Origin of the sequence: Capilliphycus salinus ALCB114379, from assembly GCF_047276495.1 — a bacterium.
GTDB lineage: Bacteria > Cyanobacteriota > Cyanobacteriia > Cyanobacteriales > Microcoleaceae > Capilliphycus > Capilliphycus salinus.
Genome location: NZ_CP178543.1, coordinates 5,981,482 through 6,039,152 on the forward strand (window position 1 = coordinate 5,981,482; position 57,671 = coordinate 6,039,152).

A 57,671-nucleotide genomic window follows, 5' to 3' on the forward strand; every position below is an offset into this window, starting at 1 on the left:
TCTCGGGCCTAGCCACAATCGGGTTAGGTGTCATGATGTCGGCGACAGTTTTGGACATAATCTCAGACTCATCGTTGACTAAACTGTTTTGTTTTTATCATATCGGAATTTACACCCCTACAGCTATCTGTGGTTGCATCTATCTCCCTTGCAAGCTGAAACCTTCAACACCCATCAAACCAACACATGAAGATATTCTCTGTCAAATTCTCCCGGATCAATATTGTTTTCTCTATTGTAGCTGTAGTGCTGATCCTCTCTAGTTTTGTCGGGCCGGTTCCGAGCGCTTTTGCCCAAAGCACTCCGCCTCGGGAAATGGTCGCCAGTCTTTTTTCGTTTTCGGGAACTCGACCCAATAATATCGGGGTTCACGAAGGTCTATTAGCCAATTGTCCTGATTCTCCCAACTGTGTTTCGAGTCAAAGCACAGATGTTGTTCATTCCATCGATCCTTTCACCTATGAAACCTCTGCGACCGAAGCGTTTGAGAAGCTGAAAACTATCATTAACTCGATGGATAATGCCAAAATTATTCGTGAAGATGAAGATTATCTTTATGCCGAATTTACTTCGGCAATTATGGGATTTGTCGATGATGTAGAATTTTATCTCGATGAAGCAGACCCAATTATTCACGTGCGTTCGGCTTCTCGTTTGGGAGAGTCAGATTTGGGGGTGAATCGCAAGCGAGTTGAAACGATTCGCTCTATTTTTGAGTCCTAATTCATTCGCTGATCAACCCAATTTAATTATGTTAAAACCCCCTACAAATTGCAGGGGGTTTGATTTATAACGCGAGTTTTAAACTCGTTTCAAACTTTGAGAATATTCCCAATTCTTACAGTGCGTTACCGCGAGGTAGAACTTCTTCAGGGAATACAAAGTTTTGGTGAGGTTGATCCACAGGAGCCATCCAAGCGCGGATACCTTCGTTTAACAAAATGTTCTTGGTATAGAATGTTTCAAATTCGGGATCTTCAGCAGCCCGCAATTCTTGTGACACGAAGTCATAAGCGCGCAGGTTTAATGCTAATCCGACAACACCGATGGAACACATCCACAGTCCAGTCACGGGGACGAACAGCATGAAGAAGTGTAACCAACGTTTGTTGGAGAAAGCAATCCCGAAGATTTGAGACCAGAAACGGTTAGCAGTAACCATTGAGTAGGTTTCTTCTGCTTGAGTCGGTTCAAAAGCGCGGAAAGTGCTAGCTTGTTCGCCGTCTTCAAACAGGGTATTTTCTACGGTAGCTCCGTGAATGGCGCACAGCAGCGCTCCACCGAGTACACCCGCAACACCCATCATGTGGAAGGGGTTGAGGGTCCAGTTGTGGAATCCTTGGAAGAACAGGATAAAACGGAAGATTCCAGCAACTCCAAAGCTAGGAGCGAAGAACCAACCGGACTGTCCCAAAGGATACATTAAGAACACGCTCACGAACACAGCAATGGGTGCGGTGAAAGCGATGGCGTTATAAGGACGAACACCAACCAAACGGGCGATTTCTAACTGACGTAAGCAGAAGCCAATTAGAGCAAATGCACCGTGTAAGGCGGTGAAGGTCCACAGACCACCGAGTTGGCACCAGCGAGCGAAGTCCCACTGGGCTTCGGGTCCCCACAGGAACAGCAGGGAGTGTCCCAAGCTGTTACCGGGGGTGCTAACTGCTGCGGTTAAGAAGTTGCAGCCTTCTAAGTAGGAGCTAGCTAAACCGTGAGTGTACCAAGAGGTCACAAAGGTGGTTCCGGTTAACCATGCACCTAATGCGAGGTAGGCGCAGGGGAACAGTAGAATACCCGACCAACCTACAAACACAAAGCGATCGCGTTTCAGCCAGTCATCGAGGACGTCAAACCATCCTCTTTGGGCTTGAGAACGTTCGATAGCAATAGTCATTTACGACATTCTCCAGATTTATGATTACAAGAGGCTAAGTAACTTTATATTTTACCGTCTTCCTCATCTGCTGTAACAAAAAATGAGAAAGACTACAAGAAGATGTTACTTTTCTTTACCTCATTCATCAGTATAAGGATTATCGGTACAACTGACAAGGGGTTTTACAGTCACCAGTTATCAGTCACTCATTACCAGTGAAGACAGTTCGCAGGTTTCAGGTTTCAGGTTTCAGGTTTCAGGTTTCAGGTTTCACGTGTTGGGGTTACGGGGGAGGTGGGGTTACGGGGGAGATGGGGAGACAGTGAACAGTGACCAGTGAACAGTGACCAAGTACCGTGCAGTTTTTAAGTGACCAGTTTTTAAGTGACCAGTATCATGCTACTGATAACTGATAACTGCCTCTTGCCTATTGCATGAGCGCCTATTGCCTGAAATACTATACTGAAGGATGAAGTGATAATTTTCAGGTTTTCTTAAAAATCCATGTTCTCGATTGATATTATTGTCAAGTACACGCCCATCCCGTTGTCGGTTGAACAAAAAACACTCGAAGAGGCTCAAGCGACCTATCAAAAAGTGATCGATGGGATGCAAGCCAGTCAGCCCTATGTGATCGAACTGACTTGTGATAAAATTCCCGACAAAAAAATTTCTATTCTCAGTAGCGAAATTTCAGCCGTGCAAATCTCCCAAAAATCGGGAGCATCACCCACAGGGAGAACACCGGGCTTTGCCGTCCTCGGACAATGAACCCCTCAGACCCAGTAAATGTTCCGACCTCAGCTATTACGGTTCGTAACCTTTGCTATAGTTGGCCAACAGGCGCTCAGGTCTTAAAGTCTTGTTCTCTGGCGGTTCCCCAAGGTGAATTTTGGATGCTATTGGGAACAAACGGCAGCGGAAAGTCAACCTTATTGCGTCTGTTGGCGGGGTTATTAACTCGCGAGTCTGGGGAAATTGAAATTAAAGGTCGGGTGGGGTTTGTTTTTCAAAATCCCGACCATCAACTGGTTATGCCCAGTGTGGGGGCGGATGTGGCCTTTGGCTTGGTTGAAGATCAACTGTCTTTAACCGAAATTCGTCAACGAGTCGCCGATGCACTCTCGGCGGTGAAGTTACAAGAATTGGACCGACGGCCCATTTATGCCCTCAGCGGCGGTCAAAAACAACGAATTGCGATCGCCGGGGCTTTGGCCCGACAATGCCAAGTTTTACTGTTTGATGAACCCACTGCTTTACTCGACCCCGACAGCCAACTCGATCTCGTCAGTCAAGTCCGTTCCCTGGTCAAAAGTCGGGGAATTACCGCTTTGTGGGTCACGCATCGCCTCAACGAACTCGACTACAGCGACGGCGCGTTTCTGCTGTCTGGCGGACGGGTCGTCGCCCAGGGCGATCCCGAACCCCTCAAGCAGCGTTTGATGCAGCATTAGGCAAGAGGCAATTATCAGTCACCAGTCACTGGTCACTGGTCACTGTCTAATTATTTCTTTGTTATTCTTTCCGCCTCATGTAATAATGTGTGAAGAAAAAAATGTCACCGTTAGGTGGTATAGTGGAACGCCCTGTCAATTTATGGAAGAGTATCAGAGTCCTAAGCCATGCAACGTCATTTATCGAAAGCCATCCTCCTAGTCGATGGCTATAACATGATCGGAGTCTGGCCCCTATTGCGAAGCAAGCAAGAAGGGGAGGGAATGGAAGAAGCTCGTCGCACGCTTGTAGAGACATTGGTCAACTACAGCGCTTTTGAAGGACTTGATGCTCGGGTTGTTTTTGATGCTCATTATCAAAATACCCCTAGCGTGGTGGAAACGGTAACTCGCAATTTATCGGTTCATTACACCGATTATGGTCAGACCGCAGATACTTATATTGAAAAGATCTGTGCGTCTTTGGCTCATCAATTGCGCTTATCTCGGCGAAGGTTAATTGTCGCGACCTCAGACCGAGCGCATCAACTCACCGTTACCGGTTACGGCGCTGAATGGATGTCAGCCTTGCAGTTGGCTCACGATGTTGAATCAACCGCCCGTCGCCGTCAACGCCGTCACAAGCCCAGCAAACACTCCTCCGGTCGTTTTCTGGCGAATTCTCTCGATGCCGAGTCTCAGAAACGCTTGTCAATGCTACGGATGGGCTTCAAGCAGTAAATTTTTAAAAAAATCTCTCTGGGGGGTTGACTTTTTTTGATGAGGTGCGTTACTATAAGTAACTGTGACTAAATTAAATTTTTCGAGCGATCCTCGGTAGCTCAGTGGTAGAGCGGTCGGCTGTTAACCGATTGGTCGTAGGTTCGAATCCTACCCGGGGAGTTTAAACAAAGAAAAAAGGATGAGGAATGAAGGATGAAACGTTCAGTTTAAAGCTTCAGACTTCAGACTTTCGCCAATATTGGTTACTCGACTCCGATGTGACCTTTCTCAATCATGGGTCTTTTGGCGCCTGTCCGATTCCGATTTTACAGTTACAAACTCAACAGCGACAACAGCTAGAACGTCAACCCGTTCATTTTTTTGTCCGGGAATGGGAGTCTTTACTCGACGAAGCGCGTCAGCAGTTGGCGGAATTTTTGGGCGTTACCCCAGAAGAACTGGTATTCGTTCCCAACGCTACGACCGGTGTTAATAGTATACTGCGATCGCTGTGTTTTTCGCCACAAGATGAACTTTTAACCACCAACCACGAGTATAACGCCTGTCGCAACGCTTTAAACTTTGTCGCCGAACGTTGGGGGGCGAAAGTGGTTGTGGCTAACATTCCCTTTCCCCTCAACTCACCCGATGATATTCTCAACGCTATTTTATCACAAATTACACCGAAAACAAAATTAGTTTTAATCGATCATATTAGCAGTCAAACGGGTTTAATTTTTCCGTTAAAATCTTTAATTCAAGAACTAAATAATCGGGGAATTGATAGCTTGGTTGATGGCGCACACGCTCCGGGAATGTTACCGTTAAATTTAACAGAAATTGGAGCCACATATTACAGCGGAAATTGTCATAAATGGCTGTCCGCACCCAAAGGAGCCGCATTTTTGTATGTTCGCCCCGACAAACAAAGCGAAATTCATCCCGTAACAATTAGTCACGGTGCTAATTCTCCTCGTACTGATCGCTCTCGGTTTCAGCTAGAATTTGATTGGATGGGAACTCACGACCCGACGGCTTATTTTTGCATTCCCGAAGCGATAAAATTTATGGGGTCATTGTTACCGGGCGGATGGTTAGAATTAATTCAATATAATAATAATACAGTGATAGCCGCCCGAAAAATGTTGAGTGAAAAGTTAGCCGTTGCGTTACCTTGTCCTGAGGAAATGATCGGTTCGATGGCAACGATTATTTTACCGGAGAAAATCCAGTTAATTCCAAGTTTACAAACTCAACTTTGGGAAAAATTTAAAATAGAAGTTCCCATAATTCCTTGGGAAAATAAACCGCAAAAGTTAATGCGAATATCCGCTCAAATTTATAATAGTCCTTCGGATTATCAGAAATTAGCTGAAGCTTTAATTGAGTTAATTCGTTCTCCATAAAACCGAAAAAAATAGTAGGGGAGTTCAAATTACTCCCCCTTTGTCGGGTTAACAAAAATAACGGTTTGATAAAAAGAGTAGGGTTATCAAATAACTTACATCTGGGTTGGGTTAACAAAAATGATTGTTTGATGCACCCGACATCGGTGATAAAAGATTAAAAAAATCCTTGAAAAATTCACAAAATTAAAATCAATTGTAGAATAATTAAAAACCGGGTTTTTGTAGGGTTATCAAATAACTTACATCTAGGTTGGGTTAACAAAAATGACGGTTTGATGAAACCTAATAAAAGAGTGGGGTGCATCAAATGACTTACATCTAGGTTGGGTTAACAAAAATGACGGTTTGATGCACCCTACGGTTTGATGCACCGTCGATAAAACAATTGAGTATAATAGGCTAACCGAGAGTTAAAATCAACGACAGTCAACAAAATTGAGTCAGTTGGGAGTAAAAGCGAGACCAGCATGAGTGAGAGTATTGTAGAAAATAAAACCAGTCAAAACTATGGTAAAGTTTATTTGGTGGGTGCGGGGCCAGGAGACCCCGGTTTAATCACCTTAAAAGGAAAAGGATTGCTGCAATGTGCGGATGTGGTGGTGTATGATGCTTTGGTGAGTCCGCCTATTCTAGAAATGATTAACCCCGAAGCCGAACAAATACACGCCGGAAAACGACGGGGGCGCCACTCAAAAAAGCAAGATGAAATTACGCAAATTTTAATCGAAAAAGCCAAAACAAATGCGATTATCGTAAGGCTAAAAGGCGGCGATCCGTTTGTGTTTGGTCGGGGTGGGGAAGAAATGGAAGACTTAGTTAAAATCGGAATTCCTGTCGAAGTTGTACCGGGTGTAACTTCGGGAATTGCGGCGCCGGCTTACGCGGGAATTCCACTGACCCACCGCAATTATAGCTCATCGGTGACGTTTGTAACCGGTCACGAAGCGGCAGGAAAATATCGACCGGAAGTCAACTGGAAAGCGATCGCCGTTGGTTCAGAAACGCTTGTAATTTACATGGGTGTTCATAATTTAACACATATTACCTCAGAATTAATTGCCGCAGGTCGATCGCCTGAAACTCCCATCGCCCTGATCCGGTGGGGAACTCGACCCGAACAAGAAGAATTAATCGGACAATTAGATACAATTGTACAACAAGTAGAAACCACAGGCTTTGAAGCGCCAGCGATCGCCATTATAGGAGATGTGGTTCAGCTACGGGAAATTTTACCGCACACTCTCCCCTCGGTTGAAAGTCGATAAATTCTGGCAAAACAGGTTAAACTGGAAGTAACCAAACGATGTAACCGAGTCAGGATGTTTGGTATTTTTACAGTCAAAATTCTAGCTTTCAGTTTACTGTGTCTACTCTAGACTATCAAGCGAAAAAAGCCTATCAAGTGGGAATGCGCTGGCTAACGGGAGCGTTTGTTTTAGCCAGCCTAAGTTTAGGAGGAGTTTGGGGTTATGATTGGATTAAAAATCGACCCTTAACTCCAACAAATGCCGAGTTAGTTGAAGTGGAATTAGGAAATATTGACAATAAAATTAGTGCGGGGGGAACCGTTGAACTCGGCGGACAGCGAACGATTAAATCCCCCGAAGAAGGTGCCGTTGAACGTGTTTTAGTTCAACCGGGAGATAGCATTTCTACGGGTCAAGAATTAATTATTTTGAGAAATCCCCAACGGGAAACCGTTTTAAACAAAAAACAATTAGAAATTCAACGACAGGAAATAATAGTTGAACGCAATCGAGAAAAAATAGAAGAAGCCGAAAAAAAGCTAAGAATCGCTCAGTTAGACTACGAACAAGATCGAGAAGATGATCGTCAACATATTGAGTCTAAAATTGCTGTTAAAGAATTAGAAATTGATAAACTTCTAGCACAAGTTAATCGCAATCGCCAAAAAGTTGAAGAAGCAAAAGCCAATTTAGAAGCCGCAGAAGCAGAACTTGAGAATTTGGAAAAACTTTTAGAACGGGGGTTCGTTGCTCAACAGGAAATAGACGGTCAAAGACAAACTGTTCGCGAACGGAAAGCATCATTAAGGGATAGCGAACTTGAGTTAAAAAACGCCAAAATAGAGTTAGAAACAAAGCAAGTTGAAGAAGTTGATTTTCAAACTCAGGCGAATAGCACTCAGGTTTTTGATGCTGAAATTGAACTCCAACAAACACAAGCCGAATGGAAACAAAGCCAGAGCGAACTTGAACGTCTCAAAGTCGAATATCAAGAAGAATCCCTAAGATTAGAAAACAATATTGTTACCGCTCCCATTAATGGAGTTATCCTTAATATTAACGTTAAACCGGGAGATGGAGTTAACCGCAGCGATGAATTAATGAGCTTAGGAGATCCGAATCAAGAACTCATTCAAATGCAACTTTCTACCCTCGATGCGGCTCAAGTTCAACCCAATCAAAAGGCAAGAATTAGCATCATTGGTCCCAACGCCGAAACCTTTACCGGACGAGTTCAAAGCATCGGTTTACAAGCAAGAAGTGCGGGAAATAATAACAATTCTGATTCATCCGGTCAAGCCACCGTTCCCGCAACCATTCAACTCGACCAACCCACAAGAACATTAATACCGGGAAGTGCAGTTAGCGTTGAAATTATCTTAGAAGAACGCAATAATGTTGTTATCTTGAATACTGAACTCATTCAACGAGAAGGAAAATCTAACTTTGTTTGGATATTAGATTCCCAAAACACCGCACAAAAACAACCCGTTACATTAGGATTAGAAGGGTTAATTCAAGTTGAAGTCACATCCGGTTTAGAAGCAGGAGACACCGTTATCTCACCCCCACCAGAAACCCCATTAGAACCCGGAATACCCATCACAGAAACCCCACTGGCAACGGATTAAATTGGGGTAAAGATAACAAAAACAACGCTAAGATTAAAACGGATAGATCATCTCAACCCACCCACCATCAACCCATCCGTTAAAAAAGCAAAAAGCCCCAACCACCCACCATCAACCCATCCGTTAAAAAAGCAAAAATCCCCGACAACTTCGCCCAAACCCATCCGTTACCATATCCGTTACCAGAAATGCCCCTATCTCCCCTTAATTTACTCGGTCTAAGCTGCCAATCCCTGATCGGAAACCCCCTGCGTTCCAGTTTAACAATAATTGGCGTATTTATGGGAGTTGCTGCGGTCAGTGCAACCCTACAAGTCCGCAATATTAGTCAAGCCGTTATCAGCCAACAACTCGCCGAAAGAAACGCCCCTCAAGTCGGCTTAGTTCCCCAATGGAACCCAATAACCCGCCAAAGAATATCCTTCACTTTAGAAGATATAGAATTCTTAAAAAGACGATTAAAGCAAGCAAAAGCCATTAGCGGAATTAATTGGATGCGTCCTTCTACAGTCGTATTTCAAGACCAAGAAGCAACTCCCCGAAGAATCGCCGTCGCGCCCAACTATATCGAAACCTCCGGTCAAAAATTAATTGCGGGACGAGCCTTTAATTCTGCGGACTACCAAAGCTTTCGACCCGTTGTAATCATCGATAAATATCTGGCAGAACAATTATTTAAAGATAAAAATCCTTTGGGTCAAAACCTTTATATTGACTTAAAACCTTACATTGTTATCGGAATCTTACCTACGGATGCAGAAAACGAAGAACCCGAAGGAGAAGTTTGGATGACCACCGCATTTCACAGCACAATTAGTGGAAATTATACGATAAACTCTATCTTAGTCCGCCCTCAAAAGCTAGAAGATTTACAATCTCTAGAAGAACAGGGAAAACAACTTTTAGAACAGCGTTATAAGGGTTCTCAATTTTGGTCGTGGAATAGCGTAGAAGATATTTTAGAACAGAAAAAAACCCTAGAATCTGTCTCAACTGCACTGTTAGTTGTCGGAGCAATTTCGCTTTTAGTCGGAGGGGTGGGAATTGCAAATGTTACCATAGCATCAGTGATCGAACGCACCCCAGAAATCGGTTTACGACGAGCCATAGGCGCCACTCAACACGATGTCATGTTGCAGTTTATCCTAGAAGCCGCTATCCTAAGCTTGGTTGGGGGAAGCCTCGCGATCGCCAGCGTTCACGGGTTAACGGTAATAGTCGCCCAACGCTTTGAGTTTCCCTACCGCTTTGAAAGTCGCAGTGCGGCGATCGCCCTATCATCAGCGGTGTTAGTCGGTATCGGAGCCGGATTTTTTCCGGCGTTGCGAGCGAGTCAACTCGATCCCGTGAAAGCTTTAAAGGGACAATAGTTTAAACCCATTCTTTTTTTTGATGACATTAACCGTCACTTTCTATGTCTTCATCTCCTCATCATTCCTCGGAAAATTCTGCTTCTCAGTCTTCGCAGTCTGGGAAAATTAGACTCGGTTTAATCATTAGTGGAACGGCGAGTTTAATCATTACATTAGCCCTCGGATGGCGATTTTCTAACGCTAATGCTCTGCGATCGCCCTCTAAACTAGAAAACGAAACTCCACCGCAATTCTTAACACAAACCTCCCCTGTTGAACCTCAACCCTCCCCAACCCCAACCCCAACCTTAAAAATTCCCCAACCCGTTGAAACCGAAGCGGTAATGGGGGTAATGGGAAATATTCGCCCTCAGTCGAGAAATTCCACACCAAACCCCGAGCCATCAACAACAAATTCCCCCATACAAAACCCCAGAATTCTTTTTTCTTTTCCTACTCCAACCGCTTCTCCCGCTCCCGCTAAAAACAAACAGAATCATCCCGTTAAAAATCCTCAAAACTCCTTAACACTATCTTCGGAAACCTTAGCAAATTCTCAACTCAAACCTACCCCGAACATTCCCCAAACCGAAATCGTTTATCCCCAGGATTTGCGGGCAAAAATAACGCCGGAAAAATTTACCATTGCTCAAACCCAACCCGAAACAAAAATTGAACCCGAACCCGAGAATTATCCCCCCGATCCGGCGGCGATAGAATTGGGATTAAGAGATACCATTTTCTTGGCTTTAGAAAACAATCGTACCATTAAAAATCAATATTTAGAACGGATTGTACAACAACAAGATTTAGCCGTAGCCGAGGATAAATTTGTTCCCGATTTTACCCCCAGAATCGCTTTAGATTGGCGAAATTTAGAGCAAGGTGGAACCGTAAATCGAACCGGTGGGGCGCTTTTATCGGCGCAATTAGAAATGAAAATTCCCACCGGAGGAGAATTAAATTTGGGTTGGGAAGGTCAAAGAGAAAACCGCAGCGGAGACGGTTTAACCGATCAAGACCGAAATATTTTTAGACAAAATCTAGAACTATCTTTTAGACAGCCGTTGTTGAGAGGAGGAGGAATCGATCTCAATCAAGCTTCGATTAAAATTGCTCGAATTGAGGAAACCATAAATTTATTAGATTTAAAATTAACTTTAATCGATCAAATTACCGAAGCCATTTTAGCCTATCGCCGTTTAATTCAAGCTCAAGAAAGACTTAAAATTGAACAAAATTCTTTAGAAATTGCTCAAGAACAAGTTGAAAATACTCAAGTTTTAATTGATGCGGGTCGTCGAGCTAGAGTGGATTTAGTTCCGGCAGAAAATCGAGTTGCCAATCAAGAAATTAACGTGTTAGATGCCGAGAATAACCTTCAGCAACAGCAGTTAGAGTTATTGGAAATTCTCGATTTAGAGCAGAACTTAAATATTCGCGCGGTTGAAGAAGTAACAGCCATTGAATCTGAATTTCTCAATTTTCAGACCATTCAACAACTCGCTTTAGAAAATAGACCGGATTATTTAAAAGCAAAATTGAATGTAGAACGTTCGCAATTTCAACTGCAAATCGCCGAAAACGAACGGCGTTGGAATATTGATTTAAGTACCAATATTAATCGGGATTTAGCCCCGGATATTGTGGAAGATCGAACCGAATTTCGAGCCGGACTTGAACTGAGGAAAACCTTGGGCGATCGCAGTATCGAACGGGATTTTCAGCGAAGTCGGGTTGATTTATTGCAGGCTAAAAATAATTTAGATGAGGAATTTCAGCAAATCGAAATCGAACTGCAAAATCGGATTAGAGATGTTAATGATAACTTCAAAAAAGTTCAACTGGCTCAACGAGCAACTGAACTCGCCGAAGAACAGTTTCGCAACGAAGAAGAAAAGGTTAAACTCGGAGTTGGAAATAGTTCTGTTGTTGATTTAGTTCGGTTTCAAGAAGAATTGGGACGGGCGAGAAATGATGAATTAAATGCTAAAATAGATTATCTCAACTCAATTACAGAATTAAATCAGGTGGTAGGAACAACCTTAGAAAACTGGAATATTACCGTAGAACAAAATTTAGAGACACAACCCGATTCCCTTTCAAATTCCCCCGATGAATAGCGAACAAATCATCCCCTTAACTGTCTCAGAAGCGAGCGTAAACCAACAGCAACGCCTGGACCGCTGGCTATCTGAAAACCTGGAAAATCTCTCGCGATCGCGCATTCAAACCCTAATTTCTGAAGGTCAGATTACCGTAAACCAACGGGTTTGTACCTCAAAAAAATTAACCTTAAAACCCGGCGATTACATCGAAGTTAGAATCCCCCCCAACCAACCTTTAGAACTCGAAGCCGTTAACATTCCCCTGGATATTTTATACGAAGACGAACACCTAATTATCATTAACAAACCCGCCGGTTTGGTGGTTCATCCCTCCGCCGGACACGCCAACGATACCCTCGTCAACGCCTTACTCGCCCACTGCGATACCCTCGCCGGAATTGGGGGGGTTGAACGTCCGGGAATCGTTCACCGCTTGGATAAGGATACCACAGGAGCAATTGTGGTGGCAAAAACCGATTTAGCCCTGCAAAATTTACAACAACAAATTAAAGCCAAAACCGCCAAACGCCAATATTTGGGCGTCGTTTATGGTTCTCCCAAAACGGAATTTGGAACCATTGAACAACCCATCGGACGACATCCGGTTGACCGCAAAAAAATGGCAATTGTTCCCGTCGAAAAAGGGGGAAGAAATGCCGTCACTCACTGGCAAATTCAAGAACGTTTGGGAAATTATACCCTAATTTTATTTACCCTAGAAACCGGAAGAACCCATCAAATTCGGGTTCATTGTAACGTTATGGGGCATCCCATTGTCGGCGATTTAAACTACAGTAGCGGGCGATCGGTGGGGGTAAATTTATCCGGTCAAGCCCTTCATGCGTGGAAGCTAAAATTACAACATCCCGTCACCGGAGACTGGATCGAAGCGATCGCCCCCTTACCCGAAGAAATGAACACCCTATTAAACGTATTGCGGCGTCGTTTGGGGTCAGGAACTTAAATTCAAATTGAGTCTTCGGGAGGGAAACGGGCGGGGGGAAGCGTCTTTTGACTATTTTCTAAAATCATCTTTAATTTTAGCATAAAATCAGTGTGAATCGAAGTAGAAGTTTTGGGCGGTTTTGTTAAAGAAAAAGGATGTCGAGTCGGCACCAAATTCGCCACAGAGGAAGAAGATTCTAGAAAGTCTGGGCGTTGGTTTTCTCCGGTAACAGAAGCGTTTTGAGCCTCTTCTCCCCCCGTTAACACCTTGGGTAAATTCTTACAAATTAGCTGTTCAAACTCCCAATTAAAATGATAAATCGGCTTGCCCCGACGCAACCAAATCGATAAAATTTGTTCGACAGAAACCGATTTATAGCGCCCCTGATAAAGCGCCTCAATCACCGCCAAATAAATCCAATAATACTCATAATTAACCCCCCATTCCTCAACCTTTTCTTCGCTGGAATAATCTCCCAAGTCAAAACTATAGTGAGTCAGTAAACCTGCTGCAATTGCTCCATGATCCGGTGAAACGTCAAACACAATAAAAAATCAGTTAAACATTAACTGTTCATCTCGAAACTTTTCACAAATCAAAGCAATATTAGCACAAGCCAGACAGAGATGATCCTGGCTGAAGATAGAAGGTTCGGCGCTCAAACTCCCTTACTCTTTAATCCCCGAGAACGGTTCCGAGCCTCCCGTCCAGTTAAAATCACTAATCCGCAGGTTAAAACTGCCAATCCTTCGCACCGGACTAATTCGCAAAATCACCCCATAAGTCCGACGACTGTATTCTAAAGTAAACTCATTATCGACCGCCAAACCATTTTCTAAATTAATCGAATATTCAAAACCCGCTCGCAAACCCCCATAAATTTGCTGAACCAGTCCAAAAGTCAAAATACTTTCATCCACCCGTCGGTCAAACAAAAACGGCGATTCTCCATCGAGAGCCACTTGAGTATAAAGCAAATTAAATCCCGTATAATCAAAAAAGTCCCGGGAAAAATTCCCAAATTGCCCCTGTAACCCGACCGTACCACTTAAATAAGATTGGGAATCATCTTCAGTGTAAATATTCGTCACCCCCTGGGCTTGCAAAACCAATCGCACAAACGGAACAACCGGTCTGGGGGTGTATTTTAACCCCTCCGTCGGCGTGGCGGGTAAAGCTTCACCCTGCCAAATCACCGGCGGATAAATTAAAGTTGCCAGTCCTTGAAAACGGGTGCGAGTAATGCGATCGTTATCCCGCCCCGGTTCGTTCAAAATATCCAAGCGATCGGTTCTCGCTTCAATTTGTTGTAACCCCCCTTGAAACCGAAACACCGCCCCCGAGTCTCCCAGCAAAATTTCCGGAGAAGTTAACACCGCCCCCCCACTGCGGTGAATAGTTCGGAAGCCCAGCGTGCCGTTAAAAATGCGATCGCGATAGCTGTACTCGCCGGTGAGGGTGTAACCGTTAATTAACTGTCTGACCCGAATACTGGCGCGATATTCGTCTTCTTCGAGATCGGGAAAATCTTCAAAATTGGTAATGGACAGGCGGCTATCCACAAAAGTTTGGGGAGACAGCGGCCCCGAGAGTTGGGCTTGCAAACCGTAAAACCCGCCGTCGGTCGGGCCTAGATCGTCCTCAAACGCCCTTTGAACTAAAAATTGGGGGGAAATATCCAAACCGATGGGGCCGAACCGGACGGGGTTGACGTTCCACTCCACGTAGTAACCCCCGAGGTCGTCGAGGTCGTAGCCGACGGAAAAGGGGGTCGGTTCCCGCTGGCGGCGGTCGATCACCGTGCGATCGCGAAATAACGGTAAGGCAAAGTTTTGATCGAACACCAGGCGGGAACCGGTGGTGAGGAGTTCATCTTGAAACCGGGAGATTCTTCGCAGTCGGGCGGTATCGGCCCTGAGTTCCAATTCCGGGGGTGAAAAGGGATCGTTGGTAATTCGCACGCCCTGGGCTTCCCATTCTCCGTTGGGTAAAATGTCAATCCGATCGGCTTCAAAGCGGAGGCGGTTGACATCTCCTTGTAAGTCGGGAAAGGAGAAGCCGGTTACTTCTACGTCGGCGCCTTCGGTGGGGACGACGTTTTCGACGGGTTGGGACGAGGTAATGCGATCGCTAATGGGGGCGCGAACGACAGGCCCGACGCCTTGTTCTTGCAGGGGTTCGGCTACCTGGTTTTCGCCCAGTTGGTTGGTTGAAATGACTCCGCTGGCGTTGGCGATCGCCCCGGTTTCTTTGACGAGGTTGTAGTCCATGCGATCGCCCCGGATGACTTGGTTTTCTCGGGTGAGGGCGACCTGACCGGTGGCGACCACTTGGCGGGTATTGAGGTTGACTTGGGCTTTGTCCGCGTCTATTAAAGCGTTTTGAAACCGGATCATTACGTTACCTTCGGCGGTCACGACTTGCCGTTGTTGGTCGAATTCTTGGCGGTCTGCGGTGACTTCGACCAGATCGGTGGGCAAAATCACCGGGATGGGAGTTTCTTCTTCGGGGTTGGGTTGAGAAGGGGTTTGTCTTTGGCTGGTTTGTAAAGGGGTTTCGGGGGTTGGTGTATTGGCTATATTTAATGATAACGCCGGCCCCAGGGAGTCCGCTGTTACCAAGCTGGAGGATGATGATCCTAATTCTTGTTCTAGGGTTTTGAGTTTCGGCAGTTGATAGCCTATCGTTTCGTTTTGGTGGATTTGGGGGTTAGATAATATACCGGATGACAATTCCGTTGCGGGGAGAATTGTCTGGGGTTGAGAGGTCTGGAGGCTTGAGTTGGGCAGGGTTTGAACAAGGGGAGGCGGTTCTGGTGGCGGTACCGGGTAGGGCATAGTTTGGTAAAAATAATCACGCGAGCAGCCCGATTTGATCTGTTCTAGTGCGTCAAGGACTGCACATAACAATGCCATTAGCCATTTAGCCGACTGACTCTGATGACTAATGACATTCAAGCTCGTTATCTTACCACAGTTGATGGGCGACTAATCGGCGAGTCTTTGCAAATGTTGTTTGTTTTCCACTCGCATTCACGCCCTCGAACCCGGATGACCGGGTATTATTCTAAGTCTTTTCGCTTCGGGTTGCGGGCGGGGTCGTTGGACAAAAATCCAAATACAAACAGCAACACAAAGAAGGACACAACTATATAAACGGCGATTTTTAGAGTCTCCATGACGATCTCTCCTGGACTGCGATTTTTAAATGAAAGCTGCTATACAAAACGTACAGTCTTCTTATCTTATCTTAAAATTGCGCTCGTTTTGACGGGAGTTTTACCGGGCTGTCCATCTTTGCTTTGCCCATTTCCAAGCCTTGATTGCCGCTTCTTCAATCCAATACAGTACCCGATCTAACCATTCGAGTACCTGTTCTAACGGGTGCTTGACATAACCTACGGCTGTCGCCTCTGCTTGTAAACAGTCTGAGGCGGTTTCGTGGCGATCGCCCCCTTCAAAATATTTTATGGCATCACTCATTATTAAACCATAAGCCGGGGCATTTGTCAAGCTTTTTTCCGAATTTTTTTCAATTTTTTTCGCGGAAGTTGACGGGGAGGTTTCCCCGGGGTTGCTGATAACCGAATAACGAATTAACGGTTGACTTTTTGGCGGTTGGGGGGTTAATTGGGGTTTGGGGGGATTTCCACTCAAGATATTATTTTCGGCTTGAGACTCGGACTGTAATTGTAGATTATGATCTTTAAAAAAGAAGTAATCTATCGCCGCCCAAATTACCGCTTGGACTTGATGTAAATTTCCCGAAACTGAGGTTTGAACCGAATGATTTTCCGGCGTATGAACCGTTAATTCTCGGGAACTCTTTTGCCAAGCTTGACTCAGGGTAATTCCCAGTTCTTCGGTTTTGCGGGTAATTTCTGCGCTGTAGTTTTGGGCGACTGTTATCGCACCCGACCACACCCTTTGCAGGGGAGAAGATTGGGGATATTTTTCCAATTTTCTCAATTTGGACAGTTCGGCAACTCCCCGAGTTATATATTGGCGAAGTTTTACCTTTTGTCTCCAAGAAAGCACATCTAAAATTTGGTTATCGGTTCGGACTAATACCAATTTTTTCGTTGGCAGTTGAGAGGCGATCGCCTGCACCGAATTGGGATTAAGCTTTAACCGGCGCGAACCCTTAACCTCTTGGCGGGCGATGATCAAAGTATCCAAAATCAGGCGATCGGCTTCTCCCGGTTGCTGATAATTTTCCGGCATCCCTTCAAGTTGGGGTTGGGGAGAAGGTTGAGCAGAGCGAAGGCGTTGTTTTCCTTTGACCAGACCCTCCAACAGGGAGTAAACTGAGAACAAAATCGTTTGGACGGTTGTACTGGTGGAAAACTGAAGTTGTCGCCAAGCCAAACCGCAGCTATCGATAAAGGCGCGATAGTTTTCCAGGACGAGGTTTAACAGGCGGCTTTTATAGGGACCGTGATCGGGGGAAGACATTTGTCAAAAGGGGGTTTATATAGAAATTCGCGATTAGAATCAGACCGGACCGAACAGTAAACAGCTTGATTGGGGGTTGCTCAGACCGAGCCGTTTGTGTGCGTCCCACGACTTAACAAATACAATCCTTTTATTTTAACGAACAATGACCGCATCCGGAGCAGATTTATCCGAAATTTTGACAACCCTCGATCGCCTGCGTCGGTTGACCCGGGTTGATATTCAAGCGCTTTGGCAATCTTATCGGCCGGATGGGAATATTTCTGCGGTTGAGTTAAACCAACGCCAACACATCGCTTGGTCGCGCCAGCAAATTATCGAGTTAACTCAAAATATAATTGTTCCGACAACTTTAAACCATTATCCGATAACCGGGTTAACTTTGCGGTTAGTCTTAAAATGGTGGGCGGAAGATGCCAGTATCTATATAAACGATAAACTCGTACAAACCGGAGACCTATTTGACTGTTCAACCCGAGTTTTATTATCCGATTCAGTTAAACCCGGAGATCAATTTACAGTTCGGTTGCGATTAGTCAGTCCGAAACACGACAACGGAGCATTAGTTCAGTCCGCTTGCGTTTACGAACGCTTAGAACCCGAAAAAATAGACCCCGGTTTTCTCGCGGATGAATTAGAAGTCTTTTTAATTCAAATCACCCAAAACCCATCCTATATATATAAACGACAAAACCATCTAAACTTTCTCGCCGCCGCCCTCAACAAAATCGACTGGTTCGCCTTACCCAAAATTAGCGAAAAATTCGATAACTCTCTAAAAACCCTCCGACAAACCCTAATCGATTATATCTCCGCAAACCTCCCCAACTCTCACTCAAAAATCGCCCTACTCGGACACGCCCATTTAGATCTGGCTTGGTTGTGGCCGATTTCAGAAACCAGGATCGCCGCCGAAAACACCTTTAAATCAGTATTATCCCTTTGTGGCGATTTCCCCAACCTAATATTCACCCATTCATCCCCCGCCCTATACGCTTGGATAGAAACCCATCGCCCCGATTTATTTTCCCAAATCCAACAAAAAGTTAAAACCCAACACTGGGAAATAGCAGCCGGATTATGGGTCGAACCCGAACTCAATATTATCGCCGCAGAATCTATCGCCCGACAACTCCTCTACGGACAACTTTACACCCGAGAAAAATTCGGTCAACCCTCCCCCATCGCTTGGCTACCCGACAGTTTTGGATTTTGTTGGCAGCTTCCCCAATTATTGAAGCAAGCCGGAATTAACTATTTCGTGACCCAAAAACTCCGGTGGAACGATACCACCCAATTTCCCTACGGTTTATTTAACTGGCAATCTCCCGACGGCACGGAAATTGTTGCCTATATGTCCGCTTTAATTGGAGAAGGGATTGAACCGGTGAAAATGGCGACTTATGCGACACAATGGGAAGCCCAAACCGGATTAAAAACCGCCCTTTGGTTGCCCGGAGTTGGCGATCACGGTGGCGGACCGACGCGGGATATGTTGGAAATTGCCAAGCGGTGGGAAGCTTCTCCTGTTTTTCCCCAGTTATCGTTTTCTCGGGCAATTGATTATTTATCGGAGATTTCTCAACAGGTCGCAGAACTTCCCGTTTGGCGCGATGAGTTGTATTTGGAGTTTCATCGCGGCTGCTACACGACCCACGCCGACCAAAAGCGCTGGAACCGTCGCTGCGAAAATTTGCTCTATCAGGCGGAGTTGTGGTCTGCTGCGGCAACTTTACTCACAAATGCCGATTATCCCAAAGTTGAGATAGAAGCCGCTTGGAAGCAAGTTCTATTTAACCAATTTCACGATATCCTCCCCGGTTCGGCTATTCCCGAAGTTTATCAAGATGCCAATCAAACCTGGGAGGAGGCTTATCATACCGCAGAACGGCTTCTAGAAACTGCAATCGCGGCGATCGCGAATTTTATTTCCTTTCCCCCTCCCCCCCAACCGAATGTTTATCCTATTCTCGTTTGGAATAGTCTCAACTGGTCCCGGACCGAAGCGGTGGAACTTTCCTTGAACTCTCCCGAGACATGGCGGCTGTATGATGCTTCCGGTAAGGCTTTGCGGTATCAAGTCTGCGGGGGAAAACTGCGGTTTTTGGCGACTGATGTGCCGTCGGTGGGTTTTCGGCTGTTTTGGTTGGGGAGAGAAACGGCTGAAACCCTTGATAATTCGTCGGTTGAGGCGGAAAATACCCCCTTACAGGCAGACGCTTTCGATCACTTTACCACAAGTATACAGATGATACCAAAATCTGTCAAGCTTAATATGAATTCCGGCGAAAGTTGGGTGTTAGAAAACGAATTGTTAAAAGTGGAAATCCTTGCACAGACGGGAGAGATAGCCAAAATTTGGGATAAGAAAAATAGCCGGGAGGTCTTGTCAGAAATGGGCGGAAACCGCTTGCATTTTTTTGAGGATTCCGGTCAGTATTGGGACGGGTGGAATATCGATCCAAACTATAAGCAACACCCGTTAGAAGCAGCGGAGTTACAGTCAATATCTTGGCAAGAAAAAGGGGAGATTCGGTGGTGTTTGCGGGTGGTTAGGATTTGGCGAAAATCGGAATTTATCCAAAATTATATTTTAGAAGCCAATAGTCCGGTCTTAAAAATTGAGACAAGGGTGAATTGGCAGGAGCGTCACGTGTTAGTAAAAGCGGGATTTGGGTTAACTGTAAACGTTGATATTGCTCACTGTGAAATGCCGGCGGGGGTGATGGAACGTCCGACAAAACCGCAAACGGAACCAGAGAAAGCAAAATGGGAAATTCCGGCGATGAATTGGGTGGAATTGGGAGATGAGAATTACGGGGTGAGTCTGTTGAATGACTGTAAGTATGGGTACGATATTCAACCCGATGAAATACGGTTAACCTTATTAAGAGGTTCGACCTGGCCCGACCCGGAAGCGGATTTAGGAATTCATCACTTTACTTATGGGATTTATCCTCATGGGGGAAATTGGAAAACGGCGAAAGTGACTCATAAAGGTTATGAGTTGAACCAACCTTTGAGGGTTCAAGTTTTGGGTTTGGAAGGTTATCAGTTTTTAGAACAAGTTTCAGAAAAAGGGTTGGGAAGTCAAAGTTTTATCGACTTGGGAAGCGACTCTTTAATTTTGATGGCATTCAAACAAGCCGAGGGAAATTCCAAAGGGTGGATTTTGAGGTTTTATGAGAGTTGGGGGGAAGAAACCGAGTTGAAATTAGAGAATAAATTGGGATTGGCGATCGCGAATTCTGTGAACTTATTGGAAAAACCGATAACATCTCCCAACTTTCCTAAAATTTCCCCCTGGAAAATTGTCAGCCTGCAACTGTTTAATTCTTCTGAGTCCTAACAAAGATAAAGATATTGATTTCGCGACTAACTTTTAATTGCTGTTTCTCCCGTTTATCGAGATCTAGGATAATTTCCCCGGATGAGTTTATAGATACTATCGGAGTTGGGGAGAAAACTAAGCTGGAATTAGAGAAGGGGTTGAAACAGGCGATCGCGAATTTCCCAAAGTTATTGTCAGAAACGATAACATCGCGGGGAGACGTTATATATAAGGTATCGAGAAAATTGGGAATTAGAGAAACTCGGGAGAAAAGCGAGTTCAAATTAGAGAAGGGGTTGAAACAGGCGATCGCGAATTTCCCAAAGTTATTGTCAGAAGCGATAACATCTCCCAACTCGACTCTAGCTAACAATGCTGAGTTATCCGAAAAAAAAATAATGATTTCGCGGCTAACTTTTAATGGCTGTTTCTCGGGTTTCCCCGAATCTAAGATAATTTCTCCGGATGAGTTTATAGATACTATCGGAGTTTGAGAGAAAACCCAAGCTGAAATTAGAGAATAGGTTGAAACAGGCGATCGCCAATTTCCCAAAGTTATTGTCAGAAACGATAACATCGCGGGGAGACGTTATATATAAGGTATCGACCAAACTGAGAATTGGGGAAACTCGGGAGAAAACCGGGTTGAAACCTAATAATAAGTTATTTCTGGCGATCGCCAATTTCCCAAAGTTATTGTCAGAAACGATAACATCTCCGAACTTTCCGAACTCGACTCAATACAACCCGACTGAGTTATCCGAAAAAAAGATAATGATTTCGCGGCTAACTTTTAATTGCTGTTTCTCCCGTTTATCGATATCTCGGATAATTTCCCCGGATGAGTTTATAGATACTATCGGAGTTGGGGAGAAAACTAAGCTGGAATTAGAGAATAGGTGATTTCTGGCGATCGCCAATTTCCCAAAGTTATTGTCAGAAACGATAACATCGCGGGGAGACGTTATATATAAGGTATCGACCAAACTGAGAATTGGGGAAACTCGGGAGAAAACCGGGTTGAACCTAGAGAAGGGGTTGAAACAGGCGATCGCGAATTTCCCAAAGTTATTGTCAGAAGCGATAACATCTCCCAACTCGACTCTAGCTAACAATGCTGAGTTATCCGAAAAAAAAATAATGATTTCGCGGCTAACTTTTAATGGCTGTTTCTCGGGTTTCCCCGAATCTAAGATAATTTCTCCGGATGAGTTTATAGATACTATCGGAGTTGGGGAGAAAACCCAAGCTGAAATTAGAGAATAGGTGATTTCTGGCGATCGCGAATTTTTCAAAGTTATTGTCAAAAACGATAACATCGCGGGGAGACGTTATATATAAGGTATCGACCAAACTGAGAATTGGGGAAATTTGGGAGAAAACCGGGTTGAAATTAGAGAAGGGGTTGAAACAGGCGATCGCGAATTTTTCAAAGTTATTGTCAAAAACGATAACATCGCGGGGAGACGTTATATATAAGGTATCGAGAAAATTGGGAATTAGAGAAACTCGGGAGAAAAGCGAGTTCAAATTAGAGAAGGGGTTGAAACAGGCGATCGCGAATTTCCCAAAGTTATTGTCAGAAACGATAACATCTCCGAACTTTCCGAACTCGACTCAATACAACCCGACTGAGTTATCCGAAAAAAAGATAATGATTTCGCGGCTAACTTTTAATTGCTGTTTCTCCCGTTTATCGATATCTCGGATAATTTCCCCGGATGAGTTTATAGATACTATCGGAGTTGGGGAGAAAACTAAGCTGGAATTAGAGAATAGGTGATTTCTGGCGATCGCGAATTTTTCAAAGTTATTGTCAAAAACGATAACATCGCGGGGAGACGTTATATATAAGGTATCGACCAAACTGAGAATTGGGGAAATTTGGGAGAAAACCGGGTTGAAATTAGAGAAGGGGTTGAAACAGGCGATCGCGAATTTTTCAAAGTTATTGTCAAAAACGATAACATCGCGGGGAGACGTTATATATAAGGTATCGAGAAAATTGGGAATTAGAGAAACTCGGGAGAAAAGCGAGTTCAAATTAGAGAAGGGGTTGAAACAGGCGATCGCGAATTTCCCAAAGTTATTGTCAGAAACGATAACATCTCCGAACTTTCCGAACTCGACTCAATACAACCCGACTGAGTTATCCGAAAAAAAGATAATGATTTCGCGGCTAACTTTTAATTGCTGTTTCTCCCGTTTATCGATATCTCGGATAATTTCCCCGGATGAGTTTATAGATACTATCGGAGTTGGGGAGAAAACTAAGCTGGAATTAGAGAAGGGGTTGAAACAGGCGATCGCCAATTTACCAAAGTTATTGTCAGAAACGATAACATCGCGGGGAGACGTTATATATAAGGTATCGACCAAACTGAGAATTGGGGAAATTTGGGAGAAAACCGGGTTGAAATTAGAGAAGGGGTTGAAACAGGCGATCGCCAATTTCCCAAAGTTATTGTCAGAAACGATAACATCTCCGAACTCGACTCTAGCTAACAATGCTGAGTTATCCGAAAAAAAAATAATGATTTCGCGGCTAACTTTTAATGGCTGTTTCTCCCGTTTATTGATATCTCAGGGAATTTACTCGGATAGGTTTTTAGAGGTTATGAGAGTTAGCCAGAGGAAACTGGGTTAAAATTAGAGGATAAATTATGATTGGCGATCGCTGATTCAGTCAACCTCTTGGAAAAAGCGATAGAATCTCCTAACTTTCCTGAAATTCTAGATGATGATTTCATTGCCAAGCCTTAATTGTGGTTTCTCTCGTTTTCAGATAGCGAAAATTTTGCTAACTGTTTTCGCTTGGAGTTGGGGATTACCCGTTCTCGCACAAGGACAAGTGTTAATCACCCCGAACTTTAGAATAGAGATTGAAAGATTATGCCCGGAAGGTGTCGTGGTGTGCGATCATATTAGATATATCGGTACGGATAGAACGACGGGGAGTTCAATAGAACTGATGGGGAGAAGCTATCACACAACGGCCGCCGATGGGGTGACGCCTTCTCGGTTTTTGGGATATATTTTTGAAAATGGAGAGTACAAGTATTTTATTTCAACCGAAGGACAACTGAGAATTTTACAGGGAGAAACGGTTATCTTAGAAGAAACGGGAAAATGGGAGTAAAACTTTTATCAGTCACCAGTCACCACCGAACCCGTCACCAGTGTTTTCAGTTTGACCTGTTGTTTCTTGCTTAAACCATAAAGTTTTGTACCTCACGACTAATGAGAACCGCGATAAGAGATTTTAGGTTATCCTAAATTATCGGATTTGTAGATACTGGGGATTTAACTCAAGCTTTTAGTTCGTTAAATATGATTCGGGGTAAACCAATAGATGACAACTGTATTTGATATCGCAATTGTGGGTGCGGGGTTTGCCGGGTTAACCGCCGCCAAAGAACTCCAACGGGCGGGTAATTCTGTTGTTGTTTTGGAAAAATCTCGCGGAGTTGGCGGACGCTGTGCAACTCGTCGCGTTTCAGATCTTTGTATCGATCACGGAGTCCGTTATTTACAAGCAACGGGAAAAGAAACTCAAAGTTTGATTGAACGCTTGACCGCCAACAACGTTTTACAACTGTGGACGGATAAAATATGCGGGTTCAAAGATAATCTACTCCAACCTCTACAAACCCAACCTTTATATATCGCCCCCAACGGGATGAATTCTGTCGGGAAAGAACTCGCTGTTGGTTTGGATATCTGGTTCAACCGTCGGGTTGAAAGATTAACCCCAACCGAGAATAAAACTTGGTATCTTTCTTTAGAAACCACTCACCCCACCGCAACCGAAAAACCCCAAGAAGTCGAAGCCAAAGCTGTTATTTTGGCTATCCCCGCACCCCAAGCGTTATTACTGTTAGAACCGCTAACTTCCAAACTTCCCCCCGACTTTGTAGAACAGGTGGGTTCTGTTGAGTACGATCCTTGTATTACTGTTATGGCCGGATATTCTGAAAACGAGTTCAACTCGAAAAATTTCCCCGCAAATGCGATAACTTTCCCTGAAAATGAAACCCTCGCTTGGGTGGGTTTCGATAGCAGCAAACGCCAAAACTCCTCTCAACCGATTATTGTTGTTCAAAGTTCCCCCAAATTTGCACAAAATTATCTGGATACAACCGACTTACAACCCGTCGGGGAACTGTTGTTAAAATCGGCGTCCGATTCTTTATCTTTGGGAAATGCCGAATGGATACAGGTTCATCGCTGGCGCTATGCGTTTTGTCGGAAATCTTTATCGGTTTCTTGTTTAACCACAAGTGTTCCTTTACCTCTGGTTTGTTGCGGTGACTGGTGTGGGGGAAATGACAATATTGAAACGGCTTTAATATCTGGGAAAGCTGCGGTGATGTTTTTTCTAGATAAGTCTTTTCTGGAAAATTCCCTGGAAAATTCCCTGGAAAATTGCGATCGCCAGCAATAACACCGATTTGAATTCTAATCACCCCTCAAAATCGGTGTTTATAGGCGCGCACATTTTCCCATAATAAAAATATAGCATTGATGAGAAATTTTGTCAAGGGATTTCCGATTCCAATTTAAAAAGAACAGTCGCAACTTCCACATTCGCCCAAATCACAATCTAAATCGGGTAAACAGTCAATTCCGTCGCATCCGCACCCAACTAAATCACACCCATCACAACCGAGATAATTTTGACAGGGTTTGCGTTTATGTTTGCTATTGCGATCATCGCGAGACGCCTGAAGAATTTGATTGGCTTCCCGACAGTCTGCAAACCGTTGACGGGAAGCTTTCACCGCCTCAGAAAACCCCGCTTCTCCCAACATCCGCTTAACGTACTGAGAACAAGATTCTCCCCCGTAGAGGACCCGATGGGCGCAAGCAAAACCCTTGTAATCGGTGATCAATACTTTTGGTAGGCGGAAATCGAAGCGATCGCGAAGTTAACACCTAAATTAACACCTAATCGGCGCGCACCTTTTCCCACTGTAGAACTTACCATATCGGTTAAAAGTTGTCAAATGTTGGTGTAATTAAACTACCGAAAGCGATCGCCGGATTTCCGATGTTTGCCGAATGTGGCGAGAAATATTACCGAGTGTTAAGCACTATTGCAATCTATCACAAGTCTGAAAAATAAGCGTCTATGGTTGCTTTATCCGTGATACCATCTCACCTGATAACAATCGCAAAAGATAGGAGAAAACCTGTGACGCTACGGGTTGCTGTTGTCGGTTCTGGCCCCGCTGGGTCTTCGGCCGCTGAAACATTAGTTAAAGCTGGAATAGAAACCTACTTATTTGAACGCAAACTCGATAACGCCAAACCCTGTGGCGGCGCCATTCCCCTGTGTATGGTGAGTGAGTTTGACTTACCCCCGGAAATTATTGATCGACGGGTAAGAAAAATGAAAATGATTTCTCCGTCTAACCGAGAAGTTGATATTAATCTGGTAAACGAAAACGAATATATCGGAATGTGTCGTCGGGAAGTTCTCGATGGTTTTATGCGAGAACGGGCGGCAAAATTAGGCGCTAACCTAATTAATGGAACGGTTCATAAACTCGAGATTCCCACCCAAACAAACGAACCTTATACCCTCCATTATTCCGATCATTCTGAAGGCAATACCGTCGGTGTAGCGAAGACTTTAAAAGTTGATTTAGTTATCGGTGCGGATGGGGCAAATTCTCGGGTTGCCAAGGCAATTGATGCGGGAGATTATAATTATGCGATCGCATTTCAAGAACGAATTCGCATTCCCGATCATCTAATGACCTACTACGAAGATCGGGCGGAAATGTACGTCGGAAATGACGTTTCTCCCGACTTTTATGCTTGGGTATTTCCGAAGTACGATCACGTCGCGGTCGGTACCGGAACGATGAAGGTTAACCAAGCGCAGATCAAGAAATTACAAGCGGGAATTCGCGCCCGTGCTGCCCATCGGATTGAGGGTGGTAAAATTATTAAAGTCGAAGCCCATCCCATCCCCGAACATCCCCGTCCCCGTCGGGTTGTGGGTCGGGTCGCGTTGGTAGGAGATGCAGCCGGAACGGTTACAAAATCTTCTGGAGAAGGGATTTATTTCGCCGCTAAGTCGGGTCGGATGTGTGCGGAAACGATTGTCGAAATGTCGAACAATGGTGCTAAAATTCCCACCGAAGATGACCTGAAAATTTATCTCAAACGTTGGGATAAACAGTATGGTATGACTTACTTGGTGTTGGATATTCTCCAACGGGTATTCTACCGGACTGATGCGACTCGGGAAGCGTTTGTGGAAATGTGTTCCGACCTGGATGTTCAGAAGATGACGTTTGACAGTTATCTGTACAAAACGGTCGTTCCTGCTAACCCGTTGGTTCAGATGAAAATTACCGCTAAAACCCTCGGAAGTCTGTTAAGAGGTCATGCGTTAGCGCCTTAAGTTTTCTGTTAATATTGTCTCACGAAATAGCCTGATTTCTTCATAATAGAAATCGGGTTTTTTTGTAGGGTGCATCAGATTTTTAAAGTTAATAATAGGAAAAATAATCTTTTATCTGATGCACCCTACAGGTTTGACTAATCCTTAATACCAAATTTTTCGTACAACATTTTTCTCAAAATCTTGCTACTACGCTCTACAAATTCATCCTCAGTTTCATCTTCTAATGGTTCACCAATAGAATCACTAAATTTTGAGATAAACGCTTTATCTGAAACTAAATTAGATACATCTTCTGAAAACTTCTCTGCTTTGTCCTGTGAACATGAAAACGGTGTTAGAAAAAATGGTGCTAATTGAACACGAACTGCTGACTGGAGAGAACTTTGAATAGCTGAGAGCGAGATATTAGAATTTGCTAAAGCTTGATCAGGTAACTTCTTAGCCTCGTCCATAAACTCTTTAAAACTGCTCATTACTTATCCTCTTTTTTACTTTTTTACTTTGTATTTGTCCAAGATCTATAAAAAACACGAAGCAACTCTGCAAATGTTTGAACAGTTGTTTCGATAATTTGTCGCTTTGTTTTCTCGGGCAGCTTATCCCACAGTTCCCAGAACCATTTGATTAGGTCAAAAATAAAGAACATGATCCAGTTATCTCCTCCAAAATGAGAGTGTAATTTTTTTCAGAGTTAATCATTAGAATCCAATATCCTAATTAGCACTTTTAACCCTCTATATTAAGCTGAAACTGAAAAAATTAGAAAAGCCAGGGTAAAATTACCGATCTTTAAAAAAGATTGGAGTATTAATTTTATTGCCAACATCCGTAATTTTACAGAGTTCATTTTATAAAATAAATACAATCAATATTTTGTCAATATTTTAGTTGTAATTATCGTTATTTGAAAACAACATTAACATCCAACTCACCCAAAAGTAATTCACTCCACAAAACCATAGTTAGTTATTGGTAGGGTGCATCAGACCCAAATTGATTGTATATATCATTAACTTCAAAATCTGATGCACCCTACTATAATAGAAATCGGTATCCAACCCCATCCATTCATGTCTAGACCCACCTTTTATATCGCGATTACCAATCATGGATTTGGCCACGCAGTCCGCGCCGCTTCCGTCGCCGCCCAAATTCAACAACTGTGTCCTGATAGCCTGCTAATTCTCGTCACAACCGCCCCCCGTTGGCTGTTAGAATCCTATATCGAAGGTGACTTTATCTTGCGTCCTCGGGCGTTTGATGTGGGTGTAATTCAACCCGATAGTTTAACGATGGATAAAGCCGCCACCCTGGAAAAATTACAAGAAATTCGCAAAAATCAAAACTCAATTATCGCCGGAGAAGTTAACTTTATTCGTCAAAATCGAGTCGATTTAGTCTTCGCCGATATTCCCCCGCTAGCCGCTTCTATTGCCAAAATCGCCGGAATTCCGGGTTACATGATGAGTAACTTTGGTTGGGATTTTATCTATCGAGATTGGGGCGGAGACTTTATAGAAATTGCCGATTGGGTTGGGGATTGTTTTAGTCAATGTGATGGCTTATTTAGACTTCCATTTAACGAAGGGATGAGCGCATTTCCCAATATTATCGATGTGGGTTTAACGGGTGGAAATCCCCGCTATGATTTGGATACACTCAAAGAAGATTTTAGAATTAATACGGCATCCGAAAAAACAATTCTCCTGACCTTTGGCGGGTTAAGCTTGGCGAGAATACCCTATGAAAATTTGCAATATTTCCCCGATTTTACCTTTATAACCTTTGATAAAAAAGCCCCCGAACTTCCCAATTTAATCGCCGTTTCTACTCAAAAAAATCAAGTTAAAAGTTCAACAGACTATACCCATATTCGCCCGGTTGATTTTATGCCAATCTGCGGACGGGTGGTTTCTAAACCGGGGTTTAGTACCTATTCCGAAGCGATACGGTTAAATATTCCGATTGTGTCTTTATCTAGAGACGGGTTTGCAGAAGCCCAACTTTTATTAACGGGATTGCAAAATTATAGCTACCATCAAATTTTATCGTCTGCGGAGTTTTTTGAAAGCAATTGGCAATTTTTAAAGCAACCGTTAAACCCGCCCTGTTTATCTGAGAGTTTGGATACAACCGGAAGCGAAACCATTGCTAAAATGTTGCTCAATGCGGTAACAAACGGGGGAAATAACTAATTTGGATTAATCATCCCGAAAACGACCAACACCCAGAGAAAATGAATTTAAACCCCAATACAGGAGTTAAATTTTATGGATGTTGAAATTTATGTCTTAGTTGATACTTCAACCGCTTTAACGAAAGTGGATGTTTTTCTGTCCGAACCCGATGCGATTTTGGAGAAGAATAAACGGGAAAATCCGACTAAAGTTGAGATTTTCAAGAAAACAATTAACGCGCCGATTAAATCATTAAAATTGCCAAAAACTTGAGAAAATCTGCGGTAAAAGGTTTATAATGATAGGTGGTCGTTTTGCTTGCGGTATGAGCGGTTGAATTTCTGCGCTAAAGCGCAACAACAAACTGATTTGATTATGATGTAGGATAGTCTAGAGTTGATCAACTGTTCTATAATTTTTAATCTCACCGATGAAACCCGGATCAGAACCCCCCGAAATACTCGAACCCCGCCTTTTTTATCGCGGACGCCGCTTTAACTACGAAGTCAACCGCCTTCGCATTCCCAACGGCGCCGTCGGGGAGTGGGAATGTATTCGCCATCCGGGTGGCGCCCTGGTTATTCCCGTGACATCCGAGGGAAAATTGGTGCTGGTCAGACAATATCGCTTCGCCGTCGAGGGACGCACCCTTGAATTTCCGGCCGGAACCATCGATAATAATGAAGATCCCGCCGATACCGTCAAGCGCGAAATACAAGAAGAAACCGGTTATCGCGCCCACAAATGGCGAAAACTCGGACAATTTATTCTCGCACCCGGTTATTCCGATGAAATTATTTATTCATTTTTAGCGGAAGATTTAGAAAAGTTAGAAAAACCCCCCGCACAGGATGATGACGAAGATATTGATGTGGTTTTAATGACTCCCCAAGAGTTAGAACAAGCTATCCTAGAAGGTGAACCTGTAGACTCTAAATCTATTTCTAGCTTATTACTGGCTAAACCGTTTCTCAAAAGCTGAATCTTGTTAACTCAGCCGAACTTGCTCACTGTCGTTTTTCTTTTTTATGTCCGATTTAATTTTATTTTGGCACCGTCGAGATCTGCGAATTTCTGATAATAAAGGATTGGCAACCGCCCGAGAAAAAAGTTCTCAAGTGGTGGGTATTTTTTGTCTCGATCCGAATATTTTAGAGAAAGATGATGTCGCCCCCGCGAGGGTAACTTATATGATTGGCTGCTTGCAAGAACTGCAAAAACAGTATCAAAAAATAGGCAGTCAACTGTTAATTTTGCAGGGTGAACCGAGTCAAGCCATACCCAAACTCGCCAAAGCATTGGAGGCGAAAGCGGTGGTTTGGAACTCCGATGTTGAACCCTACGCCCAAAATCGCGATCGCCAGGTTTTAGAAGGGTTAGAAGCGGAAAATATTGCGGTCGAAACCTGTTGGGATCAATTGCTGCATTCCCCCGAGGAAATCCGCACCAAATCGGGAAATGAACCTTATAAAGTTTATACGCCCTATTGGAGAAGTTGGAGTCAAAAACCGAAGGAAAAACCGATTAATACCTTTCCCAAAAATCCCACCGGATTGACCGAAAAACAGTTGAAAATCGCCAAAGAAAATGGTATAATAGATTTGCCAACAGCCCAAGATTTGGGTTTTGTTTGGGAGAACGAATTAATTTTAGAACCGGGAGAAGATGCGGCTAAAAATCGGTTAGAGGAGTTTTGCGATCGCGCTTTATTGGAATACGACGAACAGCGAAATTTTCCCGGCAATGATGGCACTTCTCAACTGAGTGCGGCGTTAAAATTTGGCGTAATTGGGATTCGTACCGTTTGGGAAAAAACCGTTGAAGCGATGGAAAATAGCCGCAGCGATGAGGCGAGAAATAATATTAAAGCGTGGCAACAGGAACTCGCATGGCGGGAATTTTATCAGCAGGCAATGTATCACTTTCCCGAGTTAGAAAAAGGCCCCTATCGCGACCCGTTTAAAGACTTTCCCTGGCGAAATAACGAAGACCATTTTCACGCCTGGTGCGAAGGAAAAACCGGATATCCTATTGTTGATGCGGCGATGCGTCAGTTAAATGAAATCGGATGGATGCACAACCGTTGTCGGATGATTGTTGCCAATTTTCTCACCAAAGATTTAATGATTAATTGGCAGTGGGGTGAGAAATATTTTATGCAAAAATTGATAGATGGGGATTTATCTGCAAATAATGGGGGATGGCAGTGGAGTGCGTCGAGTGGGATGGACCCGAAACCGTTGAGAATTTTTAACCCCACAACTCAAACCCAAAAATACGACCCGGAAGGGGAATATATTCGTCAATGGGTGCCGGAATTAAGCAGTTTGGATACAGAAGATTTAGTCACGGGAAAAATCTCATCAAAAGATAGGGAAGCTTGCGACTATCCCGAACCCATTGTCGATCACAAACAGCAACAAAAACAGTTTAAGTCCCTCTATCAAGACCAAAAACAAGCCTCTTAGTCAGTTTACAGTTAACAGTATTTGGGGTGAAATTGTGTGTTTTTAGTTATCTAAAGAAGACAAAATTTCATTCCATTTTACTTTATGGATAGCCTGAAGTTCTGTATCTGATTCAATCAATGTCGAGTAATTCATTACAAAATCTTCTATGGAGTTAATTAATCGCAAGTAATATTTTAAAGTTGGAATGATTCCATTGGTGATCACAAAACATCCGTGTTCTTTTCTAATTTCCGCTATTTCATTCTCAATGAGACTGATTTGTGATGTTTTCACTTCAGGAACAGCAGAAGAAAATATGTAATATCGTCTGGGATTAAATTTAATGATTTTATCCTTGGCAATACGAATTATTTGTAAATCAATTTCTTTACCGTGTTTAATCTCTATTGCTTCAATTAAGTTTTGATTTTTATCAAAAATTTCTAGATCTCCCGCACTCTGAGATGTTCGATCAGAAGCGGTATGACTTCCTAAATCTTTCAAGATACATGAGTTATATCTTTCTACCTCTTTAATCAAGATTTTATAAATCGCAAAAAATGCCAAAACGGGAAGTTTTGACGCTCCATGAGTTTTATAATTAAAGTAAAAATGCTCTTTTAAGCAATTAATGATAGTAGATATATCAAATTTTTCAGAGTTAGAAATTTTAATAATTTTTATTTGATTGGCTTTCGTTATTTGTTTAACGTGATAGAGAAGCAATACCAAAGTGTTCTCAGCTTGATCGGGATTTTTTTCAACAAAATCAATTAAGTTTAAAAATGCTTGTTTAACAGCCTTATTACTAATCTTACCATTATAATCAAGCGTGTATGGATAGGCTTGTTCAAGAGAACGAGTTAACCATCCACTTTCTGCCATAGCAGGTAAACCTAATTCTTTCAAGGTTGGTGTAATATATTGAGTATCAATTCTTCGTCCTGAAAACCCATTTACCATATTTGATTGATGATTTCTTATATCTTGATTCGGATAAAGGGTTTTATGCACCAGCAAAGTGATTAAAACGGTATAAACTCCTTTTTGATTTTGAACATTTTGAGCAATTTCTTTAACAAAGTTATGATAGGCTTCTGGTATTGTTCTCTTAATCCGAGCAATATCTTCTGTATCATCGTAAGCTTGAAGTAATTTTTCTTTGTGATTCATAAGATTCAGCCCTAAAATTTCAAGTTGAATACTTTCAGACGAATTATTAAAGGAATTTTTTAAATTAATACAGTCACTATTGTCAATTAAATTTTGTTTTTCGAGTTGAACCGCCAGTTCATAAATCATCGGAATACAAACAGAATTACCAATTTGTTTATAGCATTCTGCTAGACTCGGGTGAATTTTAAAATCCGAGGGAAATCCCATAATTTTATAACACTCATTAATCGTTAATTTACGAACAGCATTTTCTTGGGGTAAGTAAATAAAAAATCTTCCTGATGTTTCCTGAGACGGTAAGGTAGGATGAACACCCTCAACAGAATAAATTCGATTGGGTTGTCGATGAACTCTAGAAAGATGTTCTGTATTGGGTCTAATGCCTTTTTTCCAGATATTTTTATTGCGATAACCGACAAATAATAATCCAGAATCTTGAGATTTAGGATTCTCAATTAACGTGTATTCACTGGGATGTAAATATTCAAAATTTCCCGTTTTATCTAAGAAACTTAATAAAGAGGGAAAAGGTGATAGGGTTTGAACTAAATTAAAGTTAAATTTTTTATTTAGCGTGCCAAAAATTACAATACGTTCTCGATTTTGAGGGACTCCAAAATCTTTAGCATTCAAAATTTTATAATCTACTAAATACCCTAAATCTTCCAATGAATACAAAATAGTATCTAAGGTTTTACCCTGATTATGATGAACCAAATGCTTGACATTTTCCAAAAAAATTACTTTTGGCTTTTTGGCATCTATAATTTTACAGATATGAAAAAAAAGTGTTCCTCTCGTATCTTGGAAACCACTTCTTTTGCCACAAATACTAAAGGGTTGACAGGGGAAACCTGCTGTTAAAATGTCGTGATCGGGAATTTTACTAATATCTATTTTAGATATATCTTTTTCAGGAATCTCTCCAAAATTTTGATAATAAACCTTTTGACAAGCCGGATTAATTTCACATGAATAAACGCAGCGATAGCCAGCTTTTTCCAGAGCGATGCGAAAACCACCAATACCCGCGAATAAATCTATAAAAGTGATAAGCTTGTCTATCATTCCCTGGTTAAAGCCTCATGTCAACTTAATCTTAACTCTTGATTTTAGGGATGACCAAGCTTTTTATTATAATTCAAAAAAGTTATTTATGCAAGATATAACATTCTCGCTATACTTATCTCTGTAGACGGGGTAGAAATAATAGAGACGCAATTATACAACGCCTCTACTATTTTTCCAGTTCCCAATTTAAGCCGAACGCAACCAAGGGGATTGAATTTGAAATTGCTGCTGTTGAAGTTTGTGCATATGTTCAAACAATTTCCAGCAATATTCTTGAGTCAGTCCACAAGTCACCGCACCCCGGAGAACCACATTAAAATACCAATCATTGGGAGCAAGTTCTTCTGGTAACTTATTAATCACCGTGTAAGTGCGAACATTAGTGTATAATTGACCGGAAGCATAAACTTCAATCAGTTCCGGTTGATAACCGCCAACGTGAATCCCGCGTTCGGCATCAAAACGAACCTCTTCGCGCTGATCGAGTAGATCCCTCATTCGTTGAGGAAGCAGATAAAGAACCCCTTCGACAGAAGAAAGAGGATCTTTAACCACATCAAGCGCCCCGCAATTTCGACGTTGCGATCGCCGATAAAAACCGAGTCGATAGCCTGAAAGAATAGCCGGACCGATAACATATTGATAAGTTGATTCTCCCATGGTTCGCTGTAAATCCACCGGACACATACAGGAACCATAAGCAAAATAATAAAACATCTCCTCAATCTGAGATTGATGTGTGAATCCCCACTTTGGATCGACGCTCAACTTAACCTCCTTCTCCAATCAACCCAACCCTTTCTAGAAAACCAAAAATTCCTCGACTCTGCTGATTTACCCGAGAACAAGCCGTATGGGAAAGACAAATCATCGATAAACAGTAAAGCAATGACCCCTCAAGATCGAGATCCATCGAGTCGAAATATCTATCTTTAGGAACTTGTGCTATTCTAGCAAGTCCAAACTCAAGGATACAATTTCAACCCGATGATTGGCAGATTAAATCGATACAGATTTATGGGCAACTAAGACAATTCTTAGAGAACTCACTCTGTCAGGAGTCATAATCTGTGATATGATTCTCTAGCTTAAGGCTAAGTATCGATAGCCCAAGGTTCGTTCGACTTCCTCACTGTGTTAGGCATGGGAAAAACATTATTGTTGCGCTGGCTCTTCCCCAGTTTAGTCAGTCTATTTTTACTCGTCTCTCCGAGCGAAGCGGCTCAACTGCAATTCTGGCGATATGAGACCGAGCAGAATCGACTCTCTTTTACAACTCAAGGAGGAGTACAACCCCAAGCTTCTCTACTCTCCAACCCCACCCGTTTGGTGATTGACTTACCCGGAACCACCCTGGGAAACGTCACCCGCAAACAATCTTTTGGGGGAGTAATTCGAGAAATTCGGATCGGTCAGTTCGACGCCCAAACCGCCCGGATCGTGGTTGAACTGGCCGATGGATACACCCTCGATCCCCAAATGGTACAATTTCGGGGCTTATCTCCGAGCGAGTGGACGGTACAAATTCCCTCGCCCCAACCGATAGGCGGCCCAAGCAGCCCACCAACGGCCAGCCGTTCGGTAGACGTTCGGCCCCAAACGCCTCCAACCCCCGCCCCTTCAAGACAAGCGGCGGTTCAACCTCGACCGACGACCAGCCAAACCGCTGTTGATGACGTGGAAGTGCGCGATGACGGGATTGTGCTGCATACCAGCGGCCAAATGCCTCAAATCGAATTTAAGCGCAGTCAGGATGGCACCTGGATGACGGTTGACGTTTTGGGAGCGACTTTAGCCTCGCAGTCGAGTAGCTTCCGTCAACGGGTCAGCAAAGATGGGGTTACGGTTAGCCAAGTCACCCAACTCTCCAACTCGCCCCCGGTGGTGCGGGTGATCATGAGTACCCCCAACACCCGACAAAATTGGGAAGCTCGACCCTCGGCCGGCGGCGTGGCGATTTGGCCTTCCGGCAGTACGCCGCCTGCGATTCAAGTTTCAACAGGTTTGGCGACCATTCAATCGATTGAACTCCAAAATCAGACTTATTTTGTTGTTAAAGCGGACCAACCCCTAAACTACACGCACGGTTGGGATCGAGAAACGGGAGCCTATGGGATTACCTTTTTTTCGGCCAAACTCCCGGAAAATATTCAACTCCCTCAACGGGAAGTCGGCGGCCCGATTCTGTCCACGCGAATTCGTCAGGAAGACCCGGAAACCTTTACCCTTTTGGTTGAACCGGCAACTCGGGTGAAAATCGGACAGCCGACCCAAAATAGCGCCGAACAGCTTGTTTTCCCGATGGGGATTAATTTGGCTTCGGTGCCGCCGGTTCCTCCCCCGTCTCAACCCTCGCCTCAACCGCCTGCAAATACGACTCCGCCTCCGAGAAGCCCCAGACCGCTTTTACCGCCCCGTCAATCTCCCCCTTCTCCCCGTCCGCTGCCGTTTCCGCCCCGACCGGTGGGTTCGGGTCAGCCGAATCTCCCCCAAGTTCCTCAAGGACGGGTGGTGGTGATGATTGACCCCGGACATGGGGGCAGCGATTCCGGTGCTGTTGGTGTGGGTGGGTTGCGAGAAAAAGATATTGTGATGCCGATTTCTCAGCAGGTCGCCCAAATTTTAGAACAGAATGGGGTGAGTGCGGTGATGACTCGGACTGATGACCGCACGGTGGAACTTGAACCCCGCGTACAGATGGCGAACCGTTTGGGGGCGACTTTGTTTGTGAGTATTCACGCGAATGCGGCTTATCGGGCGGGTGCAAATGGGATTGAAACGTTTTATTATCAGACGGGTTATTCTTTGGCCGGCTACATTCAAAATAGTATTTTGACAAATTTCAATATGACCAACCGGGGGGTTAAACAGGCGAGGTTTTATGTGTTGCGAAATACCTCGATGCCTTCGGTTTTGGTGGAAGTGGGTTTTGTGACGAATACTTATGATGCCAGTATTTTAGCCGACCCCGCCCAACGTAGTCGCATGGCTCAAGCGATCGCCCAAGGGATTTTACAATATTTAAAAGCGGGAGGCTATTAACAGTGAACAGTTTACAGTGAACAGTGACCCTCCGGGAACGTCCGTTGCTTCGCGACTATTCCGCCAAGTCAGCACTGCCTCACCAGTTATTAGTGAATAGGGTAAGGGGTAAAGGGTAAGGGGTAAGGGGTAAGAGGCAATTCTGTAGGCGAAGCTGACTACGGAACGCGCTTACTCCTAACTCCTGACGACTGACATCACGACTTTTGCCTTTTGCCTGTTGCCTCTTGCCTGTTGCCTATTCCCGTTATCGCGTGAGATTTTTCTCTTGAAATTCTCGCTCGGTTTCTATTTCTTTGCCGAGAAAGTAGTTGAGGAAAGTCCGAATAATGGCGATCGCGGCTAACTTCGCTAAGGCTTGTAAGGAGGGAGCAATGGTTGTGGCTAAAATATCGGCTCCCAACTGAAATTCTAAGGCGAGCGCCAACCAAGATGCCAAACACAATCGCAGTCTAAAAAAGGGCAAATCTCGCAAGACAGAAGGGTGACGAATTACGAATTTGAGGGTGGCGAGTAAGCCAATAATAATACAAAAAACTGAAATGCCTTCTAGTATAATTCTTGTGAAGGAGACAATGACAGATAACCCGTTTTCTAGTAGCTCAATTCCCATGTTAAATCGGTTCTGGTTAATCGGATTTATACTCAAACCGTAGTGTGAGGGCGGGGTTTCTGTCAAAGGGTTGAGCGAACTTTTACCCTTAAACCGATCCGATTTAGGGCAATTATAATCCTAAACTCACAGTAGCCGGAACTTGTTCGCTTTTGCGAGTTTCAAGTTCGGCCACGAGGTTTTCTCCGCTGCGATGGGCTTCCCAAGGGCCTGAAAAACGGGTGTCAATATTCCAAGTTCCTTGGATGTAGTTTTCTTCCTCAGAAATCGTACCCACATAGTTGATAGACTGGGGAGAAGTCATTAAGTAGCGTTTGGTAAAACTGACATTTCGTCCTGTTACCGTACCGCTCAAACGAGCTTCTCCTAAATCACTATCATCTAAAATACTACCGCTGAGGGTATTTCCACTTTGAACAAATGTGGCTTCAAAACGAGTCGGTTCTCCTTGTTGCCAGTAAGTGCCGAGCCAAGTTCCGCTTAAATCTGCCATAAAGTTATCTTTGCTTCGATCAGTTTCTCACCGCCAATACTCACGCAGAATTTAAAATAATTCCGAGTTTTGTTCGAGTCGATCGTTACAGATTTTCCCAAATAAAGTTTCGTAGGTTGTATCTGTAATACCACAAAAACTAATCGCTTGCCAAACCCAATTTTGGGTTCGCGGAGACAGAAGCTGACTGTCGGTAATATTAATTAGTCTCAAACTGGCTGAATCTTTAAATTGACTGGCTTGTTGGTCCAACCGCAGCAACGAACCGGATTCGTTGGTTCGATACACCCAACGTTCTCGTCCGCTAACAATTTTAACTTGCCATCCGGGTACGAGCGCCAGGGTACACAGGGTTCCCGGTTCACCCAGTCCCAAACAGCCATCGGGCCAAGTCTCGGATTGCGCCTCGACGATTCTTAGGGCAGAATGGGGTAAGCCGGAGCGGTTGGCGGCATCTTGAAAAACGGTGTTGGCGACCGAAACGGGTAAGTTGGAAACGCTTTGATTTGTTTCTAAACGAATCACTCGCCCGTTTAAATCGGTTCGGTACACCCAACTTTGACGGCCATTGGACACCACCACTCGCCAGCCTTCTACTAACATTTGACCGCACAATTCATCGGATTGGGCCAGTCCCAAACAGGTGTTTGGCCAGGTTTGGCGCTCGACGTCTGTTATGGTTAATTTCTCGGGAGATACCCCGGTCTGTTGGGACAATTCTTGACGAACCGCTTCGGCTACCCCTGAGGGTAACGAGTCCACTTGTTCCGGGGGATGGGCTTGGCTGTGAAGGTCATAGTTGACCAGCTTGACTTGAAGTTCAACCGGCGTTTTGGCTGTCTTTTTGTGGACGTGACGTTCAAAGACTGGACTCGGTAAGACTTTATAGATGGACGGTTTTTCTGGACGATTGCAAGCCTCCGAGGGTTGACAAACTGAATTTTCGGTTTTATCTATAGGATCGGCTGACTGCTCAATCTGATTGATCGGTTGATCAGGAACAGATGAGTCAGATTGAGCAGAAACCGCGTGGCTTGTGCTAGCCACCGAGACAGAAGAAGGAGAGACGAGTACACCAGCACTCTCAACTACGGTTTTGAGAAAAGCTGGGTAGGCTTGGATTGCCAAAACCCCAGTCAACATGAATGCTAAAATCAATGGACGGGGGTGCTTCTCGCCTTTGAATGGTTGAGTCCCTTTTGGTTTGGGAGGGCTAATTTTCATGGGAAGCATCCGCTATCGCAGTTATACCAACGACAGACTTGGATACCCTGTGAATTGTTTCCTCAGTTGAGACGTGACTTGCACTGCAACTGAGTTTGTTTATTAAGTTTTAACATCTCTCATTTTTGCTGAGGATGGGACAAACGTAACAAAAAGTTAAACAGTTGAGGGATATTTCTCGGTGAATCTGTATACCTTTACACTCTTGTATGGGATGCCATACACCTAACTTAGAGCCTATGCAAGCTGACTGAGGTTCTTTTTTCCAGAGTATCAAAGCCTATTTCATTATAACTGATAGACTTGATTATTGCCATCGATTAGAATTGAATATCGAGCCTGTGATCGCGATCGAGGGTAAAATTCTCTCTTGACTTGGAGGTCAACTGATGGATGTGCTGTTGGAAGGGGGATCGAGTTTACAAGATCGTGACTATACTGTGATTATCGATCAAAGTCAGAGTATGTCGATTGTTGATCGTTTTGAACAAAAACCGCGATGGGAAATGATTCAAGAGTCTACTCTGGCTTTGACAACCCTTTGCGAACATTTTGACCCGGATGGAATTACGGTTTATTTATTTTCCGATCAGTTTCAACGATATGAAAAGGTGACTTCTCAACGAGTTGCCCAGATTTTTAAACACCATAAACCTGGCGGAAAAGCCAATTTAGCTGCGGTTCTTAAAGATGCCACTGATAATTATTTTGAACGGCGGGCGATGGAAATTTCTAAACCCAATGGAGAATTAATTTTGGTGGTGACGGGGGGAGAAATTGAAGGCGCAGAAGCGGTTAAGCAAATTGTTATTAATGCGGCTAATCAATTGAGTCGCGATGAAGAATTGGGGATAGAATTTATTCAAGTCGGAGAAGATGCGGCTGTGACCCGGTTTTTTAAGGTGTTAGATCGGGAATTACAAATGGCGGGAGCCAAGTATGATATTTGTAATACGGTCACGTTTGAGGATATGGAAGAAATGAGTTTGAGTGAGATTTTACTCCGGGCGATCGCCAATTAAACTGTTTGTTAACTGTTGGTGAGTTTTTCTCAGACTTTTAACGTTCTCGGTCGCCCGTTGCGTTTTTTTTATTAAACTTTTTTTAGGATAGTTTTTTGATGAAAAAAACGGCTGTTTTTATCGAAAGAACAGCGCAAAAAAGCATAAGTTTTTAAAGCGTTTTGGGTTAATTTTTTATTTTCAAAACACAGGAAAATGCTGGATCAACCCTTCGACCCAAACCAAACACTCAAACAAAGATATCGCCCGATAAAATTACTCGGTCAAGGAAGTTTTGGTAAAACCTATTTGGCTGTTGACGAATACAAGCCCGAAAAATCTCTCTGTGTAATTCAACAATTCTACCCCATTTCTAACAATCAAGACCAGATTCATAAAGCCTCTCAACGATTTGAACTCGAAGCCATTCGCCTCGAACAACTGGGTAAACTATTCGGACCAAACATCCCCAAATTGTCCTACTTTTATATCGGTTTCAAGAAGAAAATTATCAGTATATAGTCCAAGAATTTATTCAGGGTAAAAGTTTAAGCCAAATCGGATAAACCGAAGCCGTTTATAATGAAAACCCAATTCGTCATCTACTATTAAGTTTGCTTCTCGTCTGAGAATTTATTCACTCCCATCATATTATTCATCGGGATATCAAACCCGCCAATTTAATCCATCATCCCAACGGACAGTTTGTTTTGGTGGATTTTGGCGCGTCTAAATTCGCATTTGAGAGATATTAACGCGGTTGCTTTTTCCCCGGATGGAAATATTATGGCGAGTGGCAGTAGCGATCATACGATAAAATTGTGGCGGGTTCACACCCAAGAACTTGTACGGACTCTGCGGGGACATTCGGACTGGGTGAGAACGTTGTGTTTGAGTTGGGGAATTTCTCCGGCTTATCCCCTGATTTTAATTAGCGGAAGTGCCGACCAAACTTGAAAATTTGGGATGTAGAAACCGGTCAGGTTTTAGAAACTTTTGTGGCTCACCATACGCGATGTTAACACGATTGCGATCGCCAACAACGGTCAAACTTTAATTAGTGGTGGGAGTGATAATATAGCACTACGCCCAAGTCGTGAGGTCAGAAGTCACCAAGTCAGAAGTAGATGAAAAGAGGCTTTGCTGCTTTTACTAATGTCAAACACCGTGTCGGCGTAGTGCTATAAAAGTTAGTGGGAAAACGAATTCTCGGTCTCTACTATTCAATCTGGCCGAATCGGGGTATTATCTTGGAGTAGTAATCTATCTCAAGTTTTGAGGATAGGATATGGGCTGGATGCGGTACGTTGCTGTAGCATTGATCAATACTGTGGGTGCGGTCGTTGGAATTATCTTGATTCCGATGCCTCAATGGGTATTGGCTCAATCATCCCCGAACACTCCCGAGATAGAATACAGAATTGATGACTCTAGCCTCCTCGACGAACCCTCAGATGTTATCTTTCCCGAGTCTAGCCTGACGGAAAACGAACCGCCTCAACCGCAATCTCTAGAGGATTTGTATCGACTGCGCGATCAACTCAAAGCCGACTTAGAAAAACTATCCGATTCTGAGGATATCTCCAGTTTAGAAGCTTGGCAGTATGAACTGCAACTGCAACAATATCAAACCGGACTGCGTGCTTTGCGTCAAACCGAAACCCGCATTCGCCGCGAAGAAGAAGCCGCACAGCTTTGGGATGTGGCGACTCAACAGGCGTCCCAAGCCGTAGCAGCCGGCAAACAAAACCCTCCCGACTGGGAAAGCGCCCAAACGTTTTGGGTACAAGCTATTGATAGTTTGCGACAAATTCCCTCGGAAACTTTTTTAACTGAAAAAGCGGTTGAAAAAATTGTAGAATATCAAGGGTATTTGGCGATCGCAACTTACGAACGGGCAATCGTTCAATCGCAACAAAAAGACGATCCAACCCCCGAAAAAGACGGTCAATATTCGGTGGATGTTCCCCAATTTCCGGGGTTTGAAATGTACGGAGATACCAACCGAGATGGAGTGATTAACGCCGCCGATGAAGTCCGCCCCGCCCGATGGTCATTGTCAACCGGGCCGCTGATGTTGTTTAATAATGATGATGACGATCGCGATGGTTTTCCTGATTGGAAAGATCAAATTGTTAATGGAAAATACGATCGCGAAGATTTAGCTCAAATTCACTTTAAAATATCTCCAGAATATCAAGGTGCGGAGATTTTTATTACTACAGATACTCAAGCCCAACCGTTTGTAAATATCTTTCAAAAAACGGCTGGCGGTTGGGTTCCGGTTGATTTGACGGGTGAAAAAGCTTTAACCTTTAATCAGGATATGATTTTAGGGGTGGAAGCCAAACAATTTGCTCACAACAATTGGACGGGTTTGGTAAGCTTAAAAGCGGTGGCTCGTCGGGATAATCAAGAGATCGCTTCCGATACGATTCAAATGGGGGTTGCGCCTTGGATGATGTCTCCAAATACGGCGTCGGTGTCGGAAGTTCATCTGAGCGATCGCGGAGAAAATCGGGAGTTGATCGCGGAGGTTAAACAGGTGGTTGAACCGAGGGGTGCGACTCCAAAAATTACTCCGGGAGAGACGGCTTGGATGCAGGATACCACAGAAATTGGTTATGTGCAATTTCCCGGTGAAAATAGTCTAAAAAGCTATCCGGTGGCGTTAAATGGAAATCGTTCCGGAGAAAGCGATGATTATGCCGAATCGTTAATGAATCGCAATTTTGGTTGGTTTGAAATGGGTAAACCCCGTTCTCTCGATCCGTTGAATCAATGGTTAGATTGGTATAGTAATTTAGAAGTTACTCCGGCGCTTCCAAACTATCCGATGGGACGGATTTATTATGGGAAAGCCGACGAAGAAACGTTGCATCCCGATGTGGTAGAATTCCTAAAAGCGCAGCAGGTTCAGGGGCCGCCAATTGAGATTGATACGTCTTGGTTGATGGTGCGTCATGTGAGTGAAATTATTAATTTTATTCCCAGTCAAACGGGGGAACCTTTGCTGTTAATTGTGAGTCCCAGATCGGGGCTTAAACTGATAGAAGAATTGGCAGAAAAGGGTTATGAAGGGGCGGCGATTAATCGCGGTTTGAGTACGCAAACGACGATTAGGGCGGCTTTGAATAATCGTTTATTGGTTCAGCATAATCTACAGTTACAGCGAGAAAAAATTGATCCGCTGTTGAAGAAGTTGAAACGAGAGTTGAATCTCAATGATGATCAAATTATTGAAGTTCCGGTCTTATTTGGGTATAGTGGTTATGCTTGGTGGCCGAATTTAGTTAATGCGGTTTTTGTTAATGGTGAGTTGTTGGTGCCGAACCCTCGCGGGGCGTTAATTGATGGTCGAGATTATACTCAGGAAGACTTCAAAAGACGGCTGGCTGTGGCGGGGTTGAATGTGAATTTCCTCAATGATAGTTACTATCAGGAACTTAAGGGAGATGTGTACACGGGTATTAATACCACCCGCGAGGCTTCACAACAACCGTTTTGGGAAGTGTTACCCCAACGTTGAAGACGGTGACGACCGGGGACAAAGCGGTTATTGAGTTTACTTGTCATTAATGCTTAGACTTATTCGGATTAAATCTCATTAAATTAAAAAAAAGGAGATCGGGCGCTAATTCCCGTCTCCTGAATACTTTGTTTGAGTTATACGAGATCACAACTAAAGTTGCGACTGTTGCATATCGATATCGTTTTTTATCGCTTCACCAACTGAGAAACATTAATCAAACTGTTCTACTCTATAGACTAACAAAGTTCTCCAACTATTGCAAGTATTTCTCAATTATTTTTCAAAGACGTTCCCGGAAAGAGGTTTCGGGTGTCGGGGCGGGTTGACCAGTCAAAAACCCGGTTTCTGGAACAATACACACCGTCTATTTGAGGAAGCGGTAGAAGAAACCGGGTTTTTTAGCCTGTACTATACTAGATTCAATCTCACTCGGAACCGGAAACGGAAGCCCCCAAAGCGACAATGCGACTGATCTGATCGGTGGTTAAACCCGTGACGCCGGTAATATTCATGTGTTCGTAGGCGCCGGTTGCCCTCAAAGTCTCCTGATACTGGACGGTTTGAACGTTCCAAAGCTGAATCGTCCCTTCGCAAGTGCCGATCGCTAAAATCTTACCATTGGGACTAAAAGCCAAAGCGTGAATCGGGTCGGGGGTGTGGTGTAACGTTCTCAAACACTGTCCGGTGTGTCGGTTCCACAATTTCACAGTACCATCATTACTGCCGCTGGCTAAAATGGGTTGATCGGGACTATTGGTAATGGACTCAATCCCATGACTGTGACCCCGCCAAGTTTGTAAACAAGTTCCGCTGCTGACATCCCACAACTTCAGGGTACAATCATCACTTCCACTGACTAAAAGCGGAGTTCCCTCAAGTCCCTGAGTATTCAACGGAGAAGCCAAATCGCCATCGGTTGCCGGCCAGTCTGTCGTTAGGGGCGAAGTTTCCCCATTCAACGGGGGTGACGCCAAACCGTCCCAGGGAAAATGTAGCGGGGCGAATAACAAACAACTGACCCGATCTTGATGTCCGCGACAAATTCGCAAACATTCGAGGCGATTGATATCCCATAACTGAATGGTCGAGTCTTCGCCGGCCGTCGCCAGAAGACCCTGAGGGCTAAAAGCGATCGCGGCGACCCGAGTTTCGACGGGCAGATCGCGTTCAACCCGACCGAAGCGAACATCCCAAAGCCGAATCGTCCCATCTTCGCCACAACTCGCCAAACGTTGGCCCAAGGGACTCCAAGCGATCGCGTTGACTCCGCCGTGATGGGCCGACCACACCTGACGAGAGTGACCGGTCTGCACGTCCCACAAACGAATTGTGCCATCTTGACTGCTGGTGGCGAGGGTTTGTCCGTCCCCACTCCAGGCGAGGGCCGTCACCGCCCCCCGATGGGAGGGACTCATTAGCTGCTGTTGATATTCAGATCGCAAGGACCACAGACGCACTTCTCCCCAAATATTTCCGGTGGCTAAATAAGTATTATCTTGGCTAAAAGCGATCGCGGTAATTTCCCCGATACTTTGGGCAAAAATAGAATAGGAAAGGTTAGCGTAGGCAAAATTAACTTGATGCAAATTAACCTGCTGTAAATCGGCGTGCCAAACGGTGAGGTGAGAAAAATCGTAACCGCTCAAATCAATTTGAAGCCGAATACAGAGGTTTAACCAGTTGCCGACACCGTAGCCCGAACCCTGTTTTTCCATTTGTCGCAACCGCTCTAAAATCGTTTGCAGTTGTTCTATTAAAGCTCTCGAAGAACTAAAGGTCATTTGTAGCGCCCGGGCGATGGGTTCTAAAATGGAAGAGCGCTGATGTTCTCGCACCGATCGCTCGACTGTGGTTTTGATCAGGGCGATCTGAACAAATTGTTTGATCTCTCCGGTGGTTAACTCGTGAACGATTTGTTCGGTGAGACAGTGGGTGAGATATTCCATCACCATCGGGCAGATCAGATAATAGTTTTCTTCGGTGGTTTCAGTCGGCTTTTTGTTGCTAATTTGATTGTCTTTTTGGGGTGAAAAAGCGGGTTTTTTTCGTCTTTCTCTTTTAACGAGCGATCGCCAAGTTAAAGCTTCTAAGGCTTGTAAAATACTGGCTTGAGAAACGGGCGGAATTAAATCTCGATGTAATTGTTTAACGGTGGTTTGTCCGCGATCGATAGCGATCCAGAACATAATCGCCATTTCTAAGGGAGATAAACGCTGAAACTGGGGAGCCAGTAAACGGCGAATCCCGTTTAAAATGACAGAACGGTGTTCTAAAAATTGAGCAATTTCCCCTTCAAATAAGTCTTGAATGGCGGTGGAAACTATTTTTAAAGCCAGGGGGCTGTAGCTGTAGAGTTCGCACAAAGAACGTTTTTGTTCGGGTGAACCGCAGACCGATTCTAACAAGGCGCTGGCGGCGTCGGTTGACCCTTCCAATAAAAACGATCGCACGGCAGGACCGGTGCCTTCTAGGGCGGCAATTTCGGGAGGTTTTTCCCGCGAAGTTAACAGCAAACAACTTTGATGAACGGTTTCTCCCATCGCCCGCAACAGTTCGCCGTAGCCTTCGCACCCCGGGCGATAGCGTCCGGTTGTTCCTTCGAGTAGAATGCTTTCAACGTTATCTAAAACGATTAAACAGCGGGTGCGGCGGGCGAGGCGAATGAATTCACCGATCTCGCTGAATGAACTGGTATTTGTGGTGGGGGTTAAACTGGGGGTGGCGGGGGTTGTGGGTTCGGAAGTCGAGGGGGAAATAAAAGACAGAAGCTGAGTTAAAACGGTTTTGGGGGCGGGGGCGTAGCGCAGACTGCGCCAAATGACCACATCAAATTCGGTTTTTAGCTGTTCGATCAGTTTAACCACCAATGCACTTTTGCCAATACCGCCCATTCCCATGACGGCGAGGAGTCTTACCGAGTCGGTTTGAATGTAGTGTTGGAGTTGAGCGAGTTCTCTGGTGCGTCCGTAGAAAACGGAGACGTCGGGCGCTTCTCCCCAGTCCCAACGCTTGGGAACGGTTGAGGCTGGGGGTTCCGTCGGTTGGGGAACGGGAGAAAGGGGACTGTCGCCGTTGGGGGGTTGGGGAGTAACGGTCGCTGTTGGGACAGTGGCGGGGGTGGAGGCGCTGTATCGTTGAATCAGGAGAGAGCGAAAATTTTTCTTGGTGACTTTTTGTCCGAAGACCATTGAGAGTGAATGCCACAGCCCTGCGGCGACGCCCTTGATATAATCGGGGTCATAGCCTGCATCTTCTGCGATATCGGCATAGCCTTTTCCTTCCCAGGAATGTCGAAAGACGAGAGTTTTAACGGTGTTTAACGAACCTGGGGGTAAAGTTCTTTCTAGAATTGCTAAGGCTTCGTCAACTTTCATTCGCTCTCACGCTTTGGTGCATCTGTGTTCTCTTGTTCTGATTTTACTGGACTCATCCTGACGACAAATTGTTCGGATTGAGACGATCACAGAAAAGGGTATATCTTGTTATAGCAGGGTTTTTGTTGATTGATTGGTATCAAATTGACTTTTTGCCTTGTAATCAAATCCTGATGTGGAGATCTGCAAGTTCTTGGCAATTTATTTTTCTTTAATAGAGCTTAAAAATGTTTGAAATTTGGTGAGGGTGGAAATGAAAAAGCCCAGAGACTTGGCTCTGGGTTTGTAGTTGAGTTGCGATCGGTTGGTATAGCTCGGGCTGAGGGGGGGTTAAGCGGCGATTACATCACTTAAGTCACCCGCCAGATAACGTAAGATTGAATCGACGGTTTCGTTTTTGAGCCATCCCTTCTCGACGGCGATTTCTCCAAAGCGCATCCGGGTTTGGCTTTGTTCGATTAAGATGGCTTCAATTTGGTGATCGCTGAGTAAGTTGGCGGCTTTCAGGTAGTGACCAATGGGTTGTTTGCGGGGTTCGGTGGCGACTTTCGGTAACTGTTCGGCGAAAAAGTCGATGGTGTCTTGATTGACCCATCCCCAATCGGCGACAATCTCTCCAAATCGCAGATGACGCTGTTGGGCTTGAGCATCCAAAACCAGGTTGACTTGATTCGGGGTGAGCAAACCGGCTTCTTGCAAGAGTTGACCCAGTAAGGGCATTTGCAGCTTGGGAGTGGTCGAGGATGCCAAGGAAAACTGAGGGGAACGATAGAGGTTGAGGCGTTGTTGGAGGACTAACCACACGAAGGGTAGATCGTTAATCAGATAGCGTTTCCACAGTCGTTTCGGTTCGCAGGAGAGGCGGTAGAGCCATTCCATCCCCAGTTCGCTCATCCATTGGGGAGAACGGGGTTTTTCGCCGGCTTCAAAGTCAATCGAGGCACCAATCGCCAGGAAGACGCGAATATTTTTGAGTTTGTGTTTGTGTTTAACGATCCATTTTTCCTGTTTGGGGGCGCCCAAGCCAACCGCTAAAACTGTTGCTTTCGACTGGTTGATCCGATCTACAATTCTTTGGCATTCGACCTCATCTTTCTCGAAACCATAGGGGGGAGAGTAGGTATCTACAACCATGTTTCGCCCGACAATGCTATTGATTTTTTCTTGAGCGCGAGCGGCTACGCCTTCGGCGGCACCGAGTAAAAAGATGGTGGTATTTTCGCAGTTTTTATAGTGTGTGTAAAAAGCGGGGAATAAATCGGAGCCGGAGATTTTTTCACGAATGGGTTGACCGAGCAGGCGAGAGGCGTAGTATAAGACTTGACTGTCGCAGACTCGGTAATCTGAATTTTGATAGATTTGGTAAAATTCTTCGTCCCGTTGCAAGTTCACTAAGTGGTCTACATTTGGGGTGAACACGACACCACCCCGTTGACCTAACTTCTGGAGCAGTTCATCTTGAGACAGGTTATCAATATTGACATTAAGAATTTTAACGGTATTCATAGGTAAGAACTCAGAGCAATGATTTAGATTGATTGAAAATCTAGATGAACTCTAGGCGATGCGGATATTAATTAGCCCTCAAGCACTGATTTCAGCGATGAGTGTAGCGTGGGTACGATAGCCCCAACTGCTTGGGTTGTCAATAAATGTCCCCGGAATTGGTCGCATCTATGAATCTTTGATAAAAATTTTAGATGCCTAGTTGCCGATCCTGTTTTAATTTAGGTTTCGGTTGTTCTCCTAATTATAGGAGGAATTATTGTAAAGATACCAGGTATTTTTGTAAAGTTTAGAGGTTTTCTGTGTAAAGCTTCAGTAAAGATACGGAGAGGCCTGAGATCCGACTGTGAAGGGGAAATCAGTGAAATTCCCGAAGGGATTAAAATTTCACTCTGGAGTCAGATCCTTGCCTTATTAAAATTCTATCTCAATGAAGAGGTAAAAGTTGAGTAAAATCTGTTTTTTGGTTGTTGATTTTGTGTGAAGTTATCAAACTTTTAGACAAATCAGACAAAATAGACTTTCATAAATTTGATTGACATCCCTGAGAGACCAGTATAATCTTAGCAGTCGATCGCCTTGATGAGAGCAACCCGGATCAAACAACCATACTACGCTTTGTCTCCTCCTGGTCAGTTAAACTCAAAGCATCTGAGGGTTTACCACCTAACCCCGATCAAGCGAAAGAGGAGAGCGCCAACTGTGGATCAACAAATCAAAGACTTAATTGAGCAACTCCATCAATTTGAACACACCAGTTCTAAAGGACGCAAAGCTCTAACTCGACTACTGATTATCATTCAGGGACATCCGGATTTATACCGATCCTCCCATCCGAACTATTGTGAGGCGCTCAATCGTAGCCTGGAATGGATGTGTAAAAATATACTATCTTTTGAACCTCGTCCTCCTTCTGTGGAGCAGAGTCTAATTCGTTGGATTAATGGTTATCTCAAGTGGCGGGTGCGAGATTTGTTTACTCCTGATACTTTATTTAAACATAATGTTCACAGTTTAGATCAACCAATCACCAATGCTGAGGGACAATCAACGACTTTGTTAGATGGGATTCAAGATCCAAATGCGATCACAGATATTGAGGGATGGATTGAAGAAAGTCAAAAAAACAGACGTTTGAGTGTGGGGGATGCGGTTTGGGAATATATCGAACAAGATCCGGAAAATCGGCTAAAAAATTGCTATCCGAGAAACCACCCTGAATGTAATTGTCAAATTTTAGCGATGGGGTTACTGTTGCAACAACCCTCTCAGAAAATTCGAGAGATTGCCCGAGAATATAATATCAGTGACCAAACTCTTTACTCTCACTGGAAGCGAAAATGTCTTCCTTTGTTACAAACCATCTGCGACCAAATTAGCAAGGACTTTGGAGTGTAAAAATGAACCCAAATTTATCTTCGGTTTTACCAATTCCCATCAGCCAAGATGCGCTGCGTTTCGCCAAACAATTTGCAACCGAACAAGCCACTCCCCAAAAAGGAAAACAGGTTTTTCTCAATACCTTAGCGGTGGTTGCGGTCCGAGATTATCTGCGATGGTTATCGATTTCAACAGCAATTGATCAAGGTGACTGTTGGCATCGGGTCAAAAGGTCGATGTTTAATGTCGCCGATTTGGTTTTACCCCCTTTGGGAAAACTGGAATGTATTCCGATTTTACCCGGTCAAAACGATTTAGAAATTGCTCCCGAAGTCACGGAGAATCGTTTGGGTTATATTGCGGTAAAATTCGGCGAAGATCTCAAACAAGTAGAATTATTAGGGTTTGCTTCTGAGCGAGAAATTGCTTATCCTCCCGAACCGATTACCCTCGAAAAGCTGAATCCAATTGATGATTTAATTGATACCCTTGATTGGCATCGGAAATGGATTAATTTGTGGCAACATCTTTCTCAACCGGAATGGCAACCTCTGGAACTTTTACCGACTCCGAACATGATTCGTTATAAAGCAATTAGACAGCCGGTCAGAAGTGTTTTAAAAACTGAGCCGATCAAACACAGCTTTACCCGAGGGAAGGTGATTGAGTGGAAACAGGAGCAAACTCAGTCCAATCTTTTATTAAGACTAAAAGTCGGGGAATATTCCGAGGAAGAAGTTAATGTTAACATGAGACTGGATTTGCTGCCAGAGGAAAATAAAACAACTTATTTACCCAAAGGTTTGGAGGTGAGTATACTCGATGAATCTGGAGTGGTTTGTATGAATACTCAAGCCCGAGATGCGGATCAGTGGATTGAATTAGAGTTCAGTTGTCTGCCGCAGGAACAGTTTAGTTTACAAATTCTTGTCAATGGAAGTAAGATGATTGAAACCTTCAGGATTTAATTGATTGGGGAACTGACATGACAGTTATCAAAGTGCTTGTATTCTGGGATAGGGGCATTAATAAATTTAGAGTTCGGTTGGGAATGAGCGATGGTGAAATTAATTCACTCGATGGTTATTTGCCTGCTTTGCCTGAGGATTTAAAAGCTTCAAAAAAACAATTTGAATGGTCTGATTCTCGTCAATCTGCTTATAGTAAATGGCAATTTTCCTATGATCAATTTGAAGCCGTTCGTCAGGTTGTTAGTCGAATCAAACCGAAAAAAATTATCACGGATTCTGAAGCCGAAGCCATCAGTTCTCAGCAAAAAGAATCAGTTGTTAAGAGTTTAAATCAATGGCTAAATTGTCAAGATTCGGCTTGGCAACCGATTCGAGATGAATTAATTGCCGTTCTCAGTCACTTACAAAGAACGGGAAAAGAAGCCCGTCTTTTTATCGATACAGATCACTTTCAACTGCGCCGTCTTCCCTGGCAAGAATGGGACTTATTTAAACATCGTTTTCCTCAGGCGGAAGTTGCGGTTCGTCTGCAAAGAAGCCGGACAAAAATTCAGCCCATTCGTCAAGATTCCAAAGTAAAAGTATTAGCTGTAATTGGGAATAGTCAGGGAATTCAGACTCAGTTTGATGAACAAGTCATTCAAGCTTTAAAACAAAAAAATGCACAAGTTACTGTTTTAAAACAGCCGACTCGCGAAGAACTTTCGCAAGCATTGCGAGACGAAAACGGTTATCACTTATTTATTTTTTCGGGTCATAGTTGTTCCCGTGAGGATGGAACAATTGGGTGGATTGAATTAAATAACAATACTCAGGATCTAATTTCCATTGAGGAGTTTAAAAGTTCTTTTGGAATAGCAATTAAACAGGGGTTACAACTGGCAATTTTCAATTCTTGCGATGGTTTAGGACTCGCCCACCAACTGGCGGAGTTGGGTTTACCTCGAAGTATTGTGATGCGAGAACCGATTCCTGATCAAGTAGCGATAAATTTTTTGAAGTATTTTTTTGAAGAATTTACCAACAACAAATCCCTGTTTCATTCGATTCATTTTTCGAGGCAAAGACTGATTGAATCGGGTTGGGAAAAGAATTATCCGGGTGTTTCTTGGCTTCCTACTCTTTGCGTGCAGGAAGTCACGCTTTCAAGCAACTCGCTGATTTGGCAAGATTTTATTAAGCCTAAAGCCCTCCTAGAAGCTTGGATAAAACTGTTGGGGATAACGGCGATTTTGGGATTAGTTACAATAGCGTCTATTTTGTATCAGATTATAGCAAACAAACCTCAAAATCTTATTCCCCAAAATATAGACAATAAAATGAGTCAGGGTGAAAACCTTCAAATTCCATCTAATGTAAACCGGGCAAAGGAAGCGGGAATTCTTGACTACAATAATCGCGATTATAGAGGGGCTATTGATAATTTTATTCGGGCGCTGAATCAAAATCCTAACGATCCGGAAACCCTCATTTATTTGAACAATGCAATTATTCAACAAAAAGTCAAGACGAACACGGGGAAAAAAGTAGAAATTGGTGTGAGTGTACCGATAGGCAGTGAACCCAATGTTTCCCAAGAAATTTTACGAGGTGTCGCTCAAGCTCAAACTGAGATTAATTGTGGTTTGGAAGAAGTTTCTCGGGCGATTTCCGAACTTAAAACTCAATTTAACTGTAGCAAAGGTATCATCAATGAAACTTTTTTAATGGTGACAATTGCTGATGATGAATATGACCCGAAAGTTGCCGAAAAAGTTGCTGAAGCTTTTGTAAACAATCAAAATATATTGGGGGTGATTGGTCACTATTCGAGCGATATGACCCTGAAAGCCGGAGAAATTTATGATAAACATCGATTAGTCGCGATTTCTCCCACTAGCACTTCGGTGAATTTATCTAATTTTAGTCGTTATGTTTTTCGGACACTTCCGAGCGATCGCATGGCGGCTCAACAGTTATTTGAATATATGCGTCAGCAACTCGGACAGGATACAAAAGTAGCAGTTGCTTATGTTTCGGGAAATGCCTACAGTGAATCTCTAAGCAATGAATTTGAGGAGTTACTCTATCCTAATTCTTTTGTTCAAAAATGCGATTTATCGAGCCGTGTTTTTAGTGCAGCAGACTGTGTAGAAAAGGCAAAAGAGCAGGGTGCTGAAGTCTTGTTATTAGTTCCAGCTACAGATGAAACCCTCACTAAAGCGATTGGAGTTATTAACAATACGAACGGAGATTTACAACTTTTAGGCGGAGATTCTGTCTACAGCTTCAGAACTTTAAAAGATGCGGGTGAAGAAGCTTTTAACGGAAATCTTACCATTGCTATTCCCTGGCATCGAAGACCGGATTCTGAATTTTCTCAACAAGCTGAACAGTTTTGGAAAGGCTCTGTAAACTGGCGAACTGCTACTTCATATGATGCGGCTAAAGCAATGATTGAAGCTTTGATTGAAAGTCGCGGAAATTTCAGTCGTATTCAGCTTTATCAAAAGCTTTCCAGTTCTAATTTTGTCGCCCAAGGAGCAGAAGGAGAGATTTCTTTTGAATCCTCTAATGATGTTAAATCAACTGAGAGTGTGTTAGTTGTGGTTAAAAAGAACGGGGAGGAGAATATATTTGAAATCCTTAAATTAAACCGTTTTTAAACTCGGGTTATTTGTTGAGAACTGAGGCAAAACTCAAGGATTTTGGATTTTTGCATAAATTCTTTGAGAGGCGCTGAGAGTGTAGTAGAAGATTAAATTCTACACCAAACGATGAAAACTCATCACTCAATTACAGGTCTGATGGTCGCATCAGGACTGCTCTTGCTTAATGCTTGTAATTCTGCTTCGAGTGGAGAAGAAATCGAGGTTAAATTTTTAGTTGGAAGCGCTTTAAAAGAGTTTTGTAACCAAGCGGCTACTCAATTTAACCAACAAAAACCCAAGCTAGAAAATGGTCAAGCCTTTTACCTAACTTGTGAAGCAAAAGGGAGCGGAGATGTTGTTGGTAAGGTTGTCTCTCTCGCCGAACAATTGAAAGCTGGAACTTTACCCGCAGAAGCGCCCGAATTTCCGACATTAATCTCCGTAGATGGAGATATTTATCTGACTCAACTCCGCTACCAAATTAATCTGATTTTCCCCGGACAAAATTACATTCCCCCAGTCACCGATGCGCCGCTTTTAGCAAATAGTCCAATGGTGTTTATGGTGCCTTCAGAAGTTGCGGTTGGATTGCGGAAACAAGAGAATTTATACCAAGCATTACTGAATGCAAAAACTCATCAAGATCTCGATCCCAATAGTCCTTTATTGCCGATTCATTTTGTACAAACGGCGCCGACTCGTTCTAATTCCGGTTTACAAACTTTAGTAACTCAATTTGCTTCGGTCGCGAACAAATCCCCCGAAGAATTAACTGTAGAAAATATTCAGCAGTATCAATCCCAAGTTCAACAAATTCAAAGTAAAGTCACTCGCTACGGAATTTCAACGAATTCTTTGGCTTCAGATATGGTTAAAAATGGCTCATTTTGGGCGTCAATTGCATCGGTTTATGAGTCTTCTGTGATTGCCGCAAATACAAATAAACAAACTAATTTAGTTCAGTATGAAGCGATTTATCCCCGGTCTACTTTTACTTCCAATATGCGAGCAGTTTTGCCGAAAGCGCCCTGGGTGAGTGCGGATGAACAAGCCGCAGCAGAACAAATAATTGAGTATTTGCGATCGCCTAAAGCTCAAAAAATAGCAACTGAATTCGGGTTGAGGCCCGGTGTGCCGGGAGTGGCTTTGGGGGCTAAATTTTCGCCTCAATTTGGAGTCGATCCCAATGCTCGATATGATTCTTTGCGATCGCCTGAACCGGAGGTGGTAGAGGCGATGTTAAAGTCTTGGCAACAATTTGCAAAAAAACCTTCAAAAGTTGTGATTGTTGTCGATTCTTCGGGTTCAATGGTGGGGAGAAAGTTATCGGGAGTTCAGAATACTTTGCGATATTATATCGAAAGTTTGGGGGCGAAAGAAAGAATTGCGCTGATTGATTTTGACTCGGAAATTCGCCCGCCTGTTGTGGTAGATGGAACACCGGAAGGACGCAATCAAGGAATGCTATTTATTAATAATTTGAAAGCGGAAGGCGGTACAAAATTGTATGATGCAACTTTATCTGCTCAAAGGTGGCTGCAACAAAACCAACAACCGGATGCGATTAATGCGGTGATTATTTTGACGGATGGAGAAGATTCTGAATCTAAAATTTCTTTGAACCGATTACAGCAAGAACTTGAAAAAACGGGCTTTAATACAGATAACCGGATTGCCTTTTTTACGATTGGCTACGGTAACAAAGGCGAGTTTAATCCCCAAGTTTTACAGGAAATTGCCGATTTGAATAGCGGTTATTATCGCCAGGGAGATCCGGAAACGATTTCTACTTTGATGGCGGATTTACAAGTTGAGTTTTAAAGGATTGAGATAAAATCTGAAAAATTATGCTTCACAAGAAAACAGCTAAAATCTCATCGGCTAAAAGTTTTGTAGGGGCGGGTTCTGCAACAATTTATGTTTTGATCAATCATTTCTCTAAACCCGCCCCATCTCCGTTTCAATCCTAGTCAGGCAAATATTTAAGTATTTCATATGAACATCTCTAAAGGAGGGGAACATGATTAAATTAGCGAATCCAATTTATTATCCTATTGCTGTTTTGATGGGGGGAATTACTCTGGTTGCGGGTGTTCGTTTGGCGGGGTTATCTAATAAGATTATCCTTCCGACAGTCGCAGGGGTTACGGTGGCGACTGCATCAGTTTTAAAATCCCGAGAACCGGATGCGAAAAAAATTGCTCAACAGCAATTACAACAGGAAGTAGAACTGTTGAAAGTATCCAGCAAAAACCTAGCTATCAAAGCCGAAGAATTGCGTCAAGAAGCCAATAAGCTAATCTATAAAACCTCTTTTAATATAGATGTTTTGGTGGCGGTTCAGGAAATTTGTGATCGCACTATTGAATTACCCCAAAAGATTGATAACATTGTCGAACGTTTACCGGAACAGGAGTCTTTACTCTCGGTTAATGAACTGGAAAAACAGCTTTTAGAGGTGAGAAGTAAAATGGGTTCGAGTTCAGGGATTACCCGGCAAAATTTGGAGCAGTTAGCAGCAAGTTTAGAACGGAATATGGCGTTAGCTCAAGCGGGTAAAGATACTCGCAAAGCTAAAATTATTAGCCTTTCTACGAGCATTCAAAACTCGGCAGGTGTGTTACAAAAGCTTCAGAATAAGTTGATAACGGCCGACTTGAGTAATTCAAAAGAACGGCAAGAATTGAGAAGTTTGAGCAATGAACTGAATGATTATCAAGCCAATCTTGATATTTTGATTAATTGAGGAAGGGGCGGCAAATTTACAAGAGATAGAGTTGGAAGTTTAGCAATCTTTGACTATGACTAGAACCAAGACAAATCCAACCGACAAAAATACTCTATTGATAACAGTTATTGGTTTGCCAATATTAATACTGTTCTTCGGTAGTTCAACTCGGTTAACTTGTGAACGATTAGAACGAAATTATGTCACTTGTCAATTGGATAATCAATATCTATTCGGTTTCTTATCAGATTCATCGCCTCCTTTTCGACTATCAACTTTTCAAGTAAAAACAAAGGAGATCATTCGTAGAGATTCCGAAGGTACATCTTATAAAGAAATCAACTATGAAGCCTACATTACCCCTAAAGAGGGCGAGGAGATTTTTTTTAAAGATTATGGCTCTAATGATTATAAAGCGCGTGAAGATGAGGCAAAAATTATTGAATTGGGTATCAATACGGGAGCATCGGTAGTCACTTTACATGGTTCTTCTTTCTGGATAAAAATACAATATTTAGGAAGGATTATTTATGTTTTTATTTGGTTTGTTCCGGGAGTATTAACTCTATTTTATCGTTTATTTCAAGGAGGAAAAAATTAATGAACTTCATTAAAACAACAGCATTACTGGGTTTTTTGAGCGGATTAATTATCCTCATGGGTTATTTGCTCATTGGAGGTGTAACGGGTGCGGGGATTGGTTTAGTTATTGCTATCGGAATCAACTTTTATCTCTGGTTTCATTCCGATAAAATTGTCTTGTCGGTTTATCAAGCTCGTTCTCCCAATTCCCAAGAAAAAAATTTAATCGATCCGATTGTTAAATTACTCTGTCATCGTGCTGATTTACCCGTTCCCAAAGTTTATATTATTCCCTCATCTATGCCGAATGCTTTTGCTTCTGGACGCAATCCTAACAATGCTGTTATTGGGATAACGGAGGGATTATTAAGAATGCTTCCCAAAGATGAATTAGAAGCAGTTATCGCCCATGAAATTAGCCATATTAAACACAGAGATCCGTTAATTGTCACGATTGCCGCCACATTAGCCGGAGCCATTTCGCTGTTAACCCAGTTGGGAACTACGGTCTTTTTGGGCGGTATTTTTAATGTAAGAAGTGCAAATCCTTTGCGTCAATTTTCCTTGCTGATCATGGTTCTTTTAGCACCCATTACGGCAACATTAGTCCGATTATCAATTTCTCGAACTCGCGAATATGCAGCCGATGCGGGCGCCGCTTCATTAACCGGAAATCCCCGGGCTTTAGCTAAAGCTTTGGAACGAATCGAAAAGAGTCAAAAAGTCCCTTTTTCCAGCCAAGCGACCTATGCTTCGCTTTTGATTATTAATCCCTTTCAGGGGAAAATGT

50 protein-coding genes and 1 tRNA gene (2 of these 51 only partly in view) are annotated in these 57,671 nt (G+C 43.5%); 33 read left to right on the forward strand and 18 right to left on the reverse strand.

The features are described 5' to 3' along the window. A protein-coding gene (locus ACL6C3_RS24215; protein ID WP_413161858.1) for a CBS domain-containing protein crosses the window boundary here: on the reverse strand, positions 1-58 show its 5' portion. The gene continues 404 nt to the left of window position 1, outside the view; 58 of the gene's 462 nt are visible here — the first part of the coding sequence; it begins with the start codon at positions 56-58; the stop codon falls past the left edge of the window. A gap of 128 nt (positions 59-186) precedes the next feature. On the opposite strand from ACL6C3_RS24215, the gene ACL6C3_RS24220 reads away from it, so the two are divergent. Next, entirely contained in the window at positions 187-723 is a 537-nt protein-coding gene (locus tag ACL6C3_RS24220; RefSeq protein WP_413161860.1) for a DUF1499 domain-containing protein, read from the forward strand. A 115-nt stretch (positions 724-838) separates the two neighbouring features. On the opposite strand, the gene psbD is transcribed toward ACL6C3_RS24220, so the two are convergent. Beyond that, positions 839-1,897 carry a photosystem II D2 protein (photosystem q(a) protein) gene (gene psbD / locus ACL6C3_RS24225; protein WP_413161862.1) on the reverse strand — a complete coding sequence of 353 codons (1,059 nt, stop codon included), beginning with the start codon at positions 1,895-1,897 and terminating at the stop codon, positions 839-841. 486 nt (positions 1,898-2,383) lie between these two features. On the opposite strand from psbD, the gene ACL6C3_RS24230 reads away from it, so the two are divergent. The 10 genes from ACL6C3_RS24230 to ACL6C3_RS24275 all read left to right on the forward strand — a co-directional run bounded on the left by ACL6C3_RS24230 (position 2,384) and on the right by ACL6C3_RS24275 (position 12,746). Next, complete coding sequence (locus tag ACL6C3_RS24230; RefSeq protein ID WP_413161864.1) at positions 2,384-2,650, forward strand: hypothetical protein; 267 nt, start codon at positions 2,384-2,386, stop codon at positions 2,648-2,650. Next, the gene (locus ACL6C3_RS24235) at positions 2,647-3,333 is read left to right on the forward strand and encodes an energy-coupling factor ABC transporter ATP-binding protein (RefSeq protein WP_413161865.1); all 687 of its coding nucleotides are present in this window, start codon (positions 2,647-2,649) and stop codon (positions 3,331-3,333) included. Before ACL6C3_RS24230 ends, ACL6C3_RS24235 begins: the two co-directional genes overlap by 4 nt. A 168-nt stretch (positions 3,334-3,501) precedes the next feature. Then, positions 3,502-4,053, forward strand: coding sequence for an NYN domain-containing protein (locus ACL6C3_RS24240; protein ID WP_413161866.1), 552 nt, complete (start codon positions 3,502-3,504; stop codon positions 4,051-4,053). Positions 4,054-4,143: 90 nt separating this feature from the next. Beyond that, positions 4,144-4,215: transfer RNA gene (locus ACL6C3_RS24245), tRNA-Asn, on the forward strand. 26 nt (positions 4,216-4,241) lie between these two features. Further along, a complete protein-coding gene (locus ACL6C3_RS24250; RefSeq protein ID WP_413161868.1) occupies positions 4,242-5,441 on the forward strand; it encodes an aminotransferase class V-fold PLP-dependent enzyme in 1,200 nt (399 codons plus the stop codon). A 470-nt stretch (positions 5,442-5,911) separates the two neighbouring features. Further along, entirely contained in the window at positions 5,912-6,709 is a 798-nt protein-coding gene (cobA, locus tag ACL6C3_RS24255; RefSeq protein WP_413161870.1) for a uroporphyrinogen-III C-methyltransferase, read from the forward strand. A 98-nt stretch (positions 6,710-6,807) separates the two neighbouring features. After that, positions 6,808-8,322: an efflux RND transporter periplasmic adaptor subunit gene (locus ACL6C3_RS24260; protein WP_413161872.1), complete on the forward strand. Its 1,515-nt coding sequence runs from the start codon at positions 6,808-6,810 to the stop codon at positions 8,320-8,322. Positions 8,323-8,510: 188 nt separating this feature from the next. Then, positions 8,511-9,692, forward strand: a complete 1,182-nt coding sequence (locus tag ACL6C3_RS24265; RefSeq protein ID WP_413161874.1) for an ABC transporter permease — start codon at positions 8,511-8,513, stop codon at positions 9,690-9,692. 44 nt (positions 9,693-9,736) lie between these two features. Continuing rightward, the gene (locus ACL6C3_RS24270; RefSeq protein ID WP_413161877.1) at positions 9,737-11,797 is read left to right on the forward strand and encodes a TolC family protein; all 2,061 of its coding nucleotides are present in this window, start codon (positions 9,737-9,739) and stop codon (positions 11,795-11,797) included. Further along, the gene (locus ACL6C3_RS24275) at positions 11,790-12,746 is read left to right on the forward strand and encodes an RluA family pseudouridine synthase (RefSeq protein ID WP_413161879.1); all 957 of its coding nucleotides are present in this window, start codon (positions 11,790-11,792) and stop codon (positions 12,744-12,746) included. The genes ACL6C3_RS24270 and ACL6C3_RS24275 overlap by 8 nt, the downstream gene beginning before the upstream one ends. Before the next feature lie 2 nt (positions 12,747-12,748). Here ACL6C3_RS24275 and ACL6C3_RS24280 read toward each other — a convergent pair whose 3' ends face one another. The 4 genes from ACL6C3_RS24280 to ACL6C3_RS24295 all read right to left on the reverse strand — a co-directional run bounded on the left by ACL6C3_RS24280 (position 12,749) and on the right by ACL6C3_RS24295 (position 17,182). Beyond that, positions 12,749-13,273 (reverse strand): hypothetical protein, encoded by a 525-nt coding sequence (locus ACL6C3_RS24280; protein WP_413161881.1) that lies wholly within the window; start codon positions 13,271-13,273, stop codon positions 12,749-12,751. 123 nt (positions 13,274-13,396) lie between these two features. Continuing rightward, positions 13,397-15,565 carry a DUF3769 domain-containing protein gene (locus ACL6C3_RS24285; protein ID WP_413161883.1) on the reverse strand — a complete coding sequence of 723 codons (2,169 nt, stop codon included), beginning with the start codon at positions 15,563-15,565 and terminating at the stop codon, positions 13,397-13,399. 224 nt (positions 15,566-15,789) lie between these two features. Further along, positions 15,790-15,906 (reverse strand): photosystem II reaction center protein I, encoded by a 117-nt coding sequence (locus ACL6C3_RS24290; protein WP_413161885.1) that lies wholly within the window; start codon positions 15,904-15,906, stop codon positions 15,790-15,792. A gap of 100 nt (positions 15,907-16,006) precedes the next feature. After that, entirely contained in the window at positions 16,007-17,182 is a 1,176-nt protein-coding gene (locus tag ACL6C3_RS24295; RefSeq protein ID WP_413161887.1) for a hypothetical protein, read from the reverse strand. 145 nt (positions 17,183-17,327) lie between these two features. Between ACL6C3_RS24295 and ACL6C3_RS24300 the strand changes: the two genes are divergently transcribed. Then, positions 17,328-20,531, forward strand: a complete 3,204-nt coding sequence (locus tag ACL6C3_RS24300) for an alpha-mannosidase (RefSeq protein ID WP_413161890.1) — start codon at positions 17,328-17,330, stop codon at positions 20,529-20,531. On the opposite strand, the gene ACL6C3_RS24305 is transcribed toward ACL6C3_RS24300, so the two are convergent. The 3 genes from ACL6C3_RS24305 to ACL6C3_RS24315 form a co-directional block, all read right to left on the reverse strand. Beyond that, positions 20,512-21,090, reverse strand: coding sequence for a hypothetical protein (locus ACL6C3_RS24305; RefSeq protein ID WP_413161891.1), 579 nt, complete (start codon positions 21,088-21,090; stop codon positions 20,512-20,514). The genes ACL6C3_RS24300 and ACL6C3_RS24305 overlap by 20 nt on opposite strands. 160 nt (positions 21,091-21,250) lie before the next feature. Next, positions 21,251-21,820: a hypothetical protein gene (locus ACL6C3_RS24310; protein ID WP_413161893.1), complete on the reverse strand. Its 570-nt coding sequence runs from the start codon at positions 21,818-21,820 to the stop codon at positions 21,251-21,253. An 823-nt stretch (positions 21,821-22,643) separates the two neighbouring features. After that, the gene (locus ACL6C3_RS24315) at positions 22,644-23,021 is read right to left on the reverse strand and encodes a hypothetical protein (protein WP_413161895.1); all 378 of its coding nucleotides are present in this window, start codon (positions 23,019-23,021) and stop codon (positions 22,644-22,646) included. Positions 23,022-23,310: 289 nt separating this feature from the next. On the opposite strand from ACL6C3_RS24315, the gene ACL6C3_RS24320 reads away from it, so the two are divergent. Together ACL6C3_RS24320 and ACL6C3_RS24325 are read left to right on the forward strand one after the other, a co-directional pair. Next, the gene (locus tag ACL6C3_RS24320) at positions 23,311-23,652 is read left to right on the forward strand and encodes a hypothetical protein (protein WP_413161897.1); all 342 of its coding nucleotides are present in this window, start codon (positions 23,311-23,313) and stop codon (positions 23,650-23,652) included. A 213-nt stretch (positions 23,653-23,865) separates the two neighbouring features. Next, positions 23,866-24,957, forward strand: coding sequence for an NAD(P)/FAD-dependent oxidoreductase (locus tag ACL6C3_RS24325; protein WP_413161900.1), 1,092 nt, complete (start codon positions 23,866-23,868; stop codon positions 24,955-24,957). Between the two features lie 115 nt (positions 24,958-25,072). On the opposite strand, the gene yidD is transcribed toward ACL6C3_RS24325, so the two are convergent. Beyond that, positions 25,073-25,405 (reverse strand): membrane protein insertion efficiency factor YidD, encoded by a 333-nt coding sequence (yidD, locus tag ACL6C3_RS24330; RefSeq protein WP_413161901.1) that lies wholly within the window; start codon positions 25,403-25,405, stop codon positions 25,073-25,075. A 107-nt stretch (positions 25,406-25,512) separates the two neighbouring features. Here yidD and ACL6C3_RS24335 point away from each other — a divergent pair, with 107 nt between their 5' ends. Together ACL6C3_RS24335 and chlP are read left to right on the forward strand one after the other, a co-directional pair. Continuing rightward, positions 25,513-25,638: a hypothetical protein gene (locus tag ACL6C3_RS24335; protein WP_413161903.1), complete on the forward strand. Its 126-nt coding sequence runs from the start codon at positions 25,513-25,515 to the stop codon at positions 25,636-25,638. Between the two features lie 69 nt (positions 25,639-25,707). Beyond that, on the forward strand, positions 25,708-26,928 hold the full coding sequence (chlP, locus tag ACL6C3_RS24340) for a geranylgeranyl reductase (RefSeq protein ID WP_413161904.1): 1,221 nt from the start codon (positions 25,708-25,710) through the stop codon (positions 26,926-26,928). 137 nt (positions 26,929-27,065) lie between these two features. On the opposite strand, the gene ACL6C3_RS24345 is transcribed toward chlP, so the two are convergent. After that, on the reverse strand, positions 27,066-27,404 hold the full coding sequence (locus ACL6C3_RS24345) for a hypothetical protein (RefSeq protein WP_413161907.1): 339 nt from the start codon (positions 27,402-27,404) through the stop codon (positions 27,066-27,068). A 597-nt stretch (positions 27,405-28,001) separates the two neighbouring features. Here ACL6C3_RS24345 and ACL6C3_RS24350 point away from each other — a divergent pair. The 4 genes from ACL6C3_RS24350 (at position 28,002) to ACL6C3_RS24365 (ending at position 31,576) form a co-directional block, all read left to right on the forward strand. Then, positions 28,002-29,126: a glycosyl transferase gene (locus ACL6C3_RS24350; protein WP_413168408.1), complete on the forward strand. Its 1,125-nt coding sequence runs from the start codon at positions 28,002-28,004 to the stop codon at positions 29,124-29,126. Positions 29,127-29,201: 75 nt separating this feature from the next. Continuing rightward, positions 29,202-29,381 (forward strand): hypothetical protein, encoded by a 180-nt coding sequence (locus ACL6C3_RS24355; RefSeq protein WP_413161908.1) that lies wholly within the window; start codon positions 29,202-29,204, stop codon positions 29,379-29,381. Between the two features lie 157 nt (positions 29,382-29,538). Further along, positions 29,539-30,090 carry an NUDIX hydrolase gene (locus tag ACL6C3_RS24360; protein ID WP_413161909.1) on the forward strand — a complete coding sequence of 184 codons (552 nt, stop codon included), beginning with the start codon at positions 29,539-29,541 and terminating at the stop codon, positions 30,088-30,090. Positions 30,091-30,136: 46 nt separating this feature from the next. Beyond that, a complete protein-coding gene (locus ACL6C3_RS24365; RefSeq protein WP_413161911.1) occupies positions 30,137-31,576 on the forward strand; it encodes an FAD-binding domain-containing protein in 1,440 nt (479 codons plus the stop codon). A gap of 42 nt (positions 31,577-31,618) precedes the next feature. Here the strand turns inward: ACL6C3_RS24365 and ACL6C3_RS24370 are convergent, their stop codons facing one another. Together ACL6C3_RS24370 and ACL6C3_RS24375 are read right to left on the reverse strand one after the other, a co-directional pair. Then, positions 31,619-33,802: a DNA cytosine methyltransferase gene (locus tag ACL6C3_RS24370; RefSeq protein ID WP_413161913.1), complete on the reverse strand. Its 2,184-nt coding sequence runs from the start codon at positions 33,800-33,802 to the stop codon at positions 31,619-31,621. Positions 33,803-33,991: 189 nt separating this feature from the next. Beyond that, positions 33,992-34,522 (reverse strand): gamma-glutamylcyclotransferase, encoded by a 531-nt coding sequence (locus ACL6C3_RS24375; protein WP_413161916.1) that lies wholly within the window; start codon positions 34,520-34,522, stop codon positions 33,992-33,994. A 426-nt stretch (positions 34,523-34,948) separates the two neighbouring features. On the opposite strand from ACL6C3_RS24375, the gene ACL6C3_RS24380 reads away from it, so the two are divergent. Next, positions 34,949-36,847 carry an N-acetylmuramoyl-L-alanine amidase gene (locus ACL6C3_RS24380; RefSeq protein ID WP_413161917.1) on the forward strand — a complete coding sequence of 633 codons (1,899 nt, stop codon included), beginning with the start codon at positions 34,949-34,951 and terminating at the stop codon, positions 36,845-36,847. A 247-nt stretch (positions 36,848-37,094) separates the two neighbouring features. Here the strand turns inward: ACL6C3_RS24380 and ACL6C3_RS24385 are convergent, their stop codons facing one another. The 3 genes from ACL6C3_RS24385 to ACL6C3_RS24395 form a co-directional block, all read right to left on the reverse strand. After that, positions 37,095-37,460 (reverse strand): DUF1622 domain-containing protein, encoded by a 366-nt coding sequence (locus tag ACL6C3_RS24385; protein WP_413161919.1) that lies wholly within the window; start codon positions 37,458-37,460, stop codon positions 37,095-37,097. A 112-nt stretch (positions 37,461-37,572) separates the two neighbouring features. Next, positions 37,573-37,953 carry a hypothetical protein gene (locus tag ACL6C3_RS24390; RefSeq protein ID WP_413161921.1) on the reverse strand — a complete coding sequence of 127 codons (381 nt, stop codon included), beginning with the start codon at positions 37,951-37,953 and terminating at the stop codon, positions 37,573-37,575. 51 nt (positions 37,954-38,004) lie between these two features. Next, positions 38,005-39,177, reverse strand: a complete 1,173-nt coding sequence (locus ACL6C3_RS24395) for a hypothetical protein (RefSeq protein ID WP_413161924.1) — start codon at positions 39,175-39,177, stop codon at positions 38,005-38,007. 389 nt (positions 39,178-39,566) lie between these two features. Between ACL6C3_RS24395 and ACL6C3_RS24400 the strand changes: the two genes are divergently transcribed. From ACL6C3_RS24400 to ACL6C3_RS24420, 5 genes are all read left to right on the forward strand, one after another. Beyond that, positions 39,567-40,199, forward strand: coding sequence for a VWA domain-containing protein (locus ACL6C3_RS24400; RefSeq protein WP_413161925.1), 633 nt, complete (start codon positions 39,567-39,569; stop codon positions 40,197-40,199). Between the two features lie 195 nt (positions 40,200-40,394). Further along, entirely contained in the window at positions 40,395-40,700 is a 306-nt protein-coding gene (locus ACL6C3_RS24405) for a hypothetical protein (RefSeq protein ID WP_413161927.1), read from the forward strand. Positions 40,701-40,843: 143 nt separating this feature from the next. Further along, positions 40,844-40,933, forward strand: a complete 90-nt coding sequence (locus ACL6C3_RS24410) for a hypothetical protein (RefSeq protein WP_413168409.1) — start codon at positions 40,844-40,846, stop codon at positions 40,931-40,933. Then, positions 40,899-41,135 (forward strand): WD40 repeat domain-containing protein, encoded by a 237-nt coding sequence (locus tag ACL6C3_RS24415; protein ID WP_413161929.1) that lies wholly within the window; start codon positions 40,899-40,901, stop codon positions 41,133-41,135. The genes ACL6C3_RS24410 and ACL6C3_RS24415 overlap by 35 nt, the downstream gene beginning before the upstream one ends. Before the next feature lie 340 nt (positions 41,136-41,475). Continuing rightward, a complete protein-coding gene (locus ACL6C3_RS24420) occupies positions 41,476-43,707 on the forward strand; it encodes a protein-arginine deiminase family protein (protein ID WP_413161931.1) in 2,232 nt (743 codons plus the stop codon). A 428-nt stretch (positions 43,708-44,135) separates the two neighbouring features. Here the strand turns inward: ACL6C3_RS24420 and ACL6C3_RS24425 are convergent, their stop codons facing one another. Together ACL6C3_RS24425 and ACL6C3_RS24430 are read right to left on the reverse strand one after the other, a co-directional pair. Then, the gene (locus ACL6C3_RS24425; protein ID WP_413161933.1) at positions 44,136-47,084 is read right to left on the reverse strand and encodes an AAA family ATPase; all 2,949 of its coding nucleotides are present in this window, start codon (positions 47,082-47,084) and stop codon (positions 44,136-44,138) included. Between the two features lie 330 nt (positions 47,085-47,414). Beyond that, the gene (locus tag ACL6C3_RS24430; RefSeq protein ID WP_413161936.1) at positions 47,415-48,590 is read right to left on the reverse strand and encodes a WecB/TagA/CpsF family glycosyltransferase; all 1,176 of its coding nucleotides are present in this window, start codon (positions 48,588-48,590) and stop codon (positions 47,415-47,417) included. Positions 48,591-49,292: 702 nt separating this feature from the next. Here ACL6C3_RS24430 and ACL6C3_RS24435 point away from each other — a divergent pair. The 7 genes from ACL6C3_RS24435 to ACL6C3_RS24465 all read left to right on the forward strand — a co-directional run. Next, positions 49,293-49,988, forward strand: a complete 696-nt coding sequence (locus tag ACL6C3_RS24435) for a helix-turn-helix domain-containing protein (RefSeq protein ID WP_413161938.1) — start codon at positions 49,293-49,295, stop codon at positions 49,986-49,988. Between the two features lie 2 nt (positions 49,989-49,990). After that, positions 49,991-50,938, forward strand: a complete 948-nt coding sequence (locus ACL6C3_RS24440; protein WP_413161941.1) for a DUF1822 family protein — start codon at positions 49,991-49,993, stop codon at positions 50,936-50,938. A 17-nt stretch (positions 50,939-50,955) separates the two neighbouring features. After that, on the forward strand, positions 50,956-53,586 hold the full coding sequence (locus ACL6C3_RS24445) for an ABC transporter substrate-binding protein (protein WP_413161944.1): 2,631 nt from the start codon (positions 50,956-50,958) through the stop codon (positions 53,584-53,586). Between the two features lie 111 nt (positions 53,587-53,697). After that, complete coding sequence (locus tag ACL6C3_RS24450; protein WP_413161947.1) at positions 53,698-55,392, forward strand: extracellular solute-binding protein; 1,695 nt, start codon at positions 53,698-53,700, stop codon at positions 55,390-55,392. 199 nt (positions 55,393-55,591) lie between these two features. Further along, on the forward strand, positions 55,592-56,317 hold the full coding sequence (locus tag ACL6C3_RS24455; RefSeq protein WP_413161949.1) for a hypothetical protein: 726 nt from the start codon (positions 55,592-55,594) through the stop codon (positions 56,315-56,317). Between the two features lie 55 nt (positions 56,318-56,372). After that, a complete protein-coding gene (locus ACL6C3_RS24460; protein WP_413161951.1) occupies positions 56,373-56,900 on the forward strand; it encodes a hypothetical protein in 528 nt (175 codons plus the stop codon). Further along, positions 56,900-57,671 carry the start of a M48 family metalloprotease gene (locus ACL6C3_RS24465; RefSeq protein ID WP_413161953.1) on the forward strand. It continues 1,202 nt past the right edge of the window, so the window shows 772 of its 1,974 coding nt (coding positions 1-772); its start codon is at positions 56,900-56,902; the stop codon falls past the right edge of the window. The genes ACL6C3_RS24460 and ACL6C3_RS24465 overlap by 1 nt, the downstream gene beginning before the upstream one ends.

Excerpts from the sequence above, each read along its gene's own strand:
- ACL6C3_RS24220 (WP_413161860.1), top strand. The coding sequence starts at position 187 with ATGAAGATATTCTCTGTCAAATTCTCCCGGATCAATATTGTTTTCTCT.
- psbD (WP_413161862.1), bottom strand. The coding sequence starts at position 1,897 with ATGACTATTGCTATCGAACGTTCTCAAGCCCAAAGAGGATGGTTTGAC.
- ACL6C3_RS24230 (WP_413161864.1), top strand. The coding sequence starts at position 2,384 with ATGTTCTCGATTGATATTATTGTCAAGTACACGCCCATCCCGTTGTCG.
- ACL6C3_RS24235 (WP_413161865.1), top strand. The coding sequence starts at position 2,647 with ATGAACCCCTCAGACCCAGTAAATGTTCCGACCTCAGCTATTACGGTT.
- ACL6C3_RS24240 (WP_413161866.1), top strand. The coding sequence starts at position 3,502 with ATGCAACGTCATTTATCGAAAGCCATCCTCCTAGTCGATGGCTATAAC.
- ACL6C3_RS24250 (WP_413161868.1), top strand. The coding sequence starts at position 4,242 with ATGAAGGATGAAACGTTCAGTTTAAAGCTTCAGACTTCAGACTTTCGC.
- cobA (WP_413161870.1), top strand. The coding sequence starts at position 5,912 with ATGAGTGAGAGTATTGTAGAAAATAAAACCAGTCAAAACTATGGTAAA.
- ACL6C3_RS24265 (WP_413161874.1), top strand. The coding sequence starts at position 8,511 with ATGCCCCTATCTCCCCTTAATTTACTCGGTCTAAGCTGCCAATCCCTG.
- ACL6C3_RS24270 (WP_413161877.1), top strand. The coding sequence starts at position 9,737 with ATGTCTTCATCTCCTCATCATTCCTCGGAAAATTCTGCTTCTCAGTCT.
- ACL6C3_RS24275 (WP_413161879.1), top strand. The coding sequence starts at position 11,790 with ATGAATAGCGAACAAATCATCCCCTTAACTGTCTCAGAAGCGAGCGTA.
- ACL6C3_RS24285 (WP_413161883.1), bottom strand. The coding sequence starts at position 15,565 with ATGCCCTACCCGGTACCGCCACCAGAACCGCCTCCCCTTGTTCAAACC.
- ACL6C3_RS24290 (WP_413161885.1), bottom strand. The coding sequence starts at position 15,906 with ATGGAGACTCTAAAAATCGCCGTTTATATAGTTGTGTCCTTCTTTGTG.
- ACL6C3_RS24295 (WP_413161887.1), bottom strand. The coding sequence starts at position 17,182 with ATGTCTTCCCCCGATCACGGTCCCTATAAAAGCCGCCTGTTAAACCTC.
- ACL6C3_RS24300 (WP_413161890.1), top strand. The coding sequence starts at position 17,328 with ATGACCGCATCCGGAGCAGATTTATCCGAAATTTTGACAACCCTCGAT.
- ACL6C3_RS24305 (WP_413161891.1), bottom strand. The coding sequence starts at position 21,090 with ATGTTATCGTTTCTGACAATAACTTTGGGAAATTGGCGATCGCCTGTT.
- ACL6C3_RS24325 (WP_413161900.1), top strand. The coding sequence starts at position 23,866 with ATGACAACTGTATTTGATATCGCAATTGTGGGTGCGGGGTTTGCCGGG.
- ACL6C3_RS24345 (WP_413161907.1), bottom strand. The coding sequence starts at position 27,404 with ATGAGCAGTTTTAAAGAGTTTATGGACGAGGCTAAGAAGTTACCTGAT.
- ACL6C3_RS24350 (WP_413168408.1), top strand. The coding sequence starts at position 28,002 with ATGTCTAGACCCACCTTTTATATCGCGATTACCAATCATGGATTTGGC.
- ACL6C3_RS24355 (WP_413161908.1), top strand. The coding sequence starts at position 29,202 with ATGGATGTTGAAATTTATGTCTTAGTTGATACTTCAACCGCTTTAACG.
- ACL6C3_RS24360 (WP_413161909.1), top strand. The coding sequence starts at position 29,539 with ATGAAACCCGGATCAGAACCCCCCGAAATACTCGAACCCCGCCTTTTT.
- ACL6C3_RS24365 (WP_413161911.1), top strand. The coding sequence starts at position 30,137 with ATGTCCGATTTAATTTTATTTTGGCACCGTCGAGATCTGCGAATTTCT.
- ACL6C3_RS24370 (WP_413161913.1), bottom strand. The coding sequence starts at position 33,802 with ATGATAGACAAGCTTATCACTTTTATAGATTTATTCGCGGGTATTGGT.
- ACL6C3_RS24375 (WP_413161916.1), bottom strand. The coding sequence starts at position 34,522 with ATGTTTTATTATTTTGCTTATGGTTCCTGTATGTGTCCGGTGGATTTA.
- ACL6C3_RS24380 (WP_413161917.1), top strand. The coding sequence starts at position 34,949 with ATGGGAAAAACATTATTGTTGCGCTGGCTCTTCCCCAGTTTAGTCAGT.
- ACL6C3_RS24385 (WP_413161919.1), bottom strand. The coding sequence starts at position 37,460 with ATGGGAATTGAGCTACTAGAAAACGGGTTATCTGTCATTGTCTCCTTC.
- ACL6C3_RS24390 (WP_413161921.1), bottom strand. The coding sequence starts at position 37,953 with ATGGCAGATTTAAGCGGAACTTGGCTCGGCACTTACTGGCAACAAGGA.
- ACL6C3_RS24395 (WP_413161924.1), bottom strand. The coding sequence starts at position 39,177 with ATGAAAATTAGCCCTCCCAAACCAAAAGGGACTCAACCATTCAAAGGC.
- ACL6C3_RS24400 (WP_413161925.1), top strand. The coding sequence starts at position 39,567 with ATGGATGTGCTGTTGGAAGGGGGATCGAGTTTACAAGATCGTGACTAT.
- ACL6C3_RS24405 (WP_413161927.1), top strand. The coding sequence starts at position 40,395 with ATGCTGGATCAACCCTTCGACCCAAACCAAACACTCAAACAAAGATAT.
- ACL6C3_RS24420 (WP_413161931.1), top strand. The coding sequence starts at position 41,476 with ATGCGGTACGTTGCTGTAGCATTGATCAATACTGTGGGTGCGGTCGTT.
- ACL6C3_RS24425 (WP_413161933.1), bottom strand. The coding sequence starts at position 47,084 with ATGAAAGTTGACGAAGCCTTAGCAATTCTAGAAAGAACTTTACCCCCA.
- ACL6C3_RS24430 (WP_413161936.1), bottom strand. The coding sequence starts at position 48,590 with ATGAATACCGTTAAAATTCTTAATGTCAATATTGATAACCTGTCTCAA.
- ACL6C3_RS24440 (WP_413161941.1), top strand. The coding sequence starts at position 49,991 with ATGAACCCAAATTTATCTTCGGTTTTACCAATTCCCATCAGCCAAGAT.
- ACL6C3_RS24445 (WP_413161944.1), top strand. The coding sequence starts at position 50,956 with ATGACAGTTATCAAAGTGCTTGTATTCTGGGATAGGGGCATTAATAAA.
- ACL6C3_RS24450 (WP_413161947.1), top strand. The coding sequence starts at position 53,698 with ATGAAAACTCATCACTCAATTACAGGTCTGATGGTCGCATCAGGACTG.
- ACL6C3_RS24455 (WP_413161949.1), top strand. The coding sequence starts at position 55,592 with ATGATTAAATTAGCGAATCCAATTTATTATCCTATTGCTGTTTTGATG.
- ACL6C3_RS24460 (WP_413161951.1), top strand. The coding sequence starts at position 56,373 with ATGACTAGAACCAAGACAAATCCAACCGACAAAAATACTCTATTGATA.